52 protein-coding genes (2 of these 52 running past the window's edge) are annotated in these 57671 nt (G+C 69.1%); 18 read left to right on the top strand and 34 right to left on the bottom strand.

The genetic code is table 11. The annotated features are described in order from the left end of the window. Window positions 1–909, bottom strand: the 5' portion of a protein-coding gene (locus ACWDUM_RS23045; protein ID WP_450117050.1) for a DUF445 domain-containing protein. Its footprint begins 354 nt before the window's first position; the window shows 909 of its 1263 coding nt (coding positions 1–909); it begins with the start codon at window positions 907–909; its stop codon lies beyond the left edge, outside the window. A gap of 113 nt (window positions 910–1022) precedes the next feature. On the opposite strand from ACWDUM_RS23045, the gene ACWDUM_RS23040 reads away from it, so the two are divergent. Next, window positions 1023–1766 (top strand): TetR/AcrR family transcriptional regulator, encoded by a 744-nt coding sequence (locus ACWDUM_RS23040; protein WP_450117047.1) that lies wholly within the window; start codon window positions 1023–1025, stop codon window positions 1764–1766. 40 nt (window positions 1767–1806) lie between these two features. Beyond that, window positions 1807–2664, top strand: coding sequence for a polyphosphate kinase 2 family protein (locus ACWDUM_RS23035; RefSeq protein WP_450135770.1), 858 nt, complete (start codon window positions 1807–1809; stop codon window positions 2662–2664). Between the two features lie 17 nt (window positions 2665–2681). Here the strand turns inward: ACWDUM_RS23035 and ACWDUM_RS23030 are convergent, their stop codons facing one another. The 4 genes from ACWDUM_RS23030 to ACWDUM_RS23015 form a co-directional block, all read right to left on the bottom strand. After that, a complete protein-coding gene (locus tag ACWDUM_RS23030; protein WP_450117045.1) occupies window positions 2682–2903 on the bottom strand; it encodes a hypothetical protein in 222 nt (73 codons plus the stop codon). Window positions 2904–2976: 73 nt separating this feature from the next. After that, entirely contained in the window at window positions 2977–3231 is a 255-nt protein-coding gene (locus tag ACWDUM_RS23025) for a hypothetical protein (protein ID WP_450117044.1), read from the bottom strand. Between the two features lie 98 nt (window positions 3232–3329). Then, entirely contained in the window at window positions 3330–3896 is a 567-nt protein-coding gene (locus tag ACWDUM_RS23020) for a type 1 glutamine amidotransferase domain-containing protein (RefSeq protein WP_450117043.1), read from the bottom strand. A 128-nt stretch (window positions 3897–4024) separates the two neighbouring features. Continuing rightward, on the bottom strand, window positions 4025–5065 hold the full coding sequence (locus ACWDUM_RS23015; protein ID WP_450135769.1) for an NAD(P)-dependent alcohol dehydrogenase: 1041 nt from the start codon (window positions 5063–5065) through the stop codon (window positions 4025–4027). Window positions 5066–5224: 159 nt separating this feature from the next. Here ACWDUM_RS23015 and ACWDUM_RS23010 point away from each other — a divergent pair, with 159 nt between their 5' ends. Further along, window positions 5225–6703: an endoglycoceramidase I gene (locus ACWDUM_RS23010; protein ID WP_450135768.1), complete on the top strand. Its 1479-nt coding sequence runs from the start codon at window positions 5225–5227 to the stop codon at window positions 6701–6703. 150 nt (window positions 6704–6853) lie between these two features. On the opposite strand, the gene metE is transcribed toward ACWDUM_RS23010, so the two are convergent. From metE to aceA, 3 genes are all read right to left on the bottom strand, one after another. Continuing rightward, on the bottom strand, window positions 6854–9139 hold the full coding sequence (gene metE, locus ACWDUM_RS23005; protein WP_450135767.1) for a 5-methyltetrahydropteroyltriglutamate--homocysteine S-methyltransferase: 2286 nt from the start codon (window positions 9137–9139) through the stop codon (window positions 6854–6856). Between the two features lie 111 nt (window positions 9140–9250). Continuing rightward, the gene (locus ACWDUM_RS23000; RefSeq protein ID WP_450117039.1) at window positions 9251–10147 is read right to left on the bottom strand and encodes a 3-hydroxybutyryl-CoA dehydrogenase; all 897 of its coding nucleotides are present in this window, start codon (window positions 10145–10147) and stop codon (window positions 9251–9253) included. Between the two features lie 202 nt (window positions 10148–10349). Continuing rightward, window positions 10350–11639 carry an isocitrate lyase gene (gene aceA, locus ACWDUM_RS22995; protein ID WP_450117038.1) on the bottom strand — a complete coding sequence of 430 codons (1290 nt, stop codon included), beginning with the start codon at window positions 11637–11639 and terminating at the stop codon, window positions 10350–10352. Between the two features lie 501 nt (window positions 11640–12140). Between aceA and ACWDUM_RS22990 the strand changes: the two genes are divergently transcribed. The 3 genes from ACWDUM_RS22990 to ACWDUM_RS22980 are packed head-to-tail and all read left to right on the top strand — an operon-like array spanning window position 12141 to window position 14730. Then, window positions 12141–12458, top strand: a complete 318-nt coding sequence (locus ACWDUM_RS22990; protein ID WP_450135766.1) for an FmdB family zinc ribbon protein — start codon at window positions 12141–12143, stop codon at window positions 12456–12458. Between the two features lie 41 nt (window positions 12459–12499). Further along, complete coding sequence (gene fmdA / locus ACWDUM_RS22985) at window positions 12500–13756, top strand: formamidase (protein ID WP_450135765.1); 1257 nt, start codon at window positions 12500–12502, stop codon at window positions 13754–13756. Window positions 13757–13815: 59 nt separating this feature from the next. Then, a complete protein-coding gene (locus tag ACWDUM_RS22980; protein ID WP_450135764.1) occupies window positions 13816–14730 on the top strand; it encodes an MBL fold metallo-hydrolase in 915 nt (304 codons plus the stop codon). A 17-nt stretch (window positions 14731–14747) separates the two neighbouring features. Here ACWDUM_RS22980 and ACWDUM_RS22975 read toward each other — a convergent pair whose 3' ends face one another. Then, window positions 14748–14903, bottom strand: coding sequence for a hypothetical protein (locus ACWDUM_RS22975; protein ID WP_450135763.1), 156 nt, complete (start codon window positions 14901–14903; stop codon window positions 14748–14750). A 145-nt stretch (window positions 14904–15048) separates the two neighbouring features. Here ACWDUM_RS22975 and ramB point away from each other — a divergent pair, with 145 nt between their 5' ends. Next, window positions 15049–16467 (top strand): acetate metabolism transcriptional regulator RamB, encoded by a 1419-nt coding sequence (gene ramB / locus ACWDUM_RS22970; RefSeq protein WP_450117033.1) that lies wholly within the window; start codon window positions 15049–15051, stop codon window positions 16465–16467. 106 nt (window positions 16468–16573) lie between these two features. On the opposite strand, the gene ACWDUM_RS22965 is transcribed toward ramB, so the two are convergent. Continuing rightward, entirely contained in the window at window positions 16574–17809 is a 1236-nt protein-coding gene (locus tag ACWDUM_RS22965) for a multidrug effflux MFS transporter (protein ID WP_450135762.1), read from the bottom strand. Window positions 17810–17920: 111 nt separating this feature from the next. On the opposite strand from ACWDUM_RS22965, the gene ACWDUM_RS22960 reads away from it, so the two are divergent. After that, complete coding sequence (locus ACWDUM_RS22960) at window positions 17921–18400, top strand: MarR family winged helix-turn-helix transcriptional regulator (protein WP_450117031.1); 480 nt, start codon at window positions 17921–17923, stop codon at window positions 18398–18400. 51 nt (window positions 18401–18451) lie between these two features. Here ACWDUM_RS22960 and ACWDUM_RS22955 read toward each other — a convergent pair whose 3' ends face one another. Next, window positions 18452–19693, bottom strand: coding sequence for a lipase family protein (locus tag ACWDUM_RS22955; protein ID WP_450135761.1), 1242 nt, complete (start codon window positions 19691–19693; stop codon window positions 18452–18454). A 193-nt stretch (window positions 19694–19886) separates the two neighbouring features. Here ACWDUM_RS22955 and ACWDUM_RS22950 point away from each other — a divergent pair, with 193 nt between their 5' ends. Both ACWDUM_RS22950 and ACWDUM_RS22945 read left to right on the top strand, forming a co-directional pair. Further along, a complete protein-coding gene (locus ACWDUM_RS22950; protein ID WP_450117029.1) occupies window positions 19887–20756 on the top strand; it encodes an SDR family NAD(P)-dependent oxidoreductase in 870 nt (289 codons plus the stop codon). Beyond that, a complete protein-coding gene (locus ACWDUM_RS22945) occupies window positions 20753–21292 on the top strand; it encodes a carboxymuconolactone decarboxylase family protein (protein WP_450117028.1) in 540 nt (179 codons plus the stop codon). The genes ACWDUM_RS22950 and ACWDUM_RS22945 overlap by 4 nt, the downstream gene beginning before the upstream one ends. A gap of 88 nt (window positions 21293–21380) precedes the next feature. On the opposite strand, the gene ACWDUM_RS22940 is transcribed toward ACWDUM_RS22945, so the two are convergent. Beyond that, the gene (locus ACWDUM_RS22940; protein ID WP_450135760.1) at window positions 21381–22235 is read right to left on the bottom strand and encodes an SDR family oxidoreductase; all 855 of its coding nucleotides are present in this window, start codon (window positions 22233–22235) and stop codon (window positions 21381–21383) included. A gap of 126 nt (window positions 22236–22361) precedes the next feature. Between ACWDUM_RS22940 and ACWDUM_RS22935 the strand changes: the two genes are divergently transcribed. Beyond that, window positions 22362–22760, top strand: coding sequence for a winged helix-turn-helix transcriptional regulator (locus tag ACWDUM_RS22935; RefSeq protein ID WP_450135759.1), 399 nt, complete (start codon window positions 22362–22364; stop codon window positions 22758–22760). 62 nt (window positions 22761–22822) lie between these two features. Here the strand turns inward: ACWDUM_RS22935 and atzF are convergent, their stop codons facing one another. From atzF to lpdA, 9 genes are all read right to left on the bottom strand, one after another. Next, a complete protein-coding gene (atzF, locus tag ACWDUM_RS22930) occupies window positions 22823–24547 on the bottom strand; it encodes an allophanate hydrolase (protein ID WP_450135758.1) in 1725 nt (574 codons plus the stop codon). Window positions 24548–24549: 2 nt separating this feature from the next. Beyond that, complete coding sequence (gene uca, locus ACWDUM_RS22925) at window positions 24550–28158, bottom strand: urea carboxylase (RefSeq protein ID WP_450135757.1); 3609 nt, start codon at window positions 28156–28158, stop codon at window positions 24550–24552. Window positions 28159–28190: 32 nt separating this feature from the next. Then, entirely contained in the window at window positions 28191–28919 is a 729-nt protein-coding gene (locus ACWDUM_RS22920) for a GntR family transcriptional regulator (protein WP_450135756.1), read from the bottom strand. A gap of 2 nt (window positions 28920–28921) precedes the next feature. After that, window positions 28922–29614, bottom strand: coding sequence for an urea ABC transporter ATP-binding subunit UrtE (gene urtE / locus ACWDUM_RS22915; RefSeq protein ID WP_450116639.1), 693 nt, complete (start codon window positions 29612–29614; stop codon window positions 28922–28924). Window positions 29615–29617: 3 nt separating this feature from the next. Continuing rightward, entirely contained in the window at window positions 29618–30490 is an 873-nt protein-coding gene (gene urtD / locus ACWDUM_RS22910) for an urea ABC transporter ATP-binding protein UrtD (RefSeq protein ID WP_450135755.1), read from the bottom strand. Then, window positions 30491–31627, bottom strand: a complete 1137-nt coding sequence (gene urtC, locus ACWDUM_RS22905; RefSeq protein ID WP_450135754.1) for an urea ABC transporter permease subunit UrtC — start codon at window positions 31625–31627, stop codon at window positions 30491–30493. It abuts the gene before it with no gap. Beyond that, window positions 31624–32508 carry an urea ABC transporter permease subunit UrtB gene (gene urtB, locus ACWDUM_RS22900; RefSeq protein WP_450135753.1) on the bottom strand — a complete coding sequence of 295 codons (885 nt, stop codon included), beginning with the start codon at window positions 32506–32508 and terminating at the stop codon, window positions 31624–31626. The genes urtC and urtB overlap by 4 nt, the downstream gene beginning before the upstream one ends. Window positions 32509–32582: 74 nt before the next feature. Beyond that, window positions 32583–33839 (bottom strand): urea ABC transporter substrate-binding protein, encoded by a 1257-nt coding sequence (gene urtA / locus ACWDUM_RS22895; RefSeq protein WP_450135752.1) that lies wholly within the window; start codon window positions 33837–33839, stop codon window positions 32583–32585. A gap of 336 nt (window positions 33840–34175) precedes the next feature. Beyond that, window positions 34176–35579 carry a dihydrolipoyl dehydrogenase gene (gene lpdA, locus ACWDUM_RS22890; RefSeq protein WP_450116644.1) on the bottom strand — a complete coding sequence of 468 codons (1404 nt, stop codon included), beginning with the start codon at window positions 35577–35579 and terminating at the stop codon, window positions 34176–34178. Window positions 35580–36041: 462 nt separating this feature from the next. Between lpdA and ACWDUM_RS22885 the strand changes: the two genes are divergently transcribed. Beyond that, window positions 36042–37070 carry an alpha/beta hydrolase gene (locus tag ACWDUM_RS22885; RefSeq protein WP_450135751.1) on the top strand — a complete coding sequence of 343 codons (1029 nt, stop codon included), beginning with the start codon at window positions 36042–36044 and terminating at the stop codon, window positions 37068–37070. Window positions 37071–37135: 65 nt separating this feature from the next. On the opposite strand, the gene ACWDUM_RS22880 is transcribed toward ACWDUM_RS22885, so the two are convergent. Next, on the bottom strand, window positions 37136–37270 hold the full coding sequence (locus ACWDUM_RS22880; protein WP_450135750.1) for a hypothetical protein: 135 nt from the start codon (window positions 37268–37270) through the stop codon (window positions 37136–37138). A gap of 27 nt (window positions 37271–37297) precedes the next feature. Continuing rightward, window positions 37298–38932, bottom strand: coding sequence for an acyl-CoA dehydrogenase family protein (locus tag ACWDUM_RS22875; RefSeq protein WP_450135749.1), 1635 nt, complete (start codon window positions 38930–38932; stop codon window positions 37298–37300). Window positions 38933–39097: 165 nt separating this feature from the next. Between ACWDUM_RS22875 and ACWDUM_RS22870 the strand changes: the two genes are divergently transcribed. Further along, window positions 39098–41137 carry a prolyl oligopeptidase family serine peptidase gene (locus ACWDUM_RS22870; RefSeq protein ID WP_450135748.1) on the top strand — a complete coding sequence of 680 codons (2040 nt, stop codon included), beginning with the start codon at window positions 39098–39100 and terminating at the stop codon, window positions 41135–41137. 12 nt (window positions 41138–41149) lie between these two features. Here ACWDUM_RS22870 and ACWDUM_RS22865 read toward each other — a convergent pair whose 3' ends face one another. Together ACWDUM_RS22865 and ACWDUM_RS22860 are read right to left on the bottom strand one after the other, a co-directional pair. After that, window positions 41150–43462, bottom strand: coding sequence for a protein kinase domain-containing protein (locus tag ACWDUM_RS22865; RefSeq protein WP_450135747.1), 2313 nt, complete (start codon window positions 43460–43462; stop codon window positions 41150–41152). Between the two features lie 6 nt (window positions 43463–43468). Further along, window positions 43469–44302, bottom strand: a complete 834-nt coding sequence (locus tag ACWDUM_RS22860) for an alpha/beta hydrolase family protein (RefSeq protein WP_450135746.1) — start codon at window positions 44300–44302, stop codon at window positions 43469–43471. A gap of 45 nt (window positions 44303–44347) precedes the next feature. Between ACWDUM_RS22860 and ACWDUM_RS22855 the strand changes: the two genes are divergently transcribed. Further along, window positions 44348–45457: an N-formylglutamate amidohydrolase gene (locus ACWDUM_RS22855; protein WP_450135745.1), complete on the top strand. Its 1110-nt coding sequence runs from the start codon at window positions 44348–44350 to the stop codon at window positions 45455–45457. Between the two features lie 62 nt (window positions 45458–45519). On the opposite strand, the gene ACWDUM_RS22850 is transcribed toward ACWDUM_RS22855, so the two are convergent. The 9 genes from ACWDUM_RS22850 to ACWDUM_RS22810 all read right to left on the bottom strand — a co-directional run bounded on the left by ACWDUM_RS22850 (window position 45520) and on the right by ACWDUM_RS22810 (window position 55191). After that, on the bottom strand, window positions 45520–46854 hold the full coding sequence (locus ACWDUM_RS22850) for an anaerobic C4-dicarboxylate transporter family protein (RefSeq protein ID WP_450116652.1): 1335 nt from the start codon (window positions 46852–46854) through the stop codon (window positions 45520–45522). Between the two features lie 184 nt (window positions 46855–47038). Further along, on the bottom strand, window positions 47039–48520 hold the full coding sequence (locus tag ACWDUM_RS22845; RefSeq protein ID WP_450136023.1) for an HD domain-containing phosphohydrolase: 1482 nt from the start codon (window positions 48518–48520) through the stop codon (window positions 47039–47041). A 258-nt stretch (window positions 48521–48778) separates the two neighbouring features. Further along, entirely contained in the window at window positions 48779–49807 is a 1029-nt protein-coding gene (locus tag ACWDUM_RS22840) for an alpha/beta hydrolase (RefSeq protein ID WP_450116653.1), read from the bottom strand. 300 nt (window positions 49808–50107) lie between these two features. Further along, the gene (gene groL / locus ACWDUM_RS22835) at window positions 50108–51733 is read right to left on the bottom strand and encodes a chaperonin GroEL (protein WP_450116654.1); all 1626 of its coding nucleotides are present in this window, start codon (window positions 51731–51733) and stop codon (window positions 50108–50110) included. 332 nt (window positions 51734–52065) lie between these two features. Next, a complete protein-coding gene (locus tag ACWDUM_RS22830) occupies window positions 52066–52587 on the bottom strand; it encodes a DUF6764 family protein (RefSeq protein ID WP_450116655.1) in 522 nt (173 codons plus the stop codon). Between the two features lie 168 nt (window positions 52588–52755). Then, on the bottom strand, window positions 52756–53535 hold the full coding sequence (locus ACWDUM_RS22825) for an HAD-IIA family hydrolase (RefSeq protein ID WP_450135744.1): 780 nt from the start codon (window positions 53533–53535) through the stop codon (window positions 52756–52758). A gap of 48 nt (window positions 53536–53583) precedes the next feature. Continuing rightward, window positions 53584–54579, bottom strand: coding sequence for a DUF1648 domain-containing protein (locus ACWDUM_RS22820; RefSeq protein ID WP_450135743.1), 996 nt, complete (start codon window positions 54577–54579; stop codon window positions 53584–53586). Next, window positions 54576–54926: a GntR family transcriptional regulator gene (locus ACWDUM_RS22815; RefSeq protein ID WP_450135742.1), complete on the bottom strand. Its 351-nt coding sequence runs from the start codon at window positions 54924–54926 to the stop codon at window positions 54576–54578. The genes ACWDUM_RS22820 and ACWDUM_RS22815 overlap by 4 nt, the downstream gene beginning before the upstream one ends. Window positions 54927–55026: 100 nt before the next feature. Beyond that, on the bottom strand, window positions 55027–55191 hold the full coding sequence (locus ACWDUM_RS22810; protein WP_450135741.1) for a hypothetical protein: 165 nt from the start codon (window positions 55189–55191) through the stop codon (window positions 55027–55029). Window positions 55192–55370: 179 nt separating this feature from the next. Here ACWDUM_RS22810 and ACWDUM_RS22805 point away from each other — a divergent pair, with 179 nt between their 5' ends. The 4 genes from ACWDUM_RS22805 to ACWDUM_RS22790 all read left to right on the top strand — a co-directional run. Continuing rightward, window positions 55371–55841 carry an SRPBCC family protein gene (locus ACWDUM_RS22805; RefSeq protein WP_450135740.1) on the top strand — a complete coding sequence of 157 codons (471 nt, stop codon included), beginning with the start codon at window positions 55371–55373 and terminating at the stop codon, window positions 55839–55841. A gap of 120 nt (window positions 55842–55961) precedes the next feature. Next, window positions 55962–56675: a phosphatidylserine decarboxylase gene (locus tag ACWDUM_RS22800; RefSeq protein ID WP_450116660.1), complete on the top strand. Its 714-nt coding sequence runs from the start codon at window positions 55962–55964 to the stop codon at window positions 56673–56675. A gap of 14 nt (window positions 56676–56689) precedes the next feature. Beyond that, window positions 56690–57541: a CDP-alcohol phosphatidyltransferase family protein gene (locus tag ACWDUM_RS22795; RefSeq protein ID WP_450116661.1), complete on the top strand. Its 852-nt coding sequence runs from the start codon at window positions 56690–56692 to the stop codon at window positions 57539–57541. Window positions 57542–57568: 27 nt separating this feature from the next. Next, a protein-coding gene (locus ACWDUM_RS22790; RefSeq protein ID WP_450135739.1) for a serine aminopeptidase domain-containing protein crosses the window boundary here: on the top strand, window positions 57569–57671 show its 5' portion. 995 nt of this gene lie beyond the right edge of the window; the window shows 103 of its 1098 coding nt (coding positions 1–103); it begins with the start codon at window positions 57569–57571; its stop codon lies beyond the right edge, outside the window.

Genomic DNA, 57671 nt, shown 5'->3' with positions numbered 1-57671 from the left:
CCACGCCGCCTCGGCGGCGCCGGTGACCTCCTTGCGGCCCATCAGCTCGGCCTTGACCTTCTCGGCCTTGGCCATGGTCGCGGGATCGTGCTGCAGATCCTGCGCAAAGTCGATCAGGAACCGGTTGACGGCCAGCCGGACCTCGTGGTCCGGATTCGACCGGACCTTCCAGGTGAACTCGACGAGTTCCTTGTGGATCTTCTCGCCAAGCATCAGGTCGACGAACTTCGGCGACCACGACGGGCTGTCCCGGTCGATGATCCGGTCGATCGTCGGCTGACTGGCCAGCGCCCACTGGTGGGCGCGCTCGGCGAGCATGTCCAGTAGCGGCAGTTGCCGGTTCTCGGCGAGCAGCTCGGCGAGCACCTTGCCGATCGGCGGCCCCCACGCCGGTTCGGCGATGCGCCGCACGATGGTGTTGTCGATGATCTGCTGGACGTCCTCGTCGCGGAGCACACCGACGAACCCGCGCAGCAGCGTCGCGGTCTCGGCCGCCACCCGTTCGGCGTGGGCGGGCTCGGCCAGCCAGGTCCCGAGGCGCAGCGGCACCTGCGCGGCATGCACCTTCTGCGACACCACGTCCGGTGCGAGGAAGTTGTCCCCGACGAAGCTGCCGAGACTGGACCCCAGCTGGTCCTTCTTCTTCTTGATGATGGCGGTGTGCGGGATCGGCAGCCCCAGCGGATGCCGGAACAGTGCGGTCACGGCGAACCAGTCGGCGAGCGCGCCGACCATGCCGGCCTCGGAAGCGGCCCGCACGTAGCCGACCCACTCACCCGCACCCCGAGTCTCCTGCCAGCGGCAGAAGAGGTACACCACGGTGGCGAACAGGAGGAACCCCGTCGCGACCGCCTTCATCCGCCGAAGATCGCGCCGCTTGGCGGCGTCGTCGACGCTCAGCAACTGCATCACCTCGCCAATTGTGCCGAAATTCGGCGAGTCACCGGGGAGGACCAGCTCCGCCCGGTGCGTCCGCCGTAAACTGAGCCGAAGATCGATCTGAACGGATGTGGCAAACACCAGTGTCGAAGAAGACAGCGCCCGACCTCGACTCCCCCGTGGTTTCCGACTCCGCACCCGACGCGAAGGCCGAGAAGTCCGACGGCCGCAAGCGCCGGTGGCGCGAGCACAAGATCGCGCGCCGCGAGGAGTTGGTGGACGGCACCCTCTCCGCTATCCGCGCCCGCGGTCGCGAGGTGGGGATGGACGAGATCGCCTCGCAGATCGGGGTCTCCAAGACCGTTCTCTATCGGTACTTCAACGACAAGAACGACCTCACCAGCGCGACCATGACCCGCTGGGTCGAGACGGTCCTCGCGCCGCGCATGTACGCGGCAATCGGTGCCGACATGGACGAGTACGAACTGGTCCGGGTCGCGATCACCGCGTACGTGGAAACCGTCGCCGAGGACACCGAGGTCTACCTCTACGTGATGGCCAACAGCTCCGGGGCCAACCGAGACGTCGTCGCGGAGTCGGAGCGGATGATCGCGGAGGCCCTCGCCGCAGTGCTGGGCCTGAAGCTGCGGCAGATGGAGATGGATTCGGGCGGCGCGGTGCCGTGGGCGTACGGAATCGTCGGTGCTGTCCAGCTGGCCACCCACTGGTGGATCTCGAACCGGTCGATGACCGCGGAGGACCTGATCGACTACCTCGCCATGATGACGTGGGGCGGAGTCACCGGGATCGCCGCCGTGGCCGGGTCGCCCGCGCGCTTCAAGTCCGCTCCGCACCCCCTCCTCCCCGGCGCACCCGAGGCGTTGTAGATCCCCACGGCCGCGGTTCGCACGTGGCAGAGTCACGGCCATGGGCACGAGCGAGGGCTGGCGGACATCCGCGGTGGAGGCGCTGCGCGTCACCGACCGCACCCGGGTCGACGAACTGGACACGAACGGCACCCCCGGATTCGAGGGCGACAAGGCGTTGGGCGAGAAACTCCTCGAGGAACGCGGCGCCGTCCTGTCCGACCTACAGGAAAAGCTGTTCGCCAACGCCCGCACCGGCGACGAGAACCGGTCGGTGCTGCTGATCCTGCAGGGCATGGACACCGCGGGCAAGGGCGGGGTGGTCCGGCACGTGATCGGCCACGTCGACCCGCAGGGCGTCGACCACGCCTCGTTCGGGGTGCCAACCCCGGAGGAGATGCGGCACCACTACCTGTGGCGAATCCGAAAGGCACTGCCCCGCAAGGGACAACTCGGTGTCTTCGACCGCTCGCACTACGAGGACGTGCTCGTCGTGCGGGTGCACGACCTGGTGCCGCCGAACGAATGGGAGTCGCGGTACGACGAGATCAACACGTTCGAGCAGGACCTCGTCGAGTCCGGCACCACGCTGGTGAAGGTCGCGATGTTCGTCTCGCTCGACGAGCAGAAGGCACGACTGACCGAGCGACTGGAGCGGCCGGACAAGTACTGGAAGTACAACCCGGGCGACGTCACCGAACGCGGGTACTGGCCGCAGTATCAGCAGGCCTACCAGGCGATGCTGGACCGCACGTCCACCGATCACGCGCCGTGGCACGTCGTGCCCTGCGACCGAAAGTGGTACAGCCGCCTCGCCGTGACCGAGTTGCTGATCGACGCGCTCGAGCGCCTCGACCTCGACTGGCCGCCCGCCGATTTCGACGTCGCGACCGAGAAGCGGCGACTGGCCGAGGCCTGACCCGCCGGGTACGGATGTCAGGGGAAGTGCGGAACGTCCAGTCCCAGCTTGTGGTCGTGGTGAACCGTCCCACCGACGACGCCGACCGCCGTGACTATCGCAGACAGGAACAGCGCGCCCGCGACGGCGGCCCACCCCGTGTGCCCGCTGCCGGCGGCGACGAGGAACAGGGCCATCCCGACGATGGCCAGCAGCCCGCAGGCGAACCCCACCCAGCCCGCGACGATGTTCAGACTCATCGGACCATTCCTTCCCAGTTGGAGAGCTGGTGAATCCGAGCAGTGAATCCGGGGACGTCCGCCTGAATGCCTGTCACTCCTTGACCGGCCACGCGGTGCCGCCCGGCAACGGGAACCGCGGCGCGTGGCGGCGTTGCCTGTGGTCGTGGTGCACGGTGCCGCCGACCAGGCCGAGCCCGGCCGCGATGGAAACCATGAAGACCACGGCGGCGACCACCGCCCACCCGGTGAATCCCGATGCCGCCGCGACGACGGCCATCGCGAGGCTGATGACGGCGATGAGTCCGAGCGCGTAGCCGACCCATTCGGCGAAAAGATGCAACTTCATCGTTCACTCCTCCTCGTCACGAGGATCGGCTGTTGTGATCGACGCTACGCCCGGCACGCCGAACGCGACAGTGCCCGATCGGATCGGTCCCGCCGGGTTCAGAACCGGCCGATCGCCTCGGGCTGCTGGGTGAACTTGCCGACCAGCGCGTTGCAGAAGCACCCCAGGTCCAGCAGGCCGCGGCTGGTCACCAGATTCCGGTCGACGACGACCTTCTCGTTCACGTGGGTGCCGCCGGCGTTGATGATGTCGGTGCGCAGGCTCGGCCAGCTGGTGAGTGTCCGGCCGACGACGGAACCGGATTCGACCAGCATCCACGGCCCGTGCCCGATCGCGGCAACCGGCTTGCCGACGTGCATGAAGTGCCGCACGAACGCGACCGCGTGGTCGTCGGTGCGCAACCGGTCCGGGCCGAGGGTGCCGCCGGGCAGGATCAGCGCGTCGTAGTCGTCGACGTCGGCGCGACCGACCAGCAAGTCCACCGCGAATCTCTCCCCGAGCATCACGTCGGCCCGGTACGCCTGGATCTCCCCCGGCGCGATCGACAGCAGCTCGGTCCGGCCGCCCACCGCCTCGACCGCCCGCCGTGGCTCGACGAGTTCGTCCTGCTCGACCCCGTCGGCGGCGAGGACCGCCACCCGGTGCCCGTGAAGTTGCGTTCCCATCGCCCCGACCCTCCATGAACTGTGACGTACGTCACCGAGTATGGCCCTCTCCGGGCGATGGGGCCACGCCGCCCGCGAACCCCGCCGGACCGCGAGGGCGCCGCAGCAACTCACGGGCGCCGCGGCGGCTAGAACGTGGCGGCGTCGATGACGAAGCGGTAACGGACGTCGCTGCGCAGGACGCGGTCGTACGCCTCGTTGATCCGGTCGGCCGTGATGAGCTCGATCTCGGCGGCGATGCCGTGCTCGGCGCAGAAGTCGAGCATCTCCTGCGTCTCCCGGATCCCTCCGACGTTGGAGCCAGCCAGGCTGCGACGGTTGCCTGCGAGCGAGAAGGCGCGCACCGAGATCGGCTTCTCCGGCAGCCCCAGCAGGACGAGCGTGCCGTCGAGCGCGAGCATGCCGAGGTAGGCGTCGAGGTCGAGGTTGACCGAGACGGTGTTGAGAATGAGGTCGAACGTGCTGCGCAATTCCTTGAACACCGCGGGATCCGCGGTCGCCCGGTAGTGGTCGGCGCCGAACTTCAGTCCATCCTCCTGCTTGGACAGCGACTGGCTCAGCACAGTTACCTCGGCACCCATCGCGTGCGCGATCTTGACCCCGACATGCCCGAGGCCGCCCATACCCACGATCGCGACCTTCTTGCCAGGGCCGGCATTCCAGTGCCGGAGCGGCGAGAAGAGGGTGATGCCCGCGCACAGCAGCGGCGCGGCGACGTCGAGGGCCAGCCCGTCCGGGATCGACACCACGAACCGCTCGGTGACGACGATGTGAGTCGAGTAGCCACCCTGGGTGACCTGCCCGTCACTGCCGACGGAGTTGTAGGTGGCGGTGACCCGGTTGGCGCAGTACTGCTCCTCGCCCGCCGCGCACGGCGCGCAGGTGCCGCAGGAGTCGACGAAGCAGCCGACGCCGACGCGGTCGCCGACCTGGTGCCGGGTCACCTCGGAGCCGACCTCGGTGACGATGCCGGTGATCTCGTGTCCGGGGACGACCGGGTATCGGGTACCGCCCCACTCATTGCGTGCGGTGTGAATGTCGGAGTGGCAGATGCCCGCGTACTTGATCTCGATCAGGACGTCGAGCGGGCCGAGGTCGCGGCGTTCGATGGTGGTCTTCTCGAGCGGGGAGTCGGCGGCGGTCGCGGCGTAGGCGGAAACAGTGAGCATGCGCATATGTCTATCCCCGTCGCCCGAACCTGTGCAACGGCGGGCGGCTCCCGCGGACAGCCAGTTTCCGGCGTTCCGGACACGGCGGGGCGCGAATCTGGCTAACATCGCGTGAATTTGGACAATTGTCCAACACACTCGATCCGGAGGAGTTCCGCGATGCGCGTGCAGTCACTGGTGGCCATGGTCGCGACCGTCGGGGCGCTGATGGCCGTCCCCGCCGTCGCCGTCGCCGACGAGACCCCGACAGCGGCGGGATCGGTCCGTGTCGACGGCCGACACTTCGTCGACGAGTTCGACCGCACCGTCCTGCTGCACGGGGTGAACACCGTCGACAAGAAGGCCCCGTACCTCTCGGCCGGCGAGGTACTCACTCCCGCGGACGCGGATCTGCTCGCCCGGCACGGATTCAACACCGTCCGGCTCGGGACGTCGTTCGAGGCCCTGATGCCCGAACGCGGGCAGATCGACACCGCATACCTCGACCGGCTGTCCACCGTCGTCGACACCCTCACCTCGCGCGGCATCCAGGTCCTGCTCGACAACCATCAGGACGGACTTTCGAAGATCTGGGGCGGCAACGGCTTTCCCGCCTGGGCCATCGAGGCGCGCCCCGGCGCCAACGAGCCGAATCCCGGGTTCCCGCTCTACAACCTGATGCCGAGCATGAACAGGGGGTGGGACGAGGTGTGGAACAACACCCACGGCGCGCTCGATCACCTCGGCACCGCTCTGGCCGCACTCGCCGCGGAGGTGGACGGCAAGCCCGGCGTCCTCGGCATCGAGTTGATGAACGAACCGTGGCCCGGATCGCCCTTCCTCACGTGCTTCCCGAACGGCTGCCCTGACTTCGACCGCACGTACCAGGCAGCGATGCAGCGGCTCACCGACGCTGTCCGAGTGGTGAGCCCGACGCTGCCGGTGTTCTGGGAACCGAATGTCACCTGGAATCAGCTGATGCCCTCGAACCTCGCGAATCCACCGAAGACGCCGGCGCTCACCGACCCGAACATCGTCTTCGCGCCCCACGACTACTGCATCCCCAGCCAGCTCGCGATCTACCTCGGGTTGCCCGAGGACCTGAGGGCGCTGTGCACCGTCACGCAGGACAACACCTGGCGCAACATCGACGCGATCACCGAGCGTGCCGGCGTCCCGACCGTGGTCACCGAGTTCGGTGACGGTGACCCGACGGTGCTGGGCAACACCCTCCAGCGCGCCGACGAACGCTTCATCGGCTGGCAGTACTGGCACTTCGACGCGGACAGCGGCACGGATCCATTCCTCGGCGAGGTTGGTCGTCAACTGGTCCGCACCTATCCCCGGGCCACTGCGGGCACCCCCGGCTCGCTGGCGTTCAACCCCGACGGTGGCGACTTCCGCTACACCTACACCGCGCGGGTGTCGGCGAAGCCGACCGAGATCTACGTCTCGGACCTGCACTATCCGGACGGCTACGTCGCCACAGCGGACGGCGGGCGGATCACCTCCGCCCCGGGCGCCCGTGTCGTCACGGTCCAGGCCGATCCGGGCGCGCAGGTGACCGTCTCGATCCACGGCACCGGATCCGACGGCACGAACCTCCCGGGCGGACCGGATGGCGCAACCGGGTCCTCCAGCGGCAGCGCCGGCTCCTGATCCGCACGCAGACACGAAAAGGCCCCGAACCGGAATCGGTTCGGGGCCTTTTCATCCCGGACGACGGTGCAGTCCGGGCCCCTCGACGCGTTCCCTCCGCGGCCGCGACCACTCACGGGCCGCGGATGGAACGCACGACTTTCGCCGGGCTCAGCCCTCCGCGGCGGCGCGGCGACGCAACCGGCGAGCGGCGGCGACCAGGTTCCGCAGCGACGGCTCCAGCTGCCAGTAGTGGCGGGTCTTGAGGCCGCCGTCCGGATTCGCCCACAGCCGGTCCAGATCCACCGACTCGGCCGCCTCGGTGAGCAACTCGTCGAGTTCGTCGATGTCGGGGATGCGGGCCGAACGGGACTCGTACACACCGGGTCCCACACCGTGGGTCAGCTTGCGTTCCTTGATCGCGTCGAGCACCCAGCCGATCGAGCGGGTGGCCACGATCGCCGTGACGTCGCAGTCCATGCGTTCGATCGCGTCCACCACCTCGGCGCGGCTGGTGTAGGTCAGGTGCGTGTGGATCTGGGTCTCCGGCTTCGCGCCACCGGTGGCCAGCTTGAACGCATCGACCGCCCAGCCCAGGTACTCGGCGCGACCACCGGCGCGCAGCGGCAGCAGTTCGCGGATCGCGGGCTCGTCGACCTGGATGATCGCGATCCCCGCGGCCTCGAGGTCGGCGACCTCGTCCCGGATCGCCAGCGCCAACTGGTCGGCGGTCTCGTGCAGCGGCTGATCCTGCCGGACGAACGACCGGGCCAGCATCGTCACCGGGCCGGTGAGCATGCCCTTGACCGGACGATCGGTCAGCGACTGCGCGTAGCCGATCCACTCCACCGTCATCGGCCCGCGGCGCCGGACGTCCCCGTACAGGATCGGCGGACGCACGCACCGCGACCCGTATGCCTGCACCCAGCCGTTGTGCGTGAAGGCGAATCCGTCCATCAGCTCGGCGAAGTACTGGATCATGTCGTTGCGCTCGTGCTCACCGTGCACGAGGACGTCGAGGCCGATGTCCTCCTGCAACCGGATGGTGCGCTCGATCTCTTCCTGGATGCGCTTGACGTAGTCCGGGTACTCGACTCGCCCCTCACCCAGGTCGTACCGCACCTTCCGGACCTCGCCGGTCTGGGGGAACGAGCCCAGCGTGGTGGCAGGCACCAGTGGCAGGTTCAGCCGCGCCTGCTGCGCGGCCCGGCGCTCCTCGTACGGCGCACGCACCCGGTGCTCGGGCCTGATGGCGTTGACCCGCGACCGGACCTCGTGCTTCTGCTTGAAGTGCACCGACGTCGGCTTCTTGCGCCACCGCTCGGACGGCCCCTCGGTCAGCGCCTTCGCCAGCGAGACCACTTCGCCGACCTTCTGCTTGGCGAACGCCAACCGGTCCGCGACCGCACCGTCGATGTCCCACTCGGCGAGCACGTCGTAGGGCACGTGCATCAGCGAGCAGGACGTCGAGACCACCAGGTCCGGGATGACGTCCTTGAGCTGCGACAGGTAGGTCAGGGTGACGAAATTGTCTGCGCGCCAGACATTCCGGCCGTTGACCACGCCCGCGTAGAGGCGCTTGCGCTTGAGGCCGGGGATCGCCGCGAGCTCGTCGGCGGACATCCTGCCGTACACCAGGTCCAGGCCGATGGCCTCGATCTGGGTGCCTGCGAGGATCGGCAGCGCCTCCCCGAGGTTGCCGTACGGGCCGGTGACCAGGATCCGCGGCCGGAGCGGCGCGTGTCCGAGCGCCGCGTACGCGCGCTCGAGGGCGGCCAGTTCGGTGGCGGTGCGGTCCTGGGTGAACATCGGCTCGTCGAGCTGGATGCACGTCGCGCCGGCCTTCGCGAGCAGCTCGAACAGCGCCTCGTACTGCGGCAGCAGGGAATCCAGCAGTTCGAGGGTCGAGAAGCCCTCGGCGGCACCGGGTCCCACCTTCGACAGCAGGAGCAGTGACACCGGGCCGAGCACCACCGGGCGCAGCTCGATGCCGCGCTCCTTGGCCCGCTCGAACTCGTCCATCAGCGCCTCGGCATGCAGCGAGAAGACGGTCTTCTCGTCGAGCTCGGGCTGGCGGTAGTAGTAGTTGCTGTCGATGTAGCGCACCATTTCCAGCGGCGGGAAGTCGGGCCGTCCGCGGGCCATGGTGAAGTAGAAGTCCAGCTCGTCGAGCTCGCCCTGCAGTGGCGCGAACCGGGCGGGGACCGCACCGAACAGCAGGGCGTTGTCGAGGACGTGATCGTAGTAGGAGAAGGTGTTTCCGGGGACCTGTGTCAGACCGGTGGCGGCCAGTTCGCTCCAGGTCTGCTCCTGGAGTTCGCGTCCGACCGCGACCAGCTCGGCCTGGGTGCCCTGGCCGTGCCAGTAGGCCTCCAGTGCGCGCTTGAGTTCACGCCGGGGGCCGATCCGGGGGTAGCCCAGGACGCTGGAACCGTAAGTAGCTGCGCTGCTTGACATTCGTGTCGACCCTTCCGTGATGCGATTCGCGCCCGTGCGCGATGTGTACCCCGGGTGGGGTGAGAATCACGCACGGGCGCCGAAGGTGCTGACTGCTGGCTTGCGCTGTGCCTAGCTGGCCTTCTTGGCGACGCGCCCGTTCTCGCCGTATTCGTAGAAGCCGCGGCCGACCTTCTTGCCGACCAGGCCGGCCTCGACCATGCGCAGCAGCAGCGGAGGAGCCGAGTACAGGGGCTCCTTGAACTCCTCGTACATCGAATCTGCGATCGACTTGACGGTGTCGAGACCGACCAGGTCGGTCAACGCCAGCGGTCCCATCGGATGCGCCAGGCCCAGGACGGTGGCCTTGTCGATGTCCTCCTTGGTGGCGAATCCGGACTCGACCATGCGGATGGCGGAGAGCAGATACGGCACCAGCAGTGCGTTGACGACGAAGCCGGAGCGGTCGGCAGAGCGCACGACCTGCTTGCCGAGGATCTCGCTCGCGAACTCTTCGGCCCGCTCGGTGACCGCGGCGCTGGTCTTGAGGGTGGTCACCAGCTCGACGAGCGGGAGCACCGGGACCGGGTTGAAGAAGTGCATGCCGATGACGCGCTCGGGCCGGCTGGTGGTGATGCCGAGCTTCATGATCGGGATGGAGGAGGTGTTGGAGGCGAGAACCGCGTTCGGGTCGGTGACGATCTCGTCGAGCTCGGTGAAGATCGCGCTCTTCACCTTCTCGTCCTCGACGACGGCCTCCACGACGAGCTGCCGGTCGGCGAAGTCACCGAGATCGGAGGTGAAGCGCAGCCGCCATGCGGCCTGCTCCCGCTCACGCTCGGTGATCTTCCCACTGCTCACACCGCGGTCGAGCGAGCGCAGAATGCGCGCGCGTCCGGCGGCCGCGAGCTCGCGGGTCTGCTCGTACACCAGGACGTCGACATGTGCGCGGGCACACACCTCGGCGATTCCGGCGCCCATCTGTCCGGCGCCGATCACGCCGACGCGCTGAATCTTTTCGCTGGTCACGTCAGCTCCTCATCGTGTGGTGGATCGTCATCGTCATGCAGAAGACTGTCGGTGGTCCGGGGGATGTCCAGCCCCGCCGCGGGGCCCGGGCTGTGGGCCCCGCGGCGGGGTGGACGGTGAGTCGGTCAACCGTTGCGATGGCGCCGGGGAAGCGCCGTCGCGGTGACACAGGAGGTTCCCGAGAGAGGGAACCGGTCAGTTCCTAGTGGAACTGGCCCTCCTCGGTGGAGCCCTTGAGGGCAGCCGTGGAGGTGTTCGGGTCAACCGTGGTGGCGATGCTGTCGAAGTAGCCGGCGCCGACCTCACGCTGGTGCTTGATGGCGGTGAAGCCACGCTCCTCGGCGGCCTTGAACTCGCGCTCCTGCAGGTCGACGAAGGCGGTCATGCCCTCGCGGGCGTAGCCGTGCGCCAGGTCGAACATGCCGTAGTTGAGCGAGTGGAAGCCGGCCAGGGTGATGAACTGGAACTTGAAGCCCATCGCGCCGAGCTCCTTCTGGAACTTCGCGATGGTCGCGTCGTCCAGGTGCGCCTTCCAGTTGAAGGACGGGGAGCAGTTGTACGCCAGCAGCTGGTCCGGGAACTCGCTGCGGACGGACTCGGCGAACTTCTTGGCGACCTCGAGGTCCGGGACACCGGTCTCCATCCAGATGAGGTCGGAGTACGGGGCGTAGGCCTTGGCGCGGGCGATGCAGGGCTCGATGCCGTTCTTGACGCCGTAGAAGCCCTCGGCGGTGCGGGTGCCGTCCAGGAACTCCCGGTCACGCTCGTCGACGTCGGAGGTCAGCAGCGTGGCGGCCTCGGCGTCGGTGCGGGCGATGACGACCGTCGGGACGTCGGCGACGTCGGCCGCGAGGCGAGCCGAGGTCAGGGTGCGGATGTGCTGCTGGGTCGGGATGAGCACCTTGCCACCGAGGTGGCCGCACTTCTTCTCCGACGCGAGCTGGTCCTCCCAGTGCGAGCCGGCGACGCCGGCCGCGATCATGGCCTTCTGCAGCTCGTAGACGTTGAGCGCGCCACCGAAGCCGGCCTCGCCGTCCGCGACGATCGGGGCGAGCCAGTTGTCGACCGAGGTGTCACCCTCGACCTTGGCGATCTCGTCGGCGCGCAGCAGCGCGTTGTTGATGCGGCGCACGACCTGCGGCACCGAGTTGGCCGGGTAGAGGCTCTGGTCCGGGTAGGTGTGGCCCGAGAGGTTCGCGTCACCGGCGACCTGCCAGCCGGAGAGGTAGATGGCCTTCAGGCCGGCGCGCACCTGCTGCACGGCCTGGTTGCCGGTGAGGGCGCCGAGGGAGTTGATGTAGTCCTCGTTGTTCACGAGGTCCCACAGGATCTCCGAACCGCGGCGGGCGAGGGTGGCTTCCTCGACGACGGTGCCCTGCAGCTTGACAACCTGCTCGGCGGTGTAGTTGCGGGTGATTCCCTTCCAGCGCGGGTTGGTGTCCCAATCCTTCTGGATCTCGGCTGCGGTCTTCGGGGTGCCGGTGGTCGACATCAAGACTCCACTCTCTCTACGGCCCTTCGGGGGCTGCTCGTCCAGTACGTCCGTACGGCTTCGCATCCTTGCCAGGCCCTTCCTGTGTACGTATCGAGAGTGACACACCCAAAAACTGCCGTCTACCTGTTGCAAATGCCAACCTTGGCTAGGTTTTCAAACCGCGTTGTTAACTTTGCAAACACATATGGCGAATCCGGGAGCGAATCCGCGGCGCTTGAAGTTACCGTCAAGTAGCAAATCTGCAGGCTGAGGGCGCGGCGGAGTCGTGACCGACGGCACGTCTGCCGGGCGACCCCGGGACACCCACTCCGAGCTCCGTTCACGTGAACCGGCTGCCGATTGTGAGGGCAATCACCCTCGTGCCGACTTCGCAACCGGCGAAGTCGCACCGTCTTCGCACGAAGTCCGCGCTCGCGCTGCCGACTTCGGCGAACGCCGCTAGCGTGACCCGCAACCGAGCGTGACCGGACTGCGGCGACGCCCCAACGTGCGTCGCGCATGCGGGCCACAGCGCGTCCGCGAGAGGGGTCGACCGTGCCGCTGTACGAGTTCCGTTGCCCGCAGTGCGGGCCGTTCGAGCAGACACATGCCATGGCGACCGTGCCCCTGCGCGTCACCTGCGACCGGTGTGCCGCCGACGCTCCTCGGCGGGTGTCCGCACCTCGGCTGGGCCACCTCAACTCCCCCGAGATGGCACTCCTCGACCGCACCGCGCGCACCGCGCACGAACCCGACGTCGTCGCCACCCCGCCGGGCCGCCGTGCCGCGGCGCCGACCTCCACGAACCCCCTGCACCGGAGGCTGCCGCGCCCGTGAACCCTCGGCAGTCCAGTTCACGCACCGGATAAGGAGAACCCATGCCCGAGTTGCTGTTCCCGCTCGACTCCGCGAAGAAGTTCACCGACCAGGCGCTCGTCGGCCACAACCGCTGGCATCCGGAGATCCCGGCGGCGGTCACCGTCAAGCCCGGGGACTCGTTCCGCGTGCACTGCCGGGAGTGGTTCGACGGCGCGATCCACAACGACGACTCGGCCGAGGACATCCTGAATGCCCCGCTGACCACCGTGCACACACTGTCGGGCCCGTTCGCGGTCGAGGGCGCCAAGCCCGGCGACCTGCTGATCGTCGACATCCTCGACATCGGCCCGATCCCGCAGGAGGACTCGGGTCCGCTCGCAGGCCAGGGCTGGGGATACACCGGAATCTTCGCGCGCGGCAACGGCGGCGGCTTCCTCACCGAGCAGTTCCCCGACGCCTACAAGGCGATCTGGGACTTCTCCGGGCAGACCGCGACGTCGCGGCACGTGCCGCACGTGTCGTTCACCGGCATCGTCCACCCCGGATTGATGGGCACCGCGCCGTCCGCGGCACTGCTCGCGAAGTGGAACGCCCGCGAGGGCGCCCTCATCGCCACCGATCCCGATCGTGTTCCGCCGCTTGCCCTTCCGCCGGAGCCCCGCGACGCGGTGCTGGGATCGCTCCCTGAGGACGAGCACGCCCGCGTCGCGGGCGAGGCCGCGCGCACCGCCCCGCCGCGGGAGAACGGCGGCAACCAGGACATCAAGAACCTCACCAAGGGCAGCCGCGTCTTCTATCCGGTCTTCGTCGACGGCGCGAACCTGTCGGTCGGGGACCTGCACTTCTCCCAGGGTGACGGCGAGATCACCTTCTGCGGCGCCATCGAGATGGGCGGCTTCATCGACCTGCGCGTCGACCTGATCAAGGGTGGCATGGACACCTACGGTGTCTCCGAGAACGCGATCTTCATGCCCGGCAACACCGACCCGCAGTACTCGGAGTGGCTGGCCTTCTCCGGCACGTCGGTGACCCTCGACGGCGAGCAGCGCTATCTGGACTCGCACCTGTCGTACCAGCGGGCGTGTCTGCACGCGATCGACTACCTCACCAAGTTCGGCTACAGCCCCGAACAGGCTTACCTGCTGCTCGGCGCCGCCCCGATCGAGGGCCGCCTGTCCGGCGTCGTCGACATCCCGAACTCGTGCTCGACGGTGTACCTGCCGACGGCGATATTCAACTTTCCGGTGGCGCCGTCGGCGGCGGGCCCGATACGGATCGACCCGGGGATCGGAGCGCCGAGGTCGACGAACCGGTGACCGCGGTCTGGTCGATGAAACGCTGACGGCGCCGCGGCGAAGCCGTACCGTCCGATGGCATGCGACTGCGCCTCGGACGCCCCGACATCCATGCGTACCTCGACCGGTTCGACGTGCCTCCCGCCAAGGACGGTCTCGCCGTCACCTTCCTCGGTGTCTCCAGCCTGCTGATCGACGACGGCTCGTCCGCGATCCTCACGGACGGGTATTTCAGCCGGCCGTCGCTGGCACGGGTGGGGCTGGGCCGGATCGCGCCCGACCGGACGCGGATCTCCTCGGTCCTGGACCGAACCGGGATCACCGATCTCGATGCGGTGCTCCCGGTGCACACCCACTTCGACCACGCGCTGGACTCCGCCACGGTCGCGGAACGGACCGGCGCAACGCTGGTCGGCGGAGCTTCGGCGGCGCAGCTCGGTCGCGGGCACGGTCTCCCAGACGACCGGGTCATGGTCGTGACCGCGTCGGAGCCGCTGACGCTGGGCGGTTTCGAGGCCACCTTCGTGCCGTCGCACCACTGCCCGCCGGACCGGTTCCCCGGCGCGATCACCGCCCCGGTACGGACCCCGGTGCGCGCGTCGGCCTTCCGTTGCGGAGACGCCTGGTCGATCGTTCTGCGCCACATCGTGTCCGGCCGCACTGCCCTGATCCAGGGCAGTGCGGGACACGTCCCCGGCGCCCTCGCCGGCCGCGAGGCCGAGGTGGCCTACCTCGGGGTCGGGCAACTCGGCCTGCAGTCCGTGGAGTACATCGAGACGTACTGGCACGAGACCGTCCGGACCGTCGGTGCCCGCCGCGCCGTGCTGATCCACTGGGACGACTTCTTCCGCCCCCTCGACGAACCTCTGCGCGCGCTCCCCTACGCAGGCGACGACCTGGACCGCACGATGACGGTCCTGACCCGGCTCGCCGAGGCGGACGGCGTCGCGCTGAGCTTCCCGACCGTCTTCGCGCGCGAGAATCCCTGGGCCTGACGCCGTCTCATCCGCGGCTACTCCCGGGTCACCGAGCGATCAAGGTCCGAGAAACCCGCGACGGGCGCACCCATCGGCGCGCTGCGCTTGCGGCTGACATAGTCGGCGGTCACCGAGTACGCGGCTCCGACGTACTCGCCGGCCGCGTCGTGGCCAGCCCGACAGAATGCCATCGGCCACCGACAGGTGCGGGGCGCCACCGAACCGCGGCCGCGGCGGACGCGCCCGGGACAACGGACCGCCAGCACCGTGAAGGAATGGAGCTAATCGTGCTAACCCTTGGTTGCGAAGGATCGGGAGCGGCTCTAGCCTCGTGTGATGGCCAAGACCTTCGTGGGGGCACGCCTCCGCCAGCTGCGCACCGAACGGGGCATGAGCCAGGCTGCGCTGGCCAAGACCCTCGAGATCTCGGCGAGTTACCTCAACCAGATCGAGCACGACGTGCGGCCGCTGACGGTCCCGGTCCTGCTGCGCATCACCGAGATGTTCGGCGTCGACACCACCTTCTTCTCCTCCCAGGACGACACCCGGCTGATCGCCGAGCTGCGCGAGGTGGCCCTCGACCAGGAGATGGGCATCGACGCCGACCCTCAGGAGCTCGCCGAGATGGTCTCCGCGCACCCGTCTCTGGCGCGGGCGGTGGTGAACATGCACCGCCGGTACCGCAACACGACCGCGCAGTTGGCCGCCGCGACCGAGGACCGGTACAGCGACGGCAGCGGCTCCGGCTCGATCACCATGCCGCACGAGGAAGTCCGGGACTACTTCTACCAGCGCCAGAACTATCTGCACGAGCTCGACACGGCCGCAGAAGATCTCACTGCTCGAATGCGATTCCACCGTGGCGACGTCGCGGGTGAGATCGCCAAGCGACTACAGGTGACGCACGACGTGCAGATCGTCCAGCGCATCGACCTCGGCGAGGGCGTCCTGCACCGTTTCGACTCGGAGGCCCGGGTGCTGGAGATCTCTCCGCACCTGTCCGGCGGGCAGAAGGTGTTCAAGTTCGCCGCGGAACTTGCGTATCTCGAGTGCGGCGACCTGATCGAGAAGCTCGTCGACGAGGGCAACTTCACCTCCGACGCCTCCCGGTCCCTGGCAAAGCTCGGCCTGGCCAACTACTTCGCCGCCGCGACCGTGCTCCCGTACAGCCAGTTCCACGAGATCGCCGAGGACTTCCGCTACGACATCGAACGACTGTCGGCGTTCTTCTCGCAGTCCTACGAGACGATCTGTCACCGACTGTCCACGCTGCAGCGACCCAAGCTGCGGGGGGTGCCGTTCTCGTTCGTCCGCGTCGACCGGGCCGGGAACATGTCGAAGCGACAGTCCGCCACCGGATTCCACTTCTCCACCAGCGGCGGCACCTGCCCGTTGTGGAACGTGTACGAGTCGTTCGCCTACCCCGGCAAGATCATGACGCAGATCGCGCAGATGCCCGACGGGCGCAGCTACCTGTGGATCGCCCGCACCGTCGAGCGGCGCGCGACCCGATACGGGCAACCCGGCAAGACGTTCGCGATCGGTCTCGGCTGCGAACTCAGGCATGCGCATCGCACCGTCTACGCCGACGGACTGAACATCGAATCCGACGCCGCCGCAACACCGATCGGTGCGGGTTGCCGGGTCTGCGAACGCATCAACTGCCCGCAGCGGGCGTTCCCGCCGCTCGGCAAGGAACTCGACATCAACGAGCACCGCAGCTCGGTGTCGCCGTACCTGATCGCCGAGACCTGACCGGGGCGAGACCCTTTCGACGCGAGCCGCCCCGGATCTGCGTGATCCGGGGCGGCTCGGCGCCTGCGTCTCGGACGGGTTCGGACCGGACGAGTCGGCGAGGACCCTAGGCGGCGTGGTTCGCCGTGCGCCCGCGGGTGAGAGTGAGGGCACCGAGGGCGATGACGACGCTGACGACCATGGCGACGGCCATCGGGACAGCGGTGTCCTCGCCGCCGATGCCGACGAGGGGCGAGATCAGTGCGGCCAGAAGGAACTGCAGCGCGCCGAGGACCGCCGAACCGGTGCCTGCGTGGTGGTGCGCCTCGCCGAGCGCCAGCGTGGTCGCGTTGGCGATGACCAGACCGAGGCTGCCCATGGTGCCGAACATGGCGATCAGGGTGAGCCACAGCGCCGGGCCGACGAGCGCGTTGATCAGCATCAGGACCGCGAACACCGCGAGCGACGTGAGGCCGATCCGCAGGGTCGCCCGGTCACCGATCCGGCCGACGACGACGTTGTTGAGGATGCTGAAGACGACCAGGCCGAGGGCGTTGACGGTGAACACGGCGGTGTACCAGCCCGTCGCGAGTCCGTGGACGTCCTGGAGCACGAACGGGGACGCCGAGATGTAGGCGAACATCACGCCGAACGCGAAGGCGTACGCCAGGGTGAACCCGACGTAGCGTCGGTTGCCGAGGATGGTGCGAGCGTCACCGAGCATCGCGGAGACACCCCCGGTGGTCCGCTCCTCCTTCGGAAGCGTCTCGGGGACCAGTGCCAGCACGGCCACGAACATCAGCGCGGACAGCACCGTCAGCACCCAGAACACACTGCGCCACCCGAAGTTGGTGACGAACACGCCGCCGAGCAGCGGCGCGACGACGGGAGCGACCGCGTTGACGGCAACCAGCAGACCGAACAGCTTGCCGGCGGCGGCACCGGTGGCGCGGTCGGAGATCACGGCACGTCCGAGCACGATGCCCGCGGCGCCGGCGAAGCCCTGCAGGAAGCGAGACGCGGCGAGCAGTTCGATGGTGGGCGCGAGGGCGGATGTCGCGCTGAACACCGTGCACACCAGGGTGCCGATGAGCAGCATCGGGCGACGGCCGTACCGGTCGGACAGCGGACCGAAGGCGAGCTGCCCCAGTGCCAGGCCGATCAGGAAGGTCGTGAGGGTCAACTGCACCGCGGACGCGCCGGTGCCGAACTCGTCGGCCATCTCGGGGAAGGCAGGCAGGTACATGTCGATGGCGAGCGGCGCGACCGCGGCCAGCAGGGCCAGCGTCGCGATCAACCTCGGAGGAACCGGGGAGGACGCGACCCCCGGGTGATCGGCGTGCGCCAGGTCTGGCGCGTCCAATGCAATGTCGCTTCCTTGCTGGTTCACATCAGCCCTTCGTGCCCGAGTCCGGAAAAGAATGTCTAGATTTAGATCTAAACTTATATCTAGATTACCGACTAAGCTGGTCTCGTGTCGAATTCAGCGGTCGCAGGTGACGGCGAACACCGTGTCGTGAGCGACGAGGTCGCCCGGCACCTGGCGCAGACCGCCCGGTCACTGGTGTGGACGTTGCGCCGTTTCGGCGAGCAGGAAGCCGGACTGTCGCGGCTCCCCCAGTCCGAGATCGAAGTACTCCGTGTCCTGGCGGAGCGGCCGGGCAGCACCGTGTCCGAGATCGCCCGACTGCTGGGCCTGCAGAGCAGCAACGTGAGCACCACCGTGCGCCACCTGGTCGAGCGCGGACTGGTCGAGAGGCGGGCCGACCCCGGGGACGGACGTTCGCACCGGCTGCACCAGACCCCGTTGGCCGTGCGCAACAACCAGCGGATAGACGAAATGTGGACCGACGGCGTCCGCAGGCTGCTCGCCGACATGAGCCCGGAAGACGCCGTCAAGCTCGTCGAGGCAGCACCGCTGCTGGCCCGGCTCGGCTCCATGGCGACCGACTGATCCACCGCACAGCGCCCCCGAAGATCAACCGATCGGGGGCGACCCGACCGATCACCGCACGACGCTCGAGCAGCCGGGCTCGACGGGCACCCCGGCGAGCCGTGCGTCGATCCAGTGGTACGCCTCGGGAATCCCGGCGATCGCGACGATCAGGTGCTCGCCCGGATACTCGGCGAGCCGGACGTCGGCGCCGCCCGCACACCAGTCCGCGTAGAGATGTTCGGCGTTCTGGCGGGTGATCCAGAACTCGTGGCGGCCGTGGTACAGCAGGATCGGCGCGGCCGGGGCCTGCGCGCCGAGCCGGTTGTCCGCGATCACCGCCTGCGCCACCGGGTTGTGCACGACGTCGGGCACGTCGGACAGGTGCTGCGCACGGATCGGCACCAGCGCACCGGGAACCGCGAAGCCGAACAGGCACAGGTCACGGGCGAGAGACCCGAGCCGCCAGGCGTTGTCGTTGAACAGGGGGTACAGCTCCGGGTACTCGCGGGCCACCCCGAGGGTGGCGCCGAGCAGCACCCCCGACGCCAGGTTCCTGCCGTCCAGCGACCCGAGCAGCAGGTTGTAGTCGGCGGGTGTGCCGCCCAGCGCCGCGCCGACGACGCGCAATTCCGGCGCGTAGGTCGGCGCCAGTTCCGCCGCCCACCCGGTGGCGATCGCACCGCCCGAGTACCCGGTCATCGCGACCGGTGCGTCCGGAGTCAGGCCGAACGCGGGCGTCGAGACCGCGGCCCGGACGGCGTCGAGCACCGCGTGCCCGGCCATCCGGCCCGCGGCATATGCCTGCCGTGGGCCCTGATGGTCGGGAACCACCACCGCGTAGTTCCGGGCGAGGAAGTACTGCACTCCAACCACTTCCAGGGCCTGCCCGCGCGGCATCTGGTAGGAGGGTGCACACGTGTTGCCCAGTGAGTCGATCGCCATGTTGTAGTCGACGACCGGCCGTGGCCCCGGCCCGGTCCACGGCGCGGCCGGGACGATGACGGTGGTCACCACCGGGACCGGGCGCCCCTTCGAATCCGTGGACCGCACCAGCACCTCCGTCGACGAGACCAGGGTGACCAGCGGGCGCACCGTCACCGGCCGGGCGGCGAGGACCGTTCCCGGCGGCGCCGACTCGAATCCCGGCGGCGGGTCGTACCAGGGGTCGTCGAGCGGGGTCGGCGCCACCAGCGCGGGATCGTGCGGCGGGTGGATCAGATCCGTGATCGGGTCGGCCGTGGCGCTCGCGAGCGTCCCCGTGCCCAACAGCAGCGCGGCAACCACCACCCCCACCCGACGGGCAATGCCCATATCTGAAGGGTAGGGCACATCGACCGAGCCGTCGGGGCGCTTCGGGCCTGCGGTGACGTGCTTGCGGTTTCCGGTGCAGAGAATGCCACCGGGCGGCGGAGCCGCCAATGTGCACCGGATGCCGCAGGTCCGGTGTTAGTTTGCCAATCGGACGAAATGCACCGTCGCACCACGAAACACCTGAGGGGACGCCATGGCAAGGGGGCTGGACGAGCAGCTGGCCGGGCGCCGGGTCATCGTCACCGGCGCGGCCCGCAGCATCGGCGCGGCGCTCGCCCGCCGCCTGCATCGGCGCGGCGCCCGGGTCGCGCTGCTCGGACTCGAACCGGAACTACTCGACCAGGTCGCCGTCACCTGCGGCCGGGCACCGTGGCGTCACTGCGACGTCCGCGACCGCGCCGCGGTCGAGGCCGCGGTCGCCGAACTGGTCGACGAGCTCGGCGGCCTGGACGTGGTGGTCGCGAACGCCGGTGTCGGGGCGCAGCTGCCGATGGTCGGCGGCGACCCGGAGGTGATGCGGCAGATCGTCGAGGTCAACCTGATGGGGACCTACCACACACTGCGCGCCGCAGGTGAGCATCTCGGCCACGCGAACGGGTACGCGTTGCTCGTCACCGCCGGCGCAGCGGCCGTCCACCTGCCGCTGCTCGGCGCGTACAACGCGACGGCCGCCGCGGTCGAGGCGCTCGGCAACACGCTGCGCGTGGAGATGCGTCACCTCGGCACCCGCGTCGGCGTCGGATACCTCGGCGAGATCGACACCGAGATGATCACCATCGGGTTCGACAGCGCCGCCGCCGACAAGATCAAATGGTCGGGCATGTTCACGGCGGTGTCTCCGATGGAGACGGCGGTATCGGCACTGGAGAAGGGAATCGCGTTGCGCCGCAGACGGATCTACGCGCCCGGCTGGGTCGGCGGCGTCGTGCACCTGCGCGTGCCTGCGCAGCGCGTCATCGACCTTCGTCCGCAGCCCAGGATGGCTGCGGCCCTGGCGATCGCTCGCACCGAGCGCGCGCGCTTCACCACGCGACTGCCGCAGCTCCCGGACCGGACCCGATGAGCGCGCGGATCGCCCCCGGACGCCTGCGCCGGCTCGGGCCGGTCAACTGGGTCGTGTGGCGGGTCGTCTCACTCGCGTCCGGCACACCCGACGCGAAGGTGTTCAGCACACTCGGCCGCGCGGGCGGCACCTACCGCGGTTGGCTGCATTTCGCGGCAACCGTCCTGCGGCCCGGGGGTCGGATCTCCCGGCACGAAACGGAATTGGTGATCCTGCGAATCGCACACCTGCGCGGCTGCGACTACGAGATGGACCACCACATCCGGCTCGGCCGCCGCGCCGGCGTCACCGCCGAACTGCTCGCCCGGGTGCTCATCGGCCCGGACGCCGACGGCTGGAGCGACCGCACCCGCGCGATGCTCGCTGCGGTCGACGAGCTGATCGGCACGAAGAACATCGGCGACGACACCTGGTCCGCGCTCGCCGTCCACCTCGACGAACGCGGGATGATCGAGTTCGTGCTGCTCGTCGGGCAGTACGACATGCTCGCCACCACCATCGACACCCTCCGCATCGGACGCGACACCTTCCGCTGAGTGGGCACCAACCACCTGCATCAGAGCGGCCGAAGGGCACCTTCGCGCGGTTGAACCGCACGAAGGTGCCCTTCGGCCGAGGCGGGAATCAGATGGCGGCACGCACGACGTCGACGGCCGGCGTGGCGTTGCGGCCGATGAGCCGCTGCAGGTCACCGCTCTCGGTGTCGAGTGCACCGACCTTGATACCGGCGTCGGAGCCGGCGAGCAACGCGGCATAGACGGCGGGCATCCCTGCGCCCTCGAGCACCGCCTGGTACTGCTCGGTCGGAAGATCCTGGTACACAACGGTCTTGCCTGCGGCCTCGGAGATCTTCTCGGCCAGTTGGGCGAGGGTGAGCCGCTCGTCGCCGCCGAGTTCGTACACCTTGCCTGCCTGGTCGTCGGCGAGCAGCACGACGGCGGCGGCCTCGGCGAAGTCGGCGCGGGCGGCTCCGGCGACCCGGCCCTCGCCCGCGGCACCCACGAGCGCACCGCGTTCGACGGTCCCGGCGACGTCCATGGTGTAGTTCTCCCAGTACCAGCCGTTGCGCAACAGGGCGTGGTCGATGCCGGACGCGGCGAGCAGGTCCTCGGTGGCCTTGTGCTCGGCTGCCATTCCGAGCGGGCTGTTCTGCGCGTCGAGCAGCGAGGTGTAGGCGATGAACCCGACACCGGAGGCCTTGGCGGCGTTGATCACGTTGGTGTGCTGCGGGACACGCTGCCCGATCTCGCTGCCGGAGATCAGCAGCAGCTTGTCGACGCCGGCGAGGGCGGCTTCGAGCGCCGCGGGGTCGCTGTAGTCCGCGACCCGCACCTGCACGCCCTTGGCGGCGAGGTCTGCCGCCTTGTCCGCGTCGCGGACCACCGCGACGAGGTCGGCGGGTGCCGCGCCACGCGCCAGCAGGGCGTCGACGGTGAGACGGCCGAGGTGTCCGGTTGCTCCGGTGACGGCGATGGTCATGACGGGATGCTCCTCCAACAGACGGGTTGACGCTTCATGCGTCGCACCTTCCATCATGCACTTATTTTTCGTAAGTGCAATCTATCTTGTTAGCGCTATCCGATTCGCTGGTAGTAATCTGGGCGCATGAGTGTCCCCGACCTGCCGGAATCCGAACCCGGCCTCGACTTCGCGGCCGACGTGTTCGAGCGCGCCTGCCCGTCGCGCGACGTGATCCACGCGGTCACCGGCCGATGGGGAACCCTCGCACTGGTCGCCCTGGGCGAGGGACCCTACCGCTTCAGCGCGCTTCGCCGACGGGTCGACGGGGTCAGCGAGCGGATGCTCTCGCAGACGCTGCAGCAGCTCGAGCGGGATGGCTTCGTGCACCGCGACGTCCAGGAAACGATCCCGCCGAAGGTCGAATACAGCCTCACCGCGCGCGGCGAGCAGGTCGCCGAGCGCCTGCTCGGACTGATCGAGTTCGTCGAGGCCCAGATGCCCGGCATCCTCGCCGACCAGGAAAAATACGACAACAGGCGCTGACGCGCTCGTGCGCGGTTTGCGAGTCTCGGGACTCGCAAACCGCGCACGAGCGGCGCAGCCGCCTATCCGAGGTAGGCCACCCAGCCGCCGTGATCGGTGATGTCGGTGGCGCCGTCGACGGCGTCGTGGGTGCAGCCGAACCCGACGACACTGCGGCCGTCGGACAACTCGACACTGGTCAGTGCCATCGGCGCGGGCAGCGCCGCGAGGAAGCCGCCGAGCCCGGCGCGCGAGACCCGGAAGACCTCCCCGACCACCGGCGACCCGAGCCCCTCACCCCGCCGGACGAGACCGGGCTTGGGCGGGACGGTGTCCAGCGCGTAGAGCCGGTAGGCGTCGGTGGTGGTCACGGTCCCGGCGAAACGGGCGCCGATCTCCTCGAGCTGGAAGTGCAGCGGCTGGCCCCGCAGATGCGCTCCGAACACCGCCAGGTCCACACCGCCCTCGACGAGGGCGGGAGCGTCGACTCCACCCGATCGGGCCGCGAGATCGACGGCGACCTGGTCCTCGAACGCGGGCACCACGAACATCACCCCGAACGGGTCGCCCTGCGCGGTCGCCGTTCCCGGCACCGCGACGGCGGCCATGTCGAGCAGGTTGCAGAAGTTCGTGTAGGCACCCATCCGGCGGTTGATCGAGATTGGATCGGCCTGCACCGCGGCGATCGTCGGGTGCTCGGTCGTGGTCGGCAGCAACAGCGCATCGCAGCCCGCCAGCGTCGCGGCGGCGGCGACCTCCGCCCGGCGGAGCGTGTCCAGGTCGCCGACCAGATCGTGGGCGGCCGGCGCCTTCGCTCCCGCCACGATCGCCGCGACCGTGGGATCCGCTCCGGCGGGGGCGGTTTCGAGGAACTCCCCGACCGCCGCGTAGCGCTCGGCGACGACGGCGCCGTCGTACAGCAGGCGGGCCGCGTCGAGGAGACCGGAGATGTCGACCGTACGCGTCCGGATGCCGGTGGCCTCGAGCGCGGAGACCGTCTCACCGAAGGCGGCGAGGTACTCCGGGGACAGGTCGGCGAGGTCCTCGATGCGCGGCACCGCGACGACGGGCGCGGTTGGGGCGGCCAGTCGCACATCCGCCGGCCACACCCGGCTGCGCGGATCCCGAGGATCCGGGCCGACCATCACCCGGGCCGCCGCGACGGCCGCGTCGAGGTCGGCGGCGAAGACGGTCAGGCAGTCGTAGTCGACGCAGGCGGGCACCACCCCGTGCGTGGGCACGAGGCCGAGGGTCAGCTTCAGTCCGACGATGCCGTGCAGCGCGGCCGGCACCCGGCCCGATCCGGCGGTGTCGGTTCCGATGCCGATGTCGGCGATGCCGAGCGCAACCGCAACCGCGGACCCGGAACTCGAACCGCCCGAGACCCGTTCGGCATCCCACGCGTTCCGTACCGCCCCATAGGGGCTGCGGGTGCCGACCAGGCCGGTGGCGAACTGGTCCAGGTTGGTCTTGCCGAGGACCACCGCACCCTGCTCGACGAGGCGCGCCACCCCGCTCGCGGTTTCCGTTGCGCGGTATTCGAATTCGGGACACGCGGCGGTGGTGGGCAGGCCGGCGACGTCGACATTGTCCTTGACCGCCACCAGCAGCCCGGCGAGCGGCAGGGTCTCCCCCGCCGCCAGGCGTTCCTCGACGGCTCGGGCGTCGGCGAGCACGTCGGACTCGGCGCGCAGCGTGATCCACACCTCGGGCCGGTCCACCTCGGCGATGCGGCGGAAGGCCCGCTCCACCCGGTCGGTGGGCGACGAGGCCCCTTCCAGCACAGCGGCGTTGCTGACTGCGTTCATGTTCAAGCGGCTCCAATCACCACGAGCGGAGTACCGGGTTGCACCTTCGCACCCGGCTCGACAAGCACCTCGAGCACCGTGCCCCCACTCGGGAAGGGTACGGGCATCTCGAGCTTCATCGCTTCGAGCACCACGGCGTCCTGGCCGGGCTCGACGACGTGTCCGGGTTCGACCTCGACGCGCCACACCGTGCCGACCATCGGCGCCTCGACCGCGACCGCGCCGGGTGGCAGTTCGAGGGTGCCCACCTCCTCCGGTTCCGGAGGCGCGACCTCGACGCGGTCGAACTCGCCCGCCACCCGCCACGCCTCCTTCTCGGTATCGAAAGCGCGGGTCTGGCGGGCGTTGAACGCGGCGATCGAGTCGGCGTTGTCCTCGAGGAAGCGCAGGTGGTCGGCGAGCGCGAAGGTACCGTCGATGATCTCGGCGTTGAACCGGCCGGCCTGCGCCTCGGCGCGGTACTCGGTCAACTGCTCGGGCGTCACCGGCTCCCACACGATCCGGTCGAAGAAGCGGAACAGCCACGGCCTGCCCTGTTCGAAGGGACCGTGCTGGCGGTACCCGGACCAGATCGGTACGGTGCGCCCGATCAGCTGGTAGCCACCTGGCGACTCCATCCCGTACACGCACAGGTACTTGCCGCCGATCCCGACCGCGTCGGACGGCGTCCACGTCCGTGCCGGGTTGTACTTGGTGGTGACGAGCCGGTGCCGCGGGTCGAGCGGAACCGCCAGCGGGGCACCGAGATACACGTCCCCGAGCCCGAGAACCAGGTACTCGGCATCGAACACGGCGTCGCGCACCTGGTCGACGGAGTCGAGTCCGTTGATGCGACGGATGAACTCGGTGTTCGACGGCAACCACGGCGCGGTGTCGCGGACCCCGGCCCGGTAGCGGTCGATCGCCGCGGCGATGGACGGATCGTCGAACGAGAGCGGCAGCCGGATCGTGCGGCTGGGCACCACGAGATCGCCGGTGGCGGGGAGCAGTTCCTCGACGTCCTGCAGGACGTCGAGCAGGCGCGAGGGCGGCAGCATGTCCGGGTCGAAGTGCAGGTGCAGCGACCGCACACCCGGGGTGACGTCGATCAGGCCGGGCAACCGGCGGGTGGCGAGCGCCTCGGACAGCGCGTGCACCCGCATCCGCAGACCCAGGTCGAGTTCCATCTCGCCGTACTCGACGAGGATGTTGTCGTCGCCGCCACGCAGGTACCGCACCCGGGGCCGGTCGAGGACCGCGTCGCGGTGCGCCAGCACCCCGCCGTCGGAGGTGACCGCATGGGCGGCCGACGGCGGCAGCAGGGCCGCCCGTACGGGATTCGACGACCGCAGCAGGTCCGCACCCGCATCGGTGACCGGAACGAAGCGGACCCCGTCGCCCGGGCGGATCTGTCCGAGCTTCCAGCGGTGCGCCCGGGTGACGGTGAGCGGGCACGCGAATCCACCGAGGCTGGGCCCGTCCGGTCCCAGCAGGATCGGGGTGTCACCGGAGACGTTGAGGGCGCCCACGCTGTACGGGTTGTCGTGCAGGTTCGACGGATGCAGACCCGCCTCACCACCGTCGGTGCGCGACCACGTCGGCTTCGGTCCGTCGAGCCGGATCCCGGTCCGGTTGGCGTGCGCCGCCACCGTCCAGGTGGTGTCGTAGAACTGGGCCATGTCCTCGCGCGTGAAGTACGAGGGTGACGGCTGCGGCCCCTCGGTGACCGCCAGGTGCCAAGTGTGGGCGAGGACGGGACGGTCGCCGGTCGGGACGGCCGCCGGTGCGGCGCATCCCGCCGTGGAACCGATGGTCAGCACGTCACCGGTGGCGACGGCCCGGCCGGTGGGTCCGCCGAACCCGCCGAGTGTGAACGTCGCGGCGCTGCCGAGATACTTCGGCGCGTCGAGACCCCCACGGATCGCGAGGTAGGTGCGCAGGCCGTCACCGGCGGGCGTGCCGATGTCGAGCACTCCCCCGGCCGGCACCGTCACCGGTTCCCACATCGGCACCGGTTCTCCGTCGACGGTGACCGGGACGTCGGCACCGCCGACACACACCACGGTCTCCTCCGCGAACTCCAGTTTCGGGCCCTGCAGCGTGCATTCGAGTCCGGCCGCATCGGCCGGGTTTCCGACCGCAGCGGCGGTGAGGGCGAACGACAGGTCGTCCATCGGACCGGACGGCGGGATCCCGACCTCCCAGTAGCCGAGGCGGCCGGGATGGTCCTGCACCGTCGTCATGGTGCCGGCTCGCAGCACGTCCACGCGGGCGCCCCCGACCTGCAGGGTGGCGAGGGTGCCAGTCGTGTGCCGGACGTCCTGGACCTCGGGCATCGTCGCGATCGCCTGCAACTGAGGAACATTCGTGGCTATTCCGTACACCCGGGTCTCACCGAGTGCCTCACCGAGGGCCGCGAAGGCACCCGCCCGGGTGGCGCCGGAGGTGATCACCTTCGCGAGCATGGGGTCGTAGTGCGCGCTGACCTCGGTGCCGGTGTCGACCCAGGTCTCGACCCGGGTGTGTGCCGGGAACTCCACGCTGGTGAGCAGTCCCGCGGACGGCCGGTAGTCGCGGCCGGGATCCTCCGCGTACACGCGTGCCTCGACCGCGTGACCGGTGATCGCCGGACCACTGTCGGGCAGGGCGTCGAGCATGGACGCGTCCCCGCCGGCCAACCGCAGCATCCACCCGACCAGGTCCACCCCCGTGACCTCCTCGGTGACGGGGTGTTCGACCTGCAACCGGGTGTTCATCTCGAGGAAGGACGCCTCCCCACGGTCGACGTCGTACACGAACTCGACGGTGCCCGCGGACCGGTAGTCGACCGACGAGGCCAATGCCCGCGACGACGAGAGCAGCTGCTCCACGACGGCATCCGACAGACCCGGCGCCGGAGCCTCCTCGACGACCTTCTGGTTGCGGCGCTGCAGCGAGCAGTCCCGCGTCCCGAGGCTGAGGGTGCGACCCAGTCCGTCACCGAACACCTGCACCTCGATGTGCCGGGCGCGGGCAACGAACCGTTCGAGGAACACCCCGGAGGAGGAGAAGTTCGCGGATGCGAGCCGCTGCACGCGGTCGTAGGCGCCGCGCAGGTCGGCGGCGTCGAAGCACGCCTGCATTCCGATGCCGCCTCCGCCGCCGACGGCCTTGAGCATCACCGGGTACCCGATCTCCTCGGCCGCGGCGAGCGCCGCCGTCACCGTGTCGAGCAGACCACTGCCCGCCACCAGGGGGACACCGACCGCGCGAGCCGCCTCGCGCGCCGAGTGCTTGTTGCCGAACACCCGCAACTGCTGCGGGGTCGGGCCGACGAACGCGATTCCGGCCGCCTCGGTGGCGACCGCGAACTCGTCGTTCTCCGAGAGGAATCCGTAGCCGGGGTGGATCGCGCCGGCCCCGGAGGCGAGTGCCGCCTCGATCACCGCGTCGGCCCGCAGGTAGGACTCCTGCGCAGGCGCAGGCCCGAGCCGCACCGCGACGTCAGCCATCTCCACGTGCGCGGCCGCCGCGTCCGCGTCGGAGTACACCGCCACCGTCTTCAGCCCCAGGATGTGGGCGGATCGCATGATGCGGCATGCGATCTCGCCGCGGTTGGCGACGAGGAGGGTGTCGAAGGAGAGGGCGGTCATGTCACAGCCTTTCGGGGGTCATCGGGCGGAGTTCAGTCGCGGACGGCGTTGGCCATCCGCGCCAGCGCCAGCGCCTGCTGGGCGCGTTCGATCACGACCGCGCGGGATTCGTCGATGTGGGCGAGCAGCGCGTCGTGTGCGCGCTGGAGGTGTCCGTCGAGCACCAACTCGGCGACGGCGACGTGCTCGTCGACGGTGGCGGCCATCCGGTCGGGCGTCAGGTAGTCGAACATCCGCACCGGCCGGACCTTCGCGTTCACGTTCGCGAGCGCGTCGACCAGCGCGCCGTTGCCGGAGGACGCGAGCAGGGTGATGTGAAACTGCTCGTCCAGCGCGACGAACCCGGCGTCCGGTTCGGGTGTGTCCTTGCGATATCCGTACCACCGGTCGAGCTCAGGACCGAGGACCTCGGGATCGTGACGACCGGCCTCCCCGTGCAGGATTCGACGAATTCCCCTCATTTCCAGGGTTATCCGAAGCTCGTACAGGTCGGCGAGGTCGTCGAGCCGCGGGCGATACGGGAACAGCCCGTGCACGTCACGTTCGACCAGTCCGTCGGCCTGCAGTCGTGCCAGCGCCTCGCGTACCGGTGTGCGGGAGACCCCGTACGTCTCGGCGAGCCGCTCCTCGCCGAGGCGCTCGGAGGGTCCGATCCGTCCACTCATCAAATCGTTGCGGAGTGCGCGATACACCCGCTCCCGCAGCGGTTCACCGGTGGTCTCGAGGACGACCCCGTTGTCGCCCTTCCCCGTCGTGCTCATGGTCAGATGGCCATCGCCGCACGGACGGCGTCGGCGGACTCGGCGCCGCCGGTGCCGGTGGAGGTGACGTGTCCGGCAGCGAGGACGCTGTAGTGCTGGGCGGCTTGCAGGGCGAATCCGATGTGCTGTTCGACGAGCAGCACGCTCAGGTCGCCGCGCCGGGTGAGATCGATGATGGTGCGTTCGATCTCGGCGACCACGTTCGGCTGGATGCCCTCGGTGGGTTCGTCGAGGATCAGGACCTTGGGTTCGGTGATCAGGGCGCGAGCGATCGCGAGCTGCTGACGCTGACCGCCCGACAGCAGCCCCGCCCGCCGGTCGAGCAGACCGGCCAGTGCGGGGAACAGGTCGAGGACCTCGGCGATCAGCGCCTTGCCGCGTTTGCGGCCGTCTGCGACCACCTGCAGGTTCTCCGCACAGGTCAGCTGCCCGAACGACTGCTGGCCCTGCGGCACGTACGCCAGCCCGCGGGCGACGCGGGCGCTGGGCCGCAGCCCGGTGATGTTCTCACCGCCGAACAGGATCTTCCCCGACGTCGTCTTGATCAGCCCGACCGCGGCCCGCAGCAGGGTGGTCTTGCCTGCCCCGTTGTGCCCCATCACCGCGGCGACCCCGCCGTCGGGGACGGTCAGCGACACACCGTGCACCACCTCGGTGCGCCCGTATCCGGCGCGGATGTCGACCAGTTCCAGCATGGGTCAGCCCTCCTTCGTGTCGTGGGCGGCGACGGCGGTGCCGTCCACGTGCCCGGTGCCGTCCGTGTGTGCGACGGCGGTGCCGTCCACGTGCCCGGTGCCGAGGTAGACGGCCTGGACCTTCGGATCGGCCTGCACCTGTGCGACGGTGCCCTCGGAAAGCACCTTCCCCGCGGCGAGAACGGTCACCGACGTCGCGAAGGCGCGCATGAAGTCCATGTCGTGTTCGACGACGACGACGGTCCGCTCGCCACCGATGCGGCGCAGCAGGTTCCCGGTCTCCTCCCGCTCCTCCAGGCTCATCCCGGCGACCGGTTCGTCGAGCAACAGCACGTCCGCGTTCTGCACCAGCAGCATCCCGATCTCGAGCCACTGCTTCTGCCCGTGCGCGAGGATCCCCGCGGGGGTGTCACGCTGCGCGGTGAGCCCGATCGTCTCGAGGGCTTCCTCGATCTGTGGCAGCACCTCCTTGCGGCGCCGCAACAGAGTCCACGCGGATCGTCCTGCGCCGGCGGCGATGTCGAGGTTCTGCAGCACGCTCAGGTCCTCGAACACGCTCGCGGTCTGGAAGGTGCGTCCCACCCCGAGGCGGGCGATGTGATGGACCTTCTTCCCGATCAGCTCGACCCCGGACTTGGTGGCGGACCCGGTGGCCGGGACCAGCCCGGTGATCGCGTCGACCAGGGTGGTCTTGCCCGCACCGTTGGGGCCGATCAGGAATCGCAAGTCCCCCTGCAGCAGCGTCAGATCCACCCCGTCGACCGCCGTGAAGCCGTCGAAGGTCACCGTCAGCCCGCGGACCTCCAGGTACTCGCTCGACATCCCGGCATTGCCACCGGCCGCGGGAGCCTTCGCCGTCACCACTGTCTCGGTCATCTACGACACCTTCACGGACTCGGGCGCCTCCGCCGGGGAGGACGCTGCGGGATCGGAATCGGGCGAGGGTGCGGTCGCCTGCGAGGGTGCGCTGCCGGTGCGACGCCGCTTGAGCAGGGTGAACATTCCGGCGATGCCGGCGGGGAAGAACCCGACGACCACGATGAACAGCAACCCCTGGGCGTAGATCCAGCCGGACGGGAACGACTCGGAGAACGCGGACTGCGCCCACGCCACCCCGATCGCGCCGAGCACCGGGCCCAGCAGGGTGGCGCGACCACCGATCGCGACGCCGATCAGGAACGCAAGGGACGGCACGATTCCCACGTCCGCCGGGGAGATGATCCCGACGATCGGCACGAACAGCGCGCCCGCGACACCCGCCAGGAACGCGGCGACGACATAGGCGACGAGCTTGATGTTGGCGGGGTCGTAGCCGAGGAACCGGACCCGCTCCTCCTGGTCCCGGACCGCGACGAGCAGTTCCCCGTAGCGGGAGTTCATCAACTGCCGGATCAACGCCACCGACAGCAGCAGCACTGCCGCGGCGATGAAGAACAGCATCCGCTTGTTCGCGGGATCGGCCAGGTTGAAGCCGAAGAAGGTGCGGAACCGGTTGAGCCCGTTGCTGCCGCCGATGGTCTGCTGGCCGACCAGCAGGATCGCGAACGCCGCCGCCAACGCCTGCGACAGAATCGCGAAGTAGGCGCCCTTGACGCGCCGTTTGAACACCCCGAGGCCGAGCACGAACGCCACCAGGCCCGGCAGGATCAGGATCGCGAGGATCGCCACGATCGGGGAGGCGAACGGCTGCCAGTAGCCCGGCAGCTCGGTCTTGCCGGCGATCTGCATGAAGTCCGGCACGTCGTCGCCCTTGAGCTGGGCGTCGGCGATCTTCAGGTGCATCGCCATCGCGTAGGCGCCGATCCCGAAGAACACGCCCTGCCCGAGGGTGAGCATTCCCCCACGCCCCCAAGCCAACCCGATTCCGACGGCAACGATCGCGAAGCACAGGAACTTGCCGAGCAGGCCGAGCCGGAAGTCGCTCAGCACCGCGGGTGCGATCCCGAACAGCAGCACCGCAGCGACCGCGAAGCCGCCCCACACCCGAGCCTTGGGACTTGTCAGGACGCTCATACCAGGCTCCTCGTCTTGACGGCGAACAGACCCTGCGGCCGGGCCTGGAGGAAGACCACGATGACAACGAACACGATCACCTTCGCGATCGACGCCGTCGTCGAGTACTCGATGAACGAGTTGAGGATGCCGAGCGCGAACGCGGCGATCACCGCACCCTTCATCTGGCCGAGTCCACCGACGACGACCACCAGGAAGGCGTCGATCAGGTAGCTCTGCCCGATGGTCGGGCTGGTCGACCCGATCAGCGTCAACGCCACACCCGCGACACCGGCCAGACCGGATCCGATGAAGAACGTGGTGACGTCGGTGCGGCGCGACGAGATCCCGCTGGTTTCCGCGAGATCCCGGTTCTGCACCACCGCGCGGATCCGGCGCCCCATCGGCGACCGCTTGAGCGCGGTCGCCAGCACCGCCACCGCGACGACCGCGAGCACCAGGATGAAGATCCGGGTCTTCGGGACCACCGCCCCGAGGATCTCGACGCCACCCGAGAGCCAGGACGGGGCAACAACGTTCACCGCCGGCGCACCGAAGATGTCCCGGGCGAGCTGCTGCAGGATCAGTCCGACTCCGAACGTCACCAACAGCGTGTCGAGCGGACGGTGGTACATCCGCTTGACCAGCGTCGTCTCGAGCAGGACCCCCATCGCACCACCGACGACGAAGCCGACCACCGGGGAGACGAACAGCGATCCGGTGGCGCTCGAGATCACCTGCTGCACCACGTAGGCCGTGTAACTGCCCGCCATGATGAACTCGCCGTGGGCCATGTTGATCACGCCCATCTGACCGAAGGTCAGCGACAACCCCAATGCGGCGAGCAACAGGATCGAGCCGATGCTCAGTCCCGTGAAGAGCTGTCCGATCACGACATCCATGAAGATGCCTGCCTCTCTACTGGTCGGCTTCGCGGTAGGTACGGGCGGCACCGCCGCCGTGTGGATGTCGGTGGCTACTGCTTGCTCATGCCCTCGGCCCACGGGTACGAGGTGAGGTACGGGTCCGGGGTGATCGGCTGGCCCGAATCCCACACCGTGTAGATCAGTCCGTCCCCGCGGATCTCACCGATCCGCGCGGTCTTGGTGATGTGGTGGTTCGACCCGTCGATGGTGACGGTGCCCTCCGGCGCATCGAAGGTGACGCCGTCCGCGTTGTCCTGAATGTCCTTGACCGCGAACGAGTTCGCCTTCTCCACCGTGTTCTTCCACAGGTAGACCGAGGTGTAGGCGGCTTCCATCGGATCGGAGGTGGGCTTGTTCTGCCCGTACTTCGCCTTGTACGCCTCGACGAAGGTCTTGTTCTCCGGGGTGTCAACGGTCTGGTAGTAGTTCCACGCCGTCAACTGGCCCTCGATGTTCTGCACGCCGATGCCGCCGACCTCCTCCTCGGCGATGGACACCGACACGACCGGCATCTGCTGGGGGGTCAGGCCGACGTTCTTGTACTCGCGGAAGAAGGCGACGTTCGAATCGCCGTTGAGGGTGTTGAACACGGCGTCCGCGTCAGCGGTGCGGACCTTGTTGACGATGGTCGAGAAGTCGGTGGAACCGAGCGGGGTGTAGTCCTCACCCTTGATCTCGATGCCGTTCGCCGCGGCGTATGCCTTGATGATCCGGTTCGCGGTCTGCGGGAAGACATAGTCGCTGCCGACCAGGCAGAGGGACTTGACGCCCTTCTCCTTGAGGTAGTCCAGCGCGGGGATGATCTGCTGGTTCGTCGTCGCGCCGGTGTAGAAGATGTTCTTCGAATCCTCCAGGCCCTCGTACTGCACCGGGTAGTAGAGCAGCGAGTTCTTGTCCTCGAACACCGGCAGCATCGCCTTGCGACTCGAGGACGTCCACCCACCGAAAACCGCTGCGACGCAGTCGCTGCTGATGAGCTTCTCGGCCTTCTCCGCGAACACCGTCGGCTCCGAGGCCCCGTCCTCGCCGACCAGTTGGATCTGCTTGCCGAGCACGCCACCGGAGTTGTTGATCTCCTCGACGGCGAGGGCGATCGAGTCGCGGACGGTGACCTCGGAGATCGCCATCGTGCCGGACAGCGAGTTCAGCGAACCGACCTTGATCGTGTCACCGCTGGTGTCCACGCAGGAGGCGGCGGCGTCGCCGGATGCGGTGTCGGAGGCCTTGCTGCCACAACCGGTCAGGACCAGGCCGAGAGCGGCGACGGCGGCGGGTGCGGCGAGAGTGCGCTTCGAGAGGTGACGCATGTACGGGCCTTTCGGTCGAGGAACGTGCGAGCGGAATGAAGTGCTGGTGAACCCGGTATCCGAACCGCGTATACAGCGCGGTATTCGATGGATGCAGACAGTAGGCGGAAGTTGTTGCGCCAGAATGTCTGTCGATCACCAGTTGATTTCGCACATTTCGTCGACGTGAACAAGCACTCACCACGAGCCCGGCGCGGGCGGGAGAATGAGTCCCGGAACACAAAAACGAGGGCGCCCGACCGTGTGGTCGGGCGCCCTCGCCGAAGGCACCTGCGGCGCTCGTGCGCGTTTCGCGAGTCCAGAGACTCACAAAGCGCGCACGAGGCGCGGAGCGGCCTAGAAGTTGATCATGTGGCCGGCGAGGCCGTGGATGGCCTCCTGCAGCGCCTCCGACAGCGTCGGGTGCGTGTGGACGTTGCGGGCCAGCTCGTTGACCGTCAGGTCCCACTTCTGCGCGAGGGTCAGCTCGGGCAGCAGCTCGGAGACGTCGGGGCCGATCAGGTGGCCGCCGATGAGCTCGCCGTGGGTCTTGTCCGCGATCAGCTTGACGAAGCCGGTCGGGTCGCCGAGGCCGTGCGCCTTGCCGTTCGCCATGAACGGGAAGGTCGCGACCTTCACGTCGTAGCCCTCCGCCTTCGCCTGCTCCTCGGTCAGACCGAAGCTGGCGACCTGCGGCTGGCAGAACGTGGCGCGCGGCATCATCCGGTAGTCGCCGAGCTCGAGTGTCTCGGCTCCGCCGATCGTCTCGGCGGCCACGACGCCCTGCGCCTCGGCGACGTGCGCGAGCTGCAGCTTGGCGGTGACGTCACCGATCGCGTAGATGCCGGGGACGTTGGTGCGCATCCGCTCGTCGATCGCGATCGCGCCACGATCGGTGAGGGCGACACCGGTGTTCTCCAGGCCGTAGCCGGTCACGTTCGGCGCGAAGCCGACGGACTGCAGCACCTTGTCGACGACGACCGTCTCGACCGCACCGGACTTGTTGTCCTTGATCGCGACGGTGACCTTGGTGCCGTCGTCCTCGATGGTCTGGACGGCCGCGCCGGTCTTGATGGTGACGCCGAGCTTCTTGTACTGCTTGGCGATCTCCTTGGACACGTCCGCGTCCTCGTTCGGCAGGGCGCGATCGAGGAACTCGACGATCGTGACGTCGACCCCGTAGTTCTTGAGGACGTAGCCGAACTCCATGCCGATGGCGCCGGCGCCGACGATGAGGATCGAGCCGGGCAGGTCGCGGGTGAGGATCTGCTCCTCGTAGGTGACCACGTTCTTGCTCAGCGAGGTGCCGGGCAGCAGCTTCGTGGTGCTGCCGGTGGCGATGATGACGTTGTCGAACGTGACCGACTCGGTGCCGCCCTTGCTCAGCGCCACGGAGATCGCGTTCGGACCGGTGAACGTGCCACGGCCGTCGAACTCGTCGATCTTGTTCTTCTTCATCAGGAAGTGGACGCCCTTGACGCGGCCGTCCGCGACCTGGCGGCTGCGGTCGAACGCGGCGCCGAAGTCGAACGACGCCTCCCCCGAGATGCCGAAGGTCTTGGCCTCTTTCGTGAAGATGTGCGCAAGCTCGGCATTGCGGAGAAGGGCCTTGGACGGGATGCAGCCCACGTTCAGGCAGACACCGCCCCAGTACTTCTCTTCGATGATTGCGGTTTTCAGGCCCAGCTGCGCCGCGCGGATGGCTGCGACGTACCCACCGGGACCGGCACCGAGGACAACGACGTCATAGTGTGAGGTCACGGGTCCCCAGGGTAGTCCCGCCCGATTTCGACGTCTCGGCACGGTCTGGTTACCCACAAGTAGGGACATCTCCGATCATCGTCTGCATGTCCTCCGAACAAGCGACATCCCCGTGAAAACCTGGTCGACAGCCTCGAGGGGGACGACAATCGAAGGGTGGTCGTGGACTCGTCAGGACCGGGTCCACGGCCACCCCGCGACCGGATCCACGCCGGAGCCCGCGACGAGACTCCCGGATTCCTGCGTGTCGCGACACACACTCGATCGGATGCGTGTCGCGACTCACGGTAAGTTAGATGTTTACCCAAAACAAACAGTGCTCCCATTCAGCCCGCTGGGCGACCCTCGTCGATTCGCTGTGCGGTGGCTGAGGACCGGGCGGTCCGGTAAGAAGGAAGTCGACCCCCCGAGCCGCCGCTCGCGCCGACGCGCGCCGCTCATCCCCGATCAAAGGTTTCACCGATGCGTCTCCGGACCACCTCCCGCCGCATGTCCGTCGCAGTCGCCGCCGCAGCGCTGGTCGCACTCCCCCTGCTGGCCGCCCCGGTCGTCGCCCAGGCCACCCCCGCAGCGGTGAGCGGCGACTCGTCGTACCTCGAACGCATCGACACGAACTCCGACCGCAAGGTGACCGCGCAGGTGTACTCGGCGGCCATGGACCGGGTGATCCCGGTCGAGGTCATCCGGCCCGCCGACACCAGCGCGCCGCGGCCGACGCTGTACCTGCTCAACGGGGCGGGCGGCGGCGAGGACAGCGCGACCTGGCAGCGGCGGACCGACGTGATGGACTTCTTCGCGGACAAGAACGTCAACGTGGTCACCCCGATCGGCGGCGCGTTCAGCTACTACACCGACTGGGAGAAGGACGATCCGGAACTCGGCCGCAACAAGTGGACGACCTTCCTGACCAAGGAACTGCCCCCGATCATCGACGAGGCCTTCGACACCACCGGCGTCAACTCGATCGCGGGCATCTCGATGGCCGGCACCTCGGTGCTGAACCTGGCGATCGACGCGCCCGGCCTGTACAAGAGCGTCGGCGCCTACAGCGGCTGTGCCGAGACCTCGACGGAAGCGGGCCAGTTCTACATCCGGGCGGTGGTCGAGTCCCGCGGCGGCGGTGACGCGACCAACATGTGGGGCCCGTACGACGGACCCGGCTGGAAGGCGAACGACCCCGTCGTCAACGCCGAGAAGCTGCGCGGACTGCAACTGTTCGTCTCCGCGTCGAGCGGCCTGCCCGGCGACCACGACAACCTCGCCGCCCCCGGGATCGACGGCAACGTCGGCACGCTGGCCAATCAGGTCATCGTCGGCGGGGCCATCGAAGCGGCCGCCAACCAGTGCACCCACAACCTGCAGAACCGCCTGAACGAGCTGCAGATCCCCGCGACCTTCGACTTCCGGCCCGCCGGCACCCACTCGTGGGGCTACTGGCAGGACGACCTGCACGAGTCCTGGCCGATGCTCGCCGCGTCCATCGGACTGTGACACCCGGCGCCTGACCGTGGAACGGGCCCCGCACCGATCTCGGTGCGGGGCCCGTCGCCTCTCGGTTACGCGACCCGCAGTTGCCGTTCGAGGATCTTGCCGACCGAGTTCTTCGGCAGCGCGTCGACGAACACCGCGTCCTTGACGGACCTGTGGGATGTGAGGTGCTCCCGCAGCAACTGCCCGAGTGTGCGTTCCATGATGCTCCCAGCCTCTTGTCCGCGTTGTCAGGAGACCGGGACGGGGACGACGCGGTCGATGATCGGGGTCAGGTCCAGACCGGTGGGCAGGGTGCCGTAGACGGTGCCCCAGTCTCCGGCGAGGCGAGTGGCCACGAAGGCGTCGGCGACCGCCGGGTTCCCGGACCGCAGCAGCAGCGAGCCCTGCAGCGCGAGCGCGAGCCGGCCGACCACGATCCGGGAGCGGTACTCGAGATCGCCGAGGTCGGCGAACTGCGCCTTCAGTGCGGCGACACAGGCGTCATACCGGGCGTCCACCCCCGCGGCGGCGCCCAGTTCGTCGAAGAACGCCCCGAGCACCTCCGGCTGCTTGCCCAGCGCGCGCAAGGTGTCCAGGGCGGCAACGTTGCCGCTGCCCTCCCAGATCGACGCGAGCGGAGCTTCCCGGTAGAGACGCGGCATGCCGGACTCCTCGACGAAACCGTTGCCGCCCAGGCATTCCAGTGCCTCCGCGGCGTGGCCCGGTCCGCGTTTGCAGACGTAGTACTTGGACACCGCCAAGCCGAGGCGGCGCAGCAGCGCTGCCCTCTCGTCACCGCGCAGCGCGGCGTCGGTCTGCGACGCCAGCCACAATGCGACCGTCGTGGACGCCTCCGCCTCGACGGCGAGGTCCGCGATCACGTTGCGCATCAACGGCTTGTCGATCAGCCGCGCGCCGAACGCACTGCGGTGCGCGGCGTGGTGGGCGGCCTGCGCGACGGCCTGGCGCATCAGCGTGGCGGTGCCGAGGGTGCAGTCCAGGCGGGTCATGTTGACCATCTCGATGATGGTGCGGACACCACGGCCCTCCTCGCCGAGCCGCCAGCCGATCGCGTTGTCGTACTCGACCTCGCTGCTGGCGTTGGACCTGTTGCCCAGCTTGTCCTTGAGGCGCTGCAACGCAATCGCGTTCATGCTGCCGTCCGGCAGCACCCGCGGCAGCACGAAGCAGGTCAGTCCACTGGGCGCCTGCGCGAGGGTGAGCAGGATGTCCGACATCGGCGCCGAGGTGAACCACTTGTGGCCGACGATCCGGTAACTGCCGTCCTGTTGGGGGGTGGCGGTGGTGGTGTTGGCCCGCACGTCCGAGCCGCCCTGCTTCTCCGTCATCGACATGCCCGCGATCAGGCCCCGCTTGAGCGCGGGCGGCGCGACGGACGGGTCGTACCGGTCATTGCTGAGCAGTGGCTCGAACTCCGCGGACAACTTCTCGTCGGCCCGCAGTGCAGGGACGGCGGCGTAGGTCATCGAGACGGGGCAGCCGTGGCCGGCGTCGGTGGCCTGCCAGGCGGAGAACTTCGCGGCTCGGATCAGGTGCGCGTTGTCCCGCCGGTCGCGCCACGGGGCGCCGTGCAGGCCGAACTCGACCGCGTGCCGCATCAGGTCGTGGTAGGCGGGGTCGTAGTCGACCCGGTCCACCCGGTGGCCGTAGCGGTCGTGGGTCCGCAGGATCGGCGGGTGCGCCTCGGCCCGGTCGCCGAGTTCCTTGGCGTACGCGCTGCCGGCGAGGGTGCCCACCTCGTGCACCTCGGCGAGCGCGTCCGCGGCACCGGCGGCGGTCAGGACCTCGTCGAACAGCGGGTGCCCGGCGGTGTCGTAGTCGATCAGCGGCGGAACCTGATTGGTGACCTCGTGCGTCTTCACGGCACGACCTCCACTTCCCTCACATCGCCCGCTCAGCGGACGGGCTATCACCGTTTCAGTCGAACAGTCTTGATTTCTAATACCCGGCTCGACGGATGGGAACCCCCAGCCGACGCGCGGTCCCCACCTGCACGCGGATGTGCACGTCAGGGGTATCAATGAACAATGGTTTCCGACCCGCACGATCCCCATCTCCGGCTCGAGGACGTCACCGGCGAGAGCGCCCTGGACTGGGTCCGCACCCGGAACGACCGCACCGTCGCGGAATTCGCCGCCGGCGCCGACTTCACCGACCTGCAGGCCCGCATCCGTGCGGTGTTCGACACCGACGCCCGGATCCCGTACGTTCGCCGACGCGGCGCCCACCTGTACAACTACTGGCGCGACGCCGACCACGTACGCGGGTTGTGGCGGCGCACCTCGATGGATTCGTACCGCACCGACTCCCCCGTCTGGGAGGTCCTCGTCGACCTGGACGCGGTCGCCGCCGAGGAGGGCGAGAACTGGGTGTGGTCCGGCGCGCAGGTGCTGCGCACGGAGGGCGAGGACGACCAGACCCGCGCCCTGATCAGCATGTCCCGCGGCGGCGCCGACGCCGTCGTGATCCGCGAATTCGACCTGGTGCGACGCGAATTCGTCCCCATTGCGGACGGCGGGTTCGTGCTGCCGGAGGCCAAGACCGACATCGACTGGATCGACCGCGACACCGTCTACGTCGGCACCGACACCGGGCCGGACGCCCTCACCGACTCCGGCTACCCGCGCATCGCCGTCCGCTGGAGCCGCGGCACCGACGTCCGCGACGCCCCGGTGGTGTTCGAGGGCGAGCACACCGACGTCGCGGTCTCGGCGTGGTACGACCGCACCCCCGGCTTCGAGCGCAGCTTCGCCGAACGGGCCGTCGACTTCTACTCGTCGCAGCGGTACGAGATCACCAGGGACGGCACATTGGTCCGGATCGAGGCACCCGAGGACGCCAGGGTGTCCGCGCACCGCGAGTGGCTGCTGATCCGCACCCGGTCGCCGTGGACGGTGGACGAAACGACACACCCGGCCGGCACCCTGCTCGCCGCACGCTACGCGGACTACCTCGCCGGTTCCCGGGACCTGACCGTGCTGTTCGCCCCCGACCGGCACACCTCACTCGAGCAGTACGTGTGGACCCGCAACCACCTGCTGCTGGTGACGCTGTCGGACGTGCAGACGCGCATGCGCGTCCTCACACCGGGTCCGGGCGGCTGGACGGACGCCCCGCTGGACGGCATCTCGGAACTCACCTCCACCGATGTGCTGGACGTGGACCCCGTCGAGTCGGACGAGTTCTTCCTCAACTCCAGCGGGTACCTGACCCCCGCGACGTTGCTGCACGGCCATGTCGGCGAGCCGGTGGAGGAACTCAAGCAGGCGCCGTCGTTCTTCGACGCGGAGGGCCTTTCCGTCGCCCAGCACTTCGCGACCTCCGACGACGGCACCGCGATCCCCTATTTCGTGGTCCGCCGCAAGGACGCCGAGCCGGGCCCGACCCTGCTCTACGGGTACGGCGGCTTCGAGAACTCGATGCTGCCCGGCTACAGCGGCGCCCTCGGCCGCGGGTGGCTCGAACGTGGCGGCACATACGTCGTCGCGAACATCCGCGGCGGCGGCGAGTACGGCCCGGACTGGCACACCCAGGCACTGAAAGCGGGCCGGCACAAGGCGTTCGAGGACTTCGCCGCCGTCGCCCGCGACCTCGTCGCGCGCGGCGTCACGACCGCGGCGCAGCTCGGCGCACAGGGCGGAAGCAACGGCGGCCTGCTGATGGGTGTCATGCTCACTCGCTACCCGGAACTGTTCGGCGCCATCGTGTGCCAGGTGCCTCTGCTCGACATGCGCCGCTACCACCTGCTGCTGGCCGGCGCGTCGTGGATGGCCGAGTACGGCGACCCCGACGACCCGGCCGAGTGGGAGTTCATCTCGGAGTACTCGCCGTACCAGAACGCCGACCCCGACCGCACCTACCCGCCGGTGCTGATCACCACCTCGACCCGCGACGACCGCGTGCACCCCGGTCACGCCCGCAAGATGACCGCCCGACTCGAGGAGCAGGGTCACCGGGTCTGGTACTACGAGAACATCGAGGGCGGACACGGCGGCGCCGCCGACAACGCTCAGCTCGCGTTCAAGTCGGCGCTGGCATACGAGTTCCTCTGGCGAACCCTGAGCTGAGCGCGGGCCCGGTCAGCCGTCCGGCGCGCCGAGCGTCACGACCCGGCTCAGGGCCCGCAGGTCCGCCTCGATGCGCCGGAACAGCTGGTAGACCGCGATGAAGCCGACGATGCCGCCCAGGCACAGCGCGCGCACGGTCAGATCCACGTAGCCGGGCCGCTCGGCGCCCGCGAAGCTCAGCCCCGCGACACCGACCAGTGGGACCGACGCGGCGACCGCGAGATAGCGGGTGGCGAGCACCCTCAGTGACCGGAGATCCCGTCCGTCGTCACCGTGGATCTCCCCGTGTGACAGCAGAACCGGATACAGGGAGCGAACCGCGTAGTAGGTGAGGATGAAGAAGGGATAGGCGACCGCGACGGCCCCGCATACGGCCAGCGACGCGATCAGCTGGGTGAAGGTTCGCTGGGGGATCCCCCCGGCCGCGATCTGCAGGCTGATCGGATAGGCGATGCCGGCCACCAACCACAATGCGAAGGCCACGACGACCGCGCGGTGCCCCAGGTTCAGCGTGGCCACCCGTGCCCGTCGAAGCGTCGCGGCGTCGTACGAACGTCCCTGTTGCACACGCCGCGGCACGGTGAGCGCGAGCCGGCACCACCAGAGGATCAGCGCCGCGCCGAGGGGGAACGCCAGGAGGCCGATCACGGTGTGCACCTGTTCGAGGTGAAGCTGCGGCTCCGGGGCGAGCGAGCGGATGATCGTCTCCCGGTTGTAGTAGTAGTTGAATGCGGTCGCGAGCAGGTTGGGGATCCCGATCGCGGCGATCACGATCGGCAGGGCCCACCGCACCAGCATCGACCGTTTGCTTCCCGGCGACGGGTCGACCAGACCGCGGGCGCGCGGATCCAGGCACAGTGCGAACTGCCGGGCGAGCTTCCGTCCACTCGACCACCGACGTTCCGGCTCCGGCTCGAGCGAGGTGAGCAGCACCCGGCGCAGGGCGGGCGGACAGCTCTCTGGCAACCGCGCGGCCGTTTCCTCGTCCACACCGCGCCGGCGCACCTCGAGCGCCGCAGCGGCCGCGTCCTTGCCCGACCCGACGTCCGGAAACGGCCGCTCCCCCGTCAGCAACTCCCAGAGCATGACCCCGAGCGAGTAGATGTCGCTGCGGGTGTCGATCGGGGCGGCCGCCGGTGTGCTCGCCGCCGCCAGCTGTTCGGGCGACATGTAGGCCAGCGATCCGGCCACCGCGGTGGCCGTCCCCGGCACCACCAGGGTGTCGCCGCAACTGACGTTGAAATCGGCGAGCTTCGGGATGCCCTCGGCGGTGAGCAGCACGTTGGCGGGTTTGACGTCCCGGTGCAGCACGCCCTGCGAACTCGCGTAGTCGAGGGCCTCCGCGAGCCGCAGCCCGATCCACGCGACCGTCTCCGGCCAGGACAACGCGGCCACCTCCGCGCGCACACTCGACTCGACGGGGCCGCTCACGCCCTTGCGTGCCAGTTCCCGCTCGACGGAGGCGAACAGCAGCTGCCCGGATCGCAGTTCCGGTGGCGTGTCACGCACCCGGCGGATCAGGTCGAGCAGGGTGCCGCCGGGTACGTACTCCATGAACAGCGCCCGGACCTGGCGGTCTTCGAGCACACGCTGGTCGTAGACCCGGACGATGTACGGGTGATCGAGCTTCGCGAGGGTCTGGGGCTCGGCGCCGACATTGCGTGACAGTTTGAGGGCCACCCAGCGCTGCATGGACGTCTGGCGGGCCAGGAAGACGCGCGCGAACGCTCCGTGCCCCAGCTCGGCGACCAGGTCGAAATCGTCCAGCCGTTCGCCTACCTGCAGGTCCGCTCCGGTGGGCAATGTCGACGGGACGGTCTCCGTACTCGACCGCGGATCGTGTTCGAGCAGCCACACGAAACGCTCGGCCTGTTCCGGGAACTCCTCGACGTAGTCGTCCGCGGCGACGTCGTCACCGCTCAGCCGACGCACGCGGTACTCCTCGTAGATCAGTTCGGGAGGTATCGGTCCCGCGAGCAGTTCCGGAAACTCCACGCAGTAGTCGGCGATCCGTTTCGGCTGGTGAACCCGGATCCATCGATACGCGAGGTCGACCATGATCAGTTCGACCAGCGCCGTACGCCGGATCGCGTCCGTGTCGGGAAGGTAGTCCCGCAGGTCACCCGGCGGGGTCGCCCCGTTCTCCCATTCCGCGGCCAGCCGCACCACCCCGGTGTCGACGACCACGCCGGCACTCGGCCCGCCCGACCGTGTGGTCGACTCCGACCCCGACCCGCCGGAACCGACGCGAGTCAGCGGGCCGAGTTCGGTGGGCGGGCCGCCTGCCACGGTCGCGTCGTCGGGAAGCTCCGGAGGTGGGTTCACTGCGCCTCAGGTGTGATCGTGTAACCAGTCGGCGATCCGATCGACCGTGCTCGCGCAGTTGCGAATCCAGCCGTTGTGCCCGAGCGACTCGCTCTGGTGCCAGGTGGTGACCTCGGCGTTCGGGAGCTTGCGGACGAGATCGCGGATCGCAGGTTTCGGGGCGAGGTCATCGCCCTCGACGGAGATCGAGAGCACCGGCAGGGTCAGCCGTCCGATCCGCTCCTCGTAGTCCATGTCCGCGCCGGTCGGTTCGATCAGACCGGTCCGCGCGAACCGTGACCAGTCGGCGATCAGGACCTTCGACTGCCGACCGAACCCGCCGACGTCGAACCGGTCCCCCGGCCAGAACCCGGCCACGTTCGCGGTCACCGACATCGCCGCCGACCCGACGAGCAGCCCCGCACCCCGCACCACACCGTGTGAACGATGGAACGGCGACCCGGAGGCCACGAGGATCAGCCCACCGAGCTCCCCGCGGGCCCGCGCCGCGTACATCACGCCCAGCTGACCACCCATGCTGTGCCCGAGCAGGTAGGGAGTGCTCTCGTCGAACCGCTCCCGCACCACCTCGAAGACCGCCGGATAGTCCACCGACGCCAGCTCCTGGTAGCCGTAGGCACTGTCGGGTCCGGGCCGGGGCCTGCTGTCACCCTGACCACGTAATTCCCCGATCGCCGCGTTGAAGCCGTGCTCGACCAGCGCCTGCGCGACGGTGTCGTAGTAGCCGCCCGGCACCCCCAGCCCCGGGAAGATCACCACGACGGGCATCGCCTCCCGGCCCGCGAACAGCCGCACCGGCACCTCGGTCCCGTCCGGCATCTGAATCGGAATCGTCTCCACCGTTCAATACTCTCTCCTCGGCACGGAGCCCGATAGTGTTCGGGCATGGCACTCTCAGACCCGTTGCTGATTCCGGCCGGAACCGAGTTCACCCCGGACGACCTGATCTTCTACGCCGACCGCGGCAACCGCAGCCTGGACGAGGCTCTGGCCGAGGCCGACCTGCTCGTGAGCTGCCCGCACTCGGGGTCGCTGATCCCCGCCGAACTGGCCGCGTTCCTCGCCCCCGAGTTCACCCGTCGGTTGCAGTTCGACTTCACCGACTGCTCGACCGGCCCGATCGTGCGACGCTGGGCGGAAATCGACCCGCGGATCGTCTACGTCGAGAACCCGCATCCGCGAATGGTGCGTGACCCCAACCGCGCCAAGCCCGCCGATCTGTACGCGGACCTCAAGGAAGCCTTCGCCCGGGTCCGGGCCGCGGGTCCGTACAACCGGGTCGACCTCACCGGAGTGGATGCAATTCGCCCGGTGACGTTTTCGTTCTTCCCCCTGCTGCTCGAACCCGACAGCGAGGGCGGACTCCGGTTCCTCGCGAACACGTTCGCCGAGGTGGCAGCGCGCGGCCTCGAGGTGTACGAGCGGACCCGCGACGAATTGGTCGACCGGATGGTGGATCTCGCGTTCGCCAAGGCGAACGACACCGGGCGGCCGGTGGAGTTCACGACACTCTCCTTCCACGACACCATGAACACCACCACCACTCGCGAGGGCGCGGTGAACGTCGAACGCGCACCGGCGGATCGGCTGCCCGATGTCGTCGCGCTGTCCAATCGCGGTGACCACGAAGGCAATCCGCGCGGCGAGAACCCGGTCACGATGGCGCCGGACACGATTCGTGCATTGGCGGCGGCACACCGCACGGGCTTCGCGGTGGACGACGCCGCGGCCGTGGCACTGAACCAGCCGTACCTGGGCAGCCAGGAGATCATCTCGGCCGGAGGCCGATTCGCCGAACTGGCGCCGCGGGCGGCGGCCGCCGGGGTGACGCTCGGTGCGGTGCAGGCCGAATTCCGTCGAGAGTTCCTGCTCGGCCCGACCCTCACCGCGGAACTGCACGAGCCCGGGGTGGGGTGGCCGAAGGCCGATCCGGACCAGGTCGACGCCATCGCCCTGGCATGTAAGGCCAGCTGGGACGCCTACCGCGCCCGCTGATCCGAAGAAGACGCCGCCGCCGGGATTACCCGACGGCGGCGCGTCTCACGACAGGATCCGGCTCAGCCCAGGATCACGCCCAGCACCGAACCGGCAGCGATCGTCGTGACCGCCAGCACCAGCGTCGGCACGAAGAACGAGTGGTCGACGAGCTTGGTGCCGAGCTTGGTGCTGCCCGACTCGTCGAAGTTCGCGGCGGCGATCTGCGATCCGTTGGTGGGCAGCAGGTAGATGCCGGCGAACGCGCCCGCCCACATGCCGCTGATCAGTCCGGGCGCCAGGCCAGCGGTCAGACCGATCGGCACGATGGTCCGCGTCGCGGTCGACTGGCTGGTCGTGAGCACGCAGACCAGGAACACGCCCAGCGCGAAGATCCAGGGCGCGGCCTCCACCCAGTCGCCGACGGTGTCGGTGATCAGGTCGAGGTGCGCGCTGATGAACGTGTCCGTCAGCCAGGCCAGGCCGAACAGGGCGATCGCGGAGACCATGCCGGCCTTGAACACCGACATCGTCGGCACATCCGCGACCGGCGGCTTGCTCACCAACAGGATCAGCGTGCCGACGACGAACATGATCATCTCGATGATCGGCGTCATGCCCAAGGGGCTGCCGTCGGCGGCGTCGGGCCGAATTCCCTTGAACAGACCGAAGACCACGATCGCGAGCACGCCGACGAGGAAGATCAGGGCCGCGTTGCGCCCCTGAGTCGTGGACTTCAGTTCCACCTTGCTCATGCCACCCGCCGGGGCCGCGATCTCGCCGGCCGCGATCTTCGCCTGAATCTCCGGGTCCTCGGCGATGGACTTGCCGAGCCGGTTCACCACGAACGAACTGATCACGATGCCGATGATCGCGGCAGGCAACGTGATCTTGATGATGTCGATCAGTTCGAAGTTGTACGGCTCGACGTCGGTCAGGGTGACCATCGCCGCCATGGCCGCCGAGACCGGGCTGCACGCGAGCGCGACGCCGGTCGCGACCACCGACAGCGACAGCGGACGCGACGGGCGAATCCCGTTGCGGTAGGAGGCGTCGTAGATGACGGGGAGCAACGGGTACAGGATGTTCGACGTGCCCGCGCCGACCGAGAACAGGAACGACACCAGCGGTGCGATGAGGGTGATCTGCTTGGGCCGCTTGGCGATCACGTTCGCCGCGATCGACACCATCCAGTCGATGCCGCCGGCCGCCTGCATCATCGAGGACGCCAGCACCACCGACAGGACGATCAGCAGCGCGTCGACCGGCGGTGCGCCGACGTCCTCACCGAAGATGAAGACCAGTACCGCGACACCGGCACCACCCCACAGGCCGAGCGCGACTCCACTCGACCGGGTGCCCATCACGATCGCGCCGAGCACCACGATCAGTTCGAGCGCGATCACCACACCGTCCACCTGCGTACACCCCGTTCGTCGGCGGGCCCGCCACCGGACCCAACTCGAACCGGATACTACGCACGGCACAGCATTTCGCCGGGGCACCGCGCCGTGGACTTAGCCGGTCAATAGCTGAACGTCACTCCCGCGCGCCGCCGGGTGCGGTCGAGCCGAGCATCTGCGGGGCTCCGCCTCGGTCCCGTCAGTCCGCCACCAACGGATACTGCGCCAACCCGTGATCGATCGCGGCCATGCTCGCCTGGGTTCGGTTGCGGACGCCGAGTTTGAGATACACATGTTCGACGTGGTTGCGCACCGTCTTCTCCGAAATCACCAGTCGGGCTGCGATGTCCCGGTTGCTGTGTCCGCGGGCCACCATCCGCAGGACCTGCACCTCACGATCGGTCAGACCGGCCGGCCACACCCGACGGCGCGCGGGGCGGTGCCCGGCGGCCACCAGAACGCCCTCGACCGCTTCCGCGTCCAGCCGTCCCGACCCGGCTCCGCCCCGGAGCAGGTCCGCCGCCTCGGTCGGGGTGTGCGCGGGGCGGTACGGTCGCGGCTCGAGCATCCGCTGGTACGCATCCACCGCGGCCAGCAACCGATCCGCCGGTGTCAGATCGGCGGCGGTGGTACCACGCGGAAATCCACTGCCGTCCAGCCGTTCCCGATGCGCGACCGCCACCGCCACGACATCCTCGAGTCCCCCGACCCGACTGAGGATCCGTCCGGTCAGGTACGGGTACAGGCGCACCCGCTCCCAGTCCGCCGTGGTCAGTGGCGTGACCTGCTCCCAGATCCGGTTCGAGATCCCCATCCGGCCCAGCCCGTGCACGAGACCCGCGCGATAGACGCGCCGCTGATGCGGCGGCGTCATCCCCAGGATCCGGGCGGCCTCCCGCGCCAACTCCGCCACCGCACGCGAATGCCCTAGCAGAAACGGGCATTTCAGATCGACGAAATCCCCCATCGCACCGAGCAGTACATCGAGTTCGTCCGGACCGAGACGACGGTCCCGGTCCGGTGCTCGATCCAGCGCCGCGGCCCACACGTCGCACTCGAGCAGCCCCGCCACGATGTCACCGACCTCGGCGGCGAACACGTCCACCACCCGCGGCGAGAACTGCCCACCGCGACGGGCGGTGACCACCTGGACCGCGCGGTCCGGGCCGCCGGTCCTCAAGTGCACCTCGGCGACATCGGCGACCGCGATCACGCTCGCCGCGAGCGGAATCGACTCGCCACCGACACCGCGGGGCAGCCCGGACCCGTCCCATCGTTCGAAGGTGTACGCGAGCACATCCGCGACCCCGGAGTCCAGCCCAGCCCGTTCGGCGAGCACCCGAGCCGACGTGCAGTGCGACGTGATCAGCTCCGTCAGCCGGGACCGCGCGGTGCGTGCCAGCACCACCGTCCGGAGTCCGCGCCGCCACACGGGATCGTCGGCGCCCGCGTGTCGCAGGATCAACCGGAGCAGTGGCCAGCCGGTCATGTCGATCCCGTAGGTGTCCGCGCGGAACGCGATGTCGTCCCCGACCAGCGCGGTCAGCTCGTGGGAGTCGGCGTGACAGCCGATCCACTCGACCAGGGTGCCGTAATAGACGGCGGCGCGCGCCGTCTCGTCCACCCCGACCCGCTCGGCGAGACGGGTCGCGATCAGCGTGGCCCGCAGCATGTGTTCCATCGGCTGCCCCAGGCCGAGGTCGATGGCGAGCGACAACGCGGCCAGCAGCTCCGGCCGCCGGGGACCGCCGACCGGTGCGTCGAACACCGCATCCGCGCGCACGGGTCCATTGTCGCGTAGGAAACACGGTCACGCGGAAAACACGGAAACACGCCACACGGAAACACGACGGCGCCGACCCCGCTGAGCGGGATCGGCGCCGTCGGTGGAGCCGGGAACCGGGGACGTGCCCCGGTCAGGAATCCGAAGGTCGAAGCGTCACAGGCCGATGGTGCGTGCGATCCACGGCCACGACTTGTGCAGGTCGTCCTCCCAGTAGCCCCACGAGTGGGTGCCGTTCGGACGGAAGTCGAACGTGGCCGGGATGTTCAGCGAGTTCAGCCGCTTGAACAGGTTGTTCGTGCACAGCAGGGTCGCACCCTCGATGGCCCCGCCGAGCAGGACCTGGTTTGCCAGCGCCGCGGTGCCACCGGTCGCCTCGAGAGTGTCGTGCGCGCCCGGGAGGCCGTTGCCCGAGGACATGTAGATCTCGGTGCCGCGCAGCTTCTCCGCCTGGATGACCGGGTCGTTCTCGATCCACTCCGGGTCGTCCGTGGGCCCCCACATGTTCTCGGTGTCGCCGCCGCCGCGGGACTCGACGACGAGCTTGATGTAGGTCTGGCCCGCCGGGGTGCTGGTCTCGGCGCAGCCGCTGTAGCCGGCGACGCTCTTGTACAGGCCGGGGGCCTTGATGGCCAGGTTCAGCACACTGGTGCCGGTCATGGAGATCGCGGCGAGGGAGTTGGTGCCGTTGCCCTTGAACGCCGAGTCGATGATCGGCGGGAGCTCCTCGGTGAGGAAGGTCGTCCACTTGTTGCGGCCGAGCTCCGGGTCGTCGTTGCGCCAGTCGGTGTAGTAGCTGAACGCGCCCCCGATCGGGGTGACCACGTTGAGGCTCTTGTCGGAGAAGAACGACGCCATGTCGGTGCGGCGCTGCCAGGTCGCGGAGTCCTCGCCGCCACCGGCACCGTTGAGCAGGTACAGCGTCGGCCGCGGCGCGCTGGTGTCGGCGGGCAGCTGGATCTTCACCGGGATGAGCTTGTCCATCGACGTCGAGTGCACGTAGGCGGTGACCTGACGTCCGCTGCCGTCGACGCGCTCGAGCTTGGATCCGTTCGGCGCGACCGCGTTCGGAACGTCGGCGGCGTTCGCGACGGCGCCGACACCGAGCAGCGGCAGGACGGTCAGCGCCGCCGTCACGGCCGCGATGCGGCCCATGCGACGGGCGGATCCACGAATCTTGGGCATCTTCCCACCTTGATATGTCGTCTGCGTTCGTAAGCTGTGCTTTGTAAAGCTGTGCGTTCGCGTATATATACAGCAGCGTGGCCCCACCGTTACTTCGTGGGGCCTCGAAAGTCGGTACGCCCGGACAGTGTCGCCCAGAGCGCGCGGGTTGTCCAAAGAATGGGCAAACTGCCGAACGGAGTTCACCCGTCCGACCGACACCGACCCCGGCTGTTCACATGGCACGAGGCCGGTCCACCGTGCGGTGGACCGGCCTCGCGTGAGCCGGGTGGGACGATCAGATCCCCCGCGGGGTCGGACTCAGAAGTCCATGCCGCCCATGCCACCGGTCGGGTCGCCCATCGGAGCAGCGGCCTTCTCCGGCTTGTCGGCGACGACAGCCTCGGTGGTCAGGAACAGGGCCGCGATGGACGCCGCGTTCTGCAGCGCCGAGCGGGTGACCTTGACCGGGTCGTTGATGCCCGCGACGAGCAGGTCCTCGTACTCACCGGTGGCGGCGTTCAGGCCGCTGCCGGCGGGCAGGTTGCGAACCTTCTCCGCGACGACGCCGGGCTCGAGGCCGGCGTTGAACGCGATCTGCTTGAGCGGAGCCTCGAGGGCAACCTTGACGATGTTGGCACCGGTGGCCTCGTCGCCCTCCAGCTTCAGGTCGTCCAGGACCGGAGCGGACTGCAGCAGAGCCACGCCACCACCGGCGACGATGCCCTCCTCGACGGCAGCCTTCGCGTTGCGGACGGCGTCCTCGATGCGGTGCTTGCGCTCCTTGAGCTCGACCTCGGTCGCAGCGCCGGCCTTGATGACGGCGACGCCACCGGCCAGCTTGGCCAGGCGCTCCTGCAGCTTCTCACGGTCGTAATCCGAGTCCGACGCCTCGATCTCGGCGCGGATCTGGTTGACGCGACCGGCGATGGCGTCGGCGTCGCCGGCCCCCTCGACGATGGTGGTCTCGTCCTTGGTGACGACGACCTTGCGGGCGCGGCCGAGCAGCTCGATGCCGGCGGTCTCCAGGGACAGGCCGACCTCTTCGCTGACGACCTCGCCACCGGTGAGGATGGCGATGTCGGCGAGCTGCGCCTTGCGGCGGTCACCGAAGCCCGGAGCCTTGACGGCGACGGACTTGAAGGTGCCGCGGATCTTGTTGACGACCAGGGTCGACAGGGCCTCGCCCTCGACGTCCTCGGCGATGATCAGCAGCGGCTTGCCGGCCTGGATGACCTTCTCCAGCAGCGGCAGCAGGTCCTTGACCGTGGAGATCTTGGAGCTGACGAGCAGGATGTACGGATCCTCGAGGACCGCTTCCTGGCGCTCGGCGTCGGTCGCGAAGTACAGCGAGATGTAGCCCTTGTCGAAGCGCATGCCCTCGGTGAGCTCGAGCTGCAGGCCGAAGGAGTTGGACTCCTCGACGGTGATGACGCCTTCCTTGCCGACCTTGTCCATGGCCTCGGCGATCAGCTCACCGATGGACGAGTCGCCGGCCGAGATACCGGCGGTGGCAGCGATCTGCTCCTTGGTCTCGACCTCCTTGGCGGTGTCGAGCAGCTTGGCGGTGACGGCCTCGACGGCCTTCTCGATGCCGCGCTTGAGACCCAGCGGGTTGGCGCCGGCAGCGACGTTGCGCAGACCCTCGCGGACGAGCGCCTGAGCGAGGACGGTGGCGGTGGTGGTGCCGTCGCCCGCGACGTCGTCGGTCTTCTTGGCGACCTCCTTGACCAGCTCGGCGCCGATCTTCTCGTAGGGGTCCTCGAGCTCGATCTCCTTGGCGATGGACACGCCGTCGTTGGTGATCGTGGGGGCGCCCCACTTCTTCTCGAGCACGACGTTGCGACCCTTGGGTCCCAGCGTCACCTTGACGGCGTCGGCGAGGCTGTTCAGGCCACGCTCGAGGCCGCGACGTGCCTCTTCGTCGAACGCGATGATCTTGGCCATTGCGAAGTGATCCTCCGGATTGGGGGTGACACACAAGGCGACCGCTCGTCGGGTCGCCTCATTGGCGCGCAGGACGACCGCATGCGGTTCGCCCCGTTCACTCGGCCAGGCTCGGTGCCCGCGACGGACGACCAGGGGTGTCGATGGGATCCCAGCCTCACCGTCCCGACCTGGCACTCACGTGTTGCGAGTGCCAAGTGCCTTTTTAGCACTCACAGGGGGTGAGTGCAAGGACTCGCAGGTCCCTGAACGGGCGCGGGGCGCGCCCGCACGAATCCTCTCGGATTCGGCGGACGCGCCCCGGTCGTTCGCATGGATGCGGCCCGATGCGCTCAGCGAATGAGGCAGACCGCGCCGGTGTTGAGGTTGACGGCGAACGAGAGCGGTCCCATGCAGTTCACTCCACCCGACTCCGCGGTGGCGCCCGACCCCCAGCCGGCGAGCGCGAAGGTGGTGTCGCCGTTGTCGGTACGGGCGTGGGCGATCCCGCCGCCGATCGCGTAGGCGTGCGCCTGGCCCGCGACCTTCGACGTGCTGAGCGCGACGCCGAACCCGGTCGCGAACGTGTTCGCGCTGCCGCCCTCGGACACGCTCACGGCGGTGCCGCTGTCCATCGCGCCGGCATTGGCGACGCCGGCGCCGGTGGCAGTCGCACCGCAGCTGGCGTCACCGACGACGCGGATGTCGTTGGCAGAAGGCGGGGAGACGCAGTCCACGCGGGCGGCGGAGGCGACCCCCGCACCGGTGACGGCGAGACCACCGATCACGGCGACACCGGTCGCGATCGACGCGCCGACACGCGCGGCCCGGGTGGCGAACAGGGACAGGGAACGAGGGCGGAACCAAGTGCGCACGAAACTCCTCGAACATGAGGTGGGATGGGATGTGATCGACCGTACCGAACAACCGCCCTCCTGACCCCCAGGTTCGCGGCGGATTCGGCAACCAATTCGGCGGGCCCCGGCAGTGCCGCGCCTCCGCCCTCCGTCCGGCTTCTCGGCCCGGCTTCTCGGCCCGCCGGGCTACGGATCGAGTTCGTCGAGCAGCCCCGGCAGGTCCGCCACCGAGTCGATCACGTGGTCGGGCCGCCCGGGCGGCGCCTCGAGGATCGCGGGACGAAACTTGCCGGTCCGCACCAGCACCCCCGCGAACCCGACGTATTGGGCGGCGAGCACGTCGTTGACCAGGTCGTCGCCGACCATGACGGCGCGTTCGGGGTCGGTACCCATCACGGCGGCGGCGGTGGTGAAGCCGGTCGGTGCCGGCTTGCCGATCACCGTCACGCGTCCACCTCCCGCGGCCTCGAGCCCCGGCAGATAGGCACCGGTGTCGATCCGGAGCCCGTCCGCGGTGGCCCACGTCAACCCGCTCTGCATCGCCACGACGGGAATCCCCTGCTGCATCAGTTCCACCACTCGGCTCAGGGTGACGTGGTCGAACTCCGGCCCGGCGCTGCCGAGCACCACCACGTCGGGATGCTCGGCGTCGAGCACGATGCCCTGCAGGTCCTGCGTTATGTCGCCGTGGTTGACCACCAGGCACCGCGCGCCCGGATAGGTCGACCGCAGGTATTCGGCGGTCAGCACGGCGGCGGTGACGATCTCACCGGTGTCGACGTCCATCCCGCAGTCCCGCAGCGCCGTGGCGATCTCGCCGCGGGTGCGCGAGGTCGTGTTGGTGAGGAAGGCCCTGGGCAGCGCGCGATCGCGGACGGCGCGCAGGGTGTCGGCGGCCCCGGGAAGTGCCCGCCACGACGTGACGAGGACCCCGTCGATGTCGAACAGCACGCCGCCGACGCTCACCGACCCAGTATGCGCCCGGACCTCGGGTGTGTCCGGGCGCGACCGGATTCAGACGCGGCCGCGGGCGGCGAGGGTGTTGAGCACCGCCGCGGCCTGGTCGGCCCCGTCGACCGTGACGGTGAATCGCGACCCGTCACCGCGGGTGACCTCCAGCGCGGGGCCCGGGCGGGCGATCAGTCCGACGCCCCGGGGACCGACGCGGTAGCCGTAACCCCCGAACCCGTTGAGCACCTTGACGGCCACCTCGCGCGCCTCGGCGACCTCGTCGAGAGGGATGTGAACGGGCCTGACCGGGACAACTCCCCGCGCGGACAGCCCGCGCTGGTCGACGACGACCCGGACCGGGGCGAGAACGAGCGCCATCACGGCCCCCGAGATCGCGGCGACCACGAGCAGCAGGATCGCCGAGCCCGCCCCGACCGCCGTCAGTGCGACGACGACCGCGATCGGGAGCACGCCCAGGAGAACGCCGAACCATCGGGGCATCGCCGCCGTTCCCGACCACGCGACCCGTTCTCCCTCCTCGAGCGGGATGCGTGGGGCGTCGGCGCCGGGCGCGGCACTCGCCCGGGCGGGCCCGGGCGCCGGCATGCTCAGGTGGGCGAGCAAGGCCGCGCCCACCGCGATCACCGCGGCGGCGAGGATCCACCAGCCGGGCACAGTGACGGACGAGGCGTCGGAGACGCCGCGCTGCGGGATTGCCAGCAGGACCGGTAGCACCGCGAGGAACGAGCCGGTGCCGGAGGCGAGGGCGACGCCCATCCTGGCGGTCCGCAGGTCACGCCGGGTGATCAGCACCAGGACCGTCACCAGGACCGCGGCGGTCGCGGGACCGAGGAGCACGGTCGCGCGCGCTGCGGCCTGCGAGGCGAAACCGTCGGCACTGCCGCCGAATGTGAAGTGCACGGCCATCGGATCCGGCAGGTCGGCGGCCCAGGCGGCGAACAGCACCAGCGCGATCGCGGCGAGCGCTACCGGCGCCGACAGCGCCGCGACCAGCGCTCGGGCCCACGACACCTGCGGCACCAAGGTCTGTTCGGTCATGTCATCTCCTTCTTGACGAGGGTCACCAGTTCCGCCGCACTCAGTCCGAGTCGACGCGCCTCGGCGACGACGTCGAGGACGGCCTCCTGGAGCCGGCTGCGTCCGCCGGCGTCGGCCGCGACCACCGCGCCGCGGCCACGCCGCAGTTCGATCAGTCCCTCGTCACGCAACTGCTGGTAGCCGCGCAGCACCGTGTGCACGTTCAGGTCGAGGGATTCGGCAAGCTCCCGGGCACCGGGTAACCGGTCCCCGGGACCGACGCTGCCGTCGGCCAGGGCGCGCCGCACGCTCGCCGCGACCTGCTCGAAGAGTGGCGTCGGCGAAGCGGGGTCGATTCGGATGAGCACAAACACATTCTATTGTTCTAGTTCCATTAGAACAACTTTGCACGCCCGAATGCACCGTTCGAGCCCCCGGAGAACCCGAACGGTGTGCGACACCGGGACGTCAGCGGGTGAAGTGACCTCGAACCAGGTCGTCGATCTCCCGCGGAGTCAGGAGGCGTTCGAGCCGCTCGCTCGGCCACGCCTCCCGACGCCCCCGACTTCGCGTGGTCGGCAGCAGCGGTACCGGGTTGCGATGGGCGGGACGCAGAACGTCTGGGATCTTCACGACATGCTCCGAATGCGGGAGCCGGCCCGACAGGCGGCCGGCCTTGGTGTGGATAACCTCTTCATCGCCTGCCGGACCCGGCGCATTACACCGATGTGGTCAACCTTGACGAAGCCGCCGAGTCCGGGAAATCATGCGTAACCGCAAGTACCACCAACATCCACGAACCGGGAGCCCCTGTGACGAACACACTCGAAGCCGACATCGAGATCGACGCCACCGCGGACGCGGTGTGGCGGGTGATCTCCGACCTCGAGCGGATGGGCAAGTGGAGCCCCCAGTGCAAGGTGATGAAGGTCTTCGGTGGCCCGGTCCGGCAGGGCACCCGCACCTTCAACGTCAACAAGAAGGGTCTGCTGGTGTGGCCGACCAGCGCCAAGGTGATCCGATTCGAGCCGGGCAAGGCCATCGCGTGGCGAGTGTCGGAGAACCACACCATCTGGACCTACGAACTCACCCCCACCGAGACCGGCACCCGGGTCACCGAGCGCCGTGAGGCCCCGACCGGAACCACCAAGGTCTCCAGCTTCCTCGTCGACAAGTTCATGGGCGGCACCGCGGACTTCGAGGTCGAGATGATCTCCGGGATGAACCTCACCCTGGCGCGGATCAAGAGCGAAGTGGAGTCCGCGGCCGCGACCGCACGCTGACCACCCCCTGGCACCACTTGGGGGTGGGGCGCGGACGCCGACCTCGGCTAGCCTGTGCAGTGCCCGCGAGCGGCCGTTCCGCCCGCGAACACCCACACGTCGCCAACCGAAGAGGAACCCGTGGCCCGCCGCCCCACCCCCATTGGCACTCCGCAACCGACCGGGCTCGCGCACCTGGTCGACCTGGTCCGGACCACGATTCCGCCACTGCATCCGGCCGGACTGCCGTTCGTCCTGGCCCCGCTGGGTGTGGCCGCTCTCGGCCGGCGTCGGCCCTGGATCCGCCGCACGGGCCTGCTCGCCGCCGGTGCGAGCGCCGCGTTCTTCCGGCACCCGCACCGGGTACCGCCGAACCGGCCGAACGTGGCCGTCTCCCCCGCCGACGGCGAGGTCGCGCTCGTCGACAACGCCGTGCCGCCCGCAGAGCTGAACATGGGCGACCAGCCGGTGCCACGCGTGAGCATCTTCCTGTCCGTGCTCGACGTGCACGTGCAGCGCAGCCCCGTCGCCGGCGAGGTCCTGCAGGTGGTGCACCAGCCGGGCAAGTTCCTGTCCGCCGATCTCGCCGAGGCGAGTGAGGCCAACGAACGCAACTCGATGCTGCTGCGGACCGCCTCCGGCCACGAGATCGCCGTCGTTCAGATCGCCGGCCTGCTTGCCCGGCGCATCGTCTGCGACGCGAAGGTGGGCGACCACCTCCCGATCGGCGACACCTACGGGCTCATCCGCTTCGGTTCCCGTGTCGACACCTACTTTCCGGCGGGCACCACGCTGATGGTGGAGCGGGGGCAGCGCGCAGTGGGCGCCGAGACCGTCCTCGCCCAGCTCCCGTGAGTCCGCGGGAGGTGGTGACGAGCACCCGGCGCGTCGCGACCAGCGGTCTGCTGCTGCTGCCGAGCACCCTGACGATCCTGGCGTTGTGCAGCGGTCTGTCGGCCGTGAAGTTCGCGCTCGAGGCTCAACTGGGCGCGGCGCTGGGGATGATCGGCGTGGCCGCGGTCCTCGACTCGCTCGACGGCCGCATCGCCCGCCTGCTGGACGCGACCACGAAGATCGGCGCCGAACTCGACTCGCTCGCCGACGCCATCTCGTTCGGCGTCGCCCCCGCGTTGGTCCTGTACGTGACGCTGCTCGACGGCAGCAACGCCGGGTGGATCGTGGCCTTGGTCTACGCGGTGAGCATCGTGCTGCGCCTGGCCCGGTTCAACACCCTCCTCGACGACGACTCCGCGCCGTCGTACACCAGCGAGTTCTTCGTCGGCGTCCCCGCGCCGGCAGGCGCGCTGATGGTGCTCACCCCGATCGCCGCCTACGAACAGTGGGGTGACGGCTGGTGGTCCTCGTTCTGGGTGGTGTCCGCGTGGACGGTGCTGTCGGCGGCGCTGATCGTCAGCCGCGTTCCGACGCTGGCGATGAAGACGTTCTCGGTGCCGCGCCGGATGGCCGCGGTCCTGCTGGTCGGGGTCGCACTGACGGCCGCCGCGCTGATCACCTATCCGTACGTGCTCCTGATCGTGCTCGTGTTCGCATATCTGGTGCACATTCCGTTCGCGGTCAGGTCCAAGCGGTGGGTCGCCGCCCGGCCGGAGGTGTGGGACGTGAAACCCGCCGAGCGGCGCGCGATCCGGCGGGCGCCCGGCAACGCCCGCACCCAGCGCTCGGCGGAGCGACTCGGGCTCCGCCGGCCTCGATCCCGCTGACGTGGGCCTCCGATAATGTCGGTAGCCATGCGAACGACAAAGCGGTTGCTGGTCGGTTCGGCCCTTCCGGTGTTGGTGGCGGCCGGGTTGGCCGGCGCGCCCGCGACGGCCGCGCGCCTGCCGCTCCCCG

Source organism: Rhodococcus sp. NPDC003322, assembly GCF_053589555.1.
Note: the sequence above shows the minus strand (reverse complement) of the source record. Positions and strands in the feature narration are given on the sequence as shown.

What these genes read in the sequence shown, in the direction of transcription:
- fmdA (WP_450135765.1), top strand. Translation starts at nt 12,500, where the DNA reads ATGCCCGAGTTGCTGTTCCCGCTCGACTCCGCGAAGAAGTTCACCGAC.
- ACWDUM_RS22935 (WP_450135759.1), top strand. Translation starts at nt 22,362, where the DNA reads ATGAGTGTCCCCGACCTGCCGGAATCCGAACCCGGCCTCGACTTCGCG.
- atzF (WP_450135758.1), bottom strand. Translation starts at nt 24,547, where the DNA reads ATGAACGCAGTCAGCAACGCCGCTGTGCTGGAAGGGGCCTCGTCGCCC.
- uca (WP_450135757.1), bottom strand. Translation starts at nt 28,158, where the DNA reads ATGACCGCCCTCTCCTTCGACACCCTCCTCGTCGCCAACCGCGGCGAG.
- ACWDUM_RS22955 (WP_450135761.1), bottom strand. Translation starts at nt 19,693, where the DNA reads ATGGGCATTGCCCGTCGGGTGGGGGTGGTGGTTGCCGCGCTGCTGTTG.
- ACWDUM_RS23035 (WP_450135770.1), top strand. Translation starts at nt 1,807, where the DNA reads ATGGGCACGAGCGAGGGCTGGCGGACATCCGCGGTGGAGGCGCTGCGC.
- ACWDUM_RS23010 (WP_450135768.1), top strand. Translation starts at nt 5,225, where the DNA reads ATGCGCGTGCAGTCACTGGTGGCCATGGTCGCGACCGTCGGGGCGCTG.
- ACWDUM_RS22855 (WP_450135745.1), top strand. Translation starts at nt 44,348, where the DNA reads ATGGCACTCTCAGACCCGTTGCTGATTCCGGCCGGAACCGAGTTCACC.
- ACWDUM_RS22870 (WP_450135748.1), top strand. Translation starts at nt 39,098, where the DNA reads ATGGTTTCCGACCCGCACGATCCCCATCTCCGGCTCGAGGACGTCACC.
- ACWDUM_RS22975 (WP_450135763.1), bottom strand. Translation starts at nt 14,903, where the DNA reads ATGGCATTCTGTCGGGCTGGCCACGACGCGGCCGGCGAGTACGTCGGA.
- ACWDUM_RS23030 (WP_450117045.1), bottom strand. Translation starts at nt 2,903, where the DNA reads ATGAGTCTGAACATCGTCGCGGGCTGGGTGGGGTTCGCCTGCGGGCTG.
- groL (WP_450116654.1), bottom strand. Translation starts at nt 51,733, where the DNA reads ATGGCCAAGATCATCGCGTTCGACGAAGAGGCACGTCGCGGCCTCGAG.
- urtA (WP_450135752.1), bottom strand. Translation starts at nt 33,839, where the DNA reads ATGCGTCACCTCTCGAAGCGCACTCTCGCCGCACCCGCCGCCGTCGCC.
- ACWDUM_RS22820 (WP_450135743.1), bottom strand. Translation starts at nt 54,579, where the DNA reads ATGACCGAACAGACCTTGGTGCCGCAGGTGTCGTGGGCCCGAGCGCTG.
- ACWDUM_RS23015 (WP_450135769.1), bottom strand. Translation starts at nt 5,065, where the DNA reads ATGCTCACTGTTTCCGCCTACGCCGCGACCGCCGCCGACTCCCCGCTC.
- aceA (WP_450117038.1), bottom strand. Translation starts at nt 11,639, where the DNA reads ATGTCGACCACCGGCACCCCGAAGACCGCAGCCGAGATCCAGAAGGAT.
- ACWDUM_RS23020 (WP_450117043.1), bottom strand. Translation starts at nt 3,896, where the DNA reads ATGGGAACGCAACTTCACGGGCACCGGGTGGCGGTCCTCGCCGCCGAC.
- ramB (WP_450117033.1), top strand. Translation starts at nt 15,049, where the DNA reads ATGGCCAAGACCTTCGTGGGGGCACGCCTCCGCCAGCTGCGCACCGAA.
- ACWDUM_RS22840 (WP_450116653.1), bottom strand. Translation starts at nt 49,807, where the DNA reads ATGCCCAAGATTCGTGGATCCGCCCGTCGCATGGGCCGCATCGCGGCC.
- urtC (WP_450135754.1), bottom strand. Translation starts at nt 31,627, where the DNA reads ATGAGCGTCCTGACAAGTCCCAAGGCTCGGGTGTGGGGCGGCTTCGCG.
- ACWDUM_RS22885 (WP_450135751.1), top strand. Translation starts at nt 36,042, where the DNA reads ATGCGTCTCCGGACCACCTCCCGCCGCATGTCCGTCGCAGTCGCCGCC.
- ACWDUM_RS22950 (WP_450117029.1), top strand. Translation starts at nt 19,887, where the DNA reads ATGGCAAGGGGGCTGGACGAGCAGCTGGCCGGGCGCCGGGTCATCGTC.
- ACWDUM_RS22980 (WP_450135764.1), top strand. Translation starts at nt 13,816, where the DNA reads ATGCGACTGCGCCTCGGACGCCCCGACATCCATGCGTACCTCGACCGG.
- ACWDUM_RS22990 (WP_450135766.1), top strand. Translation starts at nt 12,141, where the DNA reads ATGCGGGCCACAGCGCGTCCGCGAGAGGGGTCGACCGTGCCGCTGTAC.
- ACWDUM_RS22940 (WP_450135760.1), bottom strand. Translation starts at nt 22,235, where the DNA reads ATGACCATCGCCGTCACCGGAGCAACCGGACACCTCGGCCGTCTCACC.
- urtB (WP_450135753.1), bottom strand. Translation starts at nt 32,508, where the DNA reads ATGGATGTCGTGATCGGACAGCTCTTCACGGGACTGAGCATCGGCTCG.
- ACWDUM_RS22945 (WP_450117028.1), top strand. Translation starts at nt 20,753, where the DNA reads ATGAGCGCGCGGATCGCCCCCGGACGCCTGCGCCGGCTCGGGCCGGTC.
- urtE (WP_450116639.1), bottom strand. Translation starts at nt 29,614, where the DNA reads ATGCTGGAACTGGTCGACATCCGCGCCGGATACGGGCGCACCGAGGTG.
- ACWDUM_RS22920 (WP_450135756.1), bottom strand. Translation starts at nt 28,919, where the DNA reads ATGAGCACGACGGGGAAGGGCGACAACGGGGTCGTCCTCGAGACCACC.
- ACWDUM_RS22880 (WP_450135750.1), bottom strand. Translation starts at nt 37,270, where the DNA reads ATGGAACGCACACTCGGGCAGTTGCTGCGGGAGCACCTCACATCCCAC.
- ACWDUM_RS23025 (WP_450117044.1), bottom strand. Translation starts at nt 3,231, where the DNA reads ATGAAGTTGCATCTTTTCGCCGAATGGGTCGGCTACGCGCTCGGACTC.
- ACWDUM_RS22845 (WP_450136023.1), bottom strand. Translation starts at nt 48,520, where the DNA reads ATGGAACACATGCTGCGGGCCACGCTGATCGCGACCCGTCTCGCCGAG.
- metE (WP_450135767.1), bottom strand. Translation starts at nt 9,139, where the DNA reads ATGTCAAGCAGCGCAGCTACTTACGGTTCCAGCGTCCTGGGCTACCCC.
- urtD (WP_450135755.1), bottom strand. Translation starts at nt 30,490, where the DNA reads ATGACCGAGACAGTGGTGACGGCGAAGGCTCCCGCGGCCGGTGGCAAT.